The 57,671-nt window shown below is 48.1% G+C and carries 52 protein-coding genes, 3 tRNA genes and 3 rRNA genes (1 of these 58 only partly in view); 38 read left to right on the forward strand and 20 right to left on the reverse strand.

Features of this window, described 5'->3' with window-relative positions:
• From LY387_RS00265 to LY387_RS00315, 11 genes are all read left to right on the forward strand, one after another.
• Window positions 1–985, forward strand: the 3' portion of a protein-coding gene (locus LY387_RS00265; RefSeq protein WP_234494926.1) for a hypothetical protein. It extends 14 nt beyond the left edge of the window; 985 of the gene's 999 nt are visible here — the last part of the coding sequence; the start codon falls outside the window, past its left edge; the stop codon is at window positions 983–985.
• 98 nt (window positions 986–1,083) lie between these two features.
• The gene (ubiD, locus tag LY387_RS00270) at window positions 1,084–2,949 is read left to right on the forward strand and encodes a 4-hydroxy-3-polyprenylbenzoate decarboxylase (protein ID WP_234494927.1); all 1,866 of its coding nucleotides are present in this window, start codon (window positions 1,084–1,086) and stop codon (window positions 2,947–2,949) included.
• Window positions 2,946–3,218, forward strand: a complete 273-nt coding sequence (locus LY387_RS00275) for a 2Fe-2S iron-sulfur cluster-binding protein (RefSeq protein WP_234494928.1) — start codon at window positions 2,946–2,948, stop codon at window positions 3,216–3,218. The genes ubiD and LY387_RS00275 overlap by 4 nt, the downstream gene beginning before the upstream one ends.
• A gap of 12 nt (window positions 3,219–3,230) precedes the next feature.
• Window positions 3,231–3,944, forward strand: a complete 714-nt coding sequence (gene fre / locus LY387_RS00280; protein WP_234494929.1) for an NAD(P)H-flavin reductase — start codon at window positions 3,231–3,233, stop codon at window positions 3,942–3,944.
• A 532-nt stretch (window positions 3,945–4,476) separates the two neighbouring features.
• A 16S ribosomal RNA gene (locus tag LY387_RS00285) occupies window positions 4,477–6,028 on the forward strand.
• Window positions 6,029–6,094: 66 nt separating this feature from the next.
• Window positions 6,095–6,171 (forward strand) — tRNA-Ile (locus tag LY387_RS00290).
• Between the two features lie 40 nt (window positions 6,172–6,211).
• Window positions 6,212–6,287 (forward strand) — tRNA-Ala (locus tag LY387_RS00295).
• 293 nt (window positions 6,288–6,580) lie between these two features.
• A 23S ribosomal RNA gene (locus LY387_RS00300) occupies window positions 6,581–9,468 on the forward strand.
• Between the two features lie 127 nt (window positions 9,469–9,595).
• Window positions 9,596–9,711, forward strand: a 5S ribosomal RNA gene (rrf, locus tag LY387_RS00305).
• Together the 16S, 23S and 5S rRNA genes with 3 tRNA genes alongside form the textbook arrangement of a ribosomal RNA operon.
• A 70-nt stretch (window positions 9,712–9,781) precedes the next feature.
• Window positions 9,782–9,872 (forward strand) — tRNA-Ser (locus tag LY387_RS00310).
• Between the two features lie 180 nt (window positions 9,873–10,052).
• Window positions 10,053–11,018 (forward strand): ecdysteroid 22-kinase family protein, encoded by a 966-nt coding sequence (locus tag LY387_RS00315; protein WP_234494930.1) that lies wholly within the window; start codon window positions 10,053–10,055, stop codon window positions 11,016–11,018.
• A gap of 41 nt (window positions 11,019–11,059) precedes the next feature.
• Here the strand turns inward: LY387_RS00315 and LY387_RS00320 are convergent, their stop codons facing one another.
• The 4 genes from LY387_RS00320 to hemC are packed head-to-tail and all read right to left on the reverse strand — an operon-like array spanning window position 11,060 to window position 15,112.
• Window positions 11,060–12,241 carry a heme biosynthesis protein HemY gene (locus LY387_RS00320; protein WP_234494931.1) on the reverse strand — a complete coding sequence of 394 codons (1,182 nt, stop codon included), beginning with the start codon at window positions 12,239–12,241 and terminating at the stop codon, window positions 11,060–11,062.
• Complete coding sequence (locus LY387_RS00325) at window positions 12,241–13,425, reverse strand: uroporphyrinogen-III C-methyltransferase (RefSeq protein WP_234494932.1); 1,185 nt, start codon at window positions 13,423–13,425, stop codon at window positions 12,241–12,243. The genes LY387_RS00320 and LY387_RS00325 overlap by 1 nt, the downstream gene beginning before the upstream one ends.
• Window positions 13,409–14,167 carry a uroporphyrinogen-III synthase gene (locus tag LY387_RS00330; RefSeq protein WP_234494933.1) on the reverse strand — a complete coding sequence of 253 codons (759 nt, stop codon included), beginning with the start codon at window positions 14,165–14,167 and terminating at the stop codon, window positions 13,409–13,411. The genes LY387_RS00325 and LY387_RS00330 overlap by 17 nt, the downstream gene beginning before the upstream one ends.
• A gap of 6 nt (window positions 14,168–14,173) precedes the next feature.
• Window positions 14,174–15,112 (reverse strand): hydroxymethylbilane synthase, encoded by a 939-nt coding sequence (gene hemC, locus LY387_RS00335; protein WP_234494934.1) that lies wholly within the window; start codon window positions 15,110–15,112, stop codon window positions 14,174–14,176.
• Window positions 15,113–15,455: 343 nt separating this feature from the next.
• On the opposite strand from hemC, the gene LY387_RS00340 reads away from it, so the two are divergent.
• Window positions 15,456–17,990 (forward strand): class I adenylate cyclase, encoded by a 2,535-nt coding sequence (locus LY387_RS00340; protein ID WP_234494935.1) that lies wholly within the window; start codon window positions 15,456–15,458, stop codon window positions 17,988–17,990.
• A gap of 16 nt (window positions 17,991–18,006) precedes the next feature.
• Here LY387_RS00340 and cyaY read toward each other — a convergent pair whose 3' ends face one another.
• A complete protein-coding gene (gene cyaY, locus LY387_RS00345) occupies window positions 18,007–18,321 on the reverse strand; it encodes an iron donor protein CyaY (protein ID WP_128650156.1) in 315 nt (104 codons plus the stop codon).
• Window positions 18,322–18,395: 74 nt separating this feature from the next.
• Between cyaY and lptM the strand changes: the two genes are divergently transcribed.
• The 6 genes from lptM (at window position 18,396) to yigB (ending at window position 23,105) form a co-directional block, all read left to right on the forward strand.
• On the forward strand, window positions 18,396–18,515 hold the full coding sequence (gene lptM, locus LY387_RS27240; RefSeq protein ID WP_419153417.1) for an LPS translocon maturation chaperone LptM: 120 nt from the start codon (window positions 18,396–18,398) through the stop codon (window positions 18,513–18,515).
• 36 nt (window positions 18,516–18,551) lie between these two features.
• The gene (gene lysA, locus LY387_RS00355) at window positions 18,552–19,805 is read left to right on the forward strand and encodes a diaminopimelate decarboxylase (protein WP_234494936.1); all 1,254 of its coding nucleotides are present in this window, start codon (window positions 18,552–18,554) and stop codon (window positions 19,803–19,805) included.
• Between the two features lie 10 nt (window positions 19,806–19,815).
• Complete coding sequence (gene dapF, locus LY387_RS00360) at window positions 19,816–20,646, forward strand: diaminopimelate epimerase (RefSeq protein ID WP_042478753.1); 831 nt, start codon at window positions 19,816–19,818, stop codon at window positions 20,644–20,646.
• Window positions 20,647–20,729: 83 nt separating this feature from the next.
• Window positions 20,730–21,446, forward strand: coding sequence for a DUF484 family protein (locus LY387_RS00365; protein ID WP_234494937.1), 717 nt, complete (start codon window positions 20,730–20,732; stop codon window positions 21,444–21,446).
• Complete coding sequence (gene xerC / locus LY387_RS00370) at window positions 21,424–22,380, forward strand: tyrosine recombinase XerC (RefSeq protein WP_234494938.1); 957 nt, start codon at window positions 21,424–21,426, stop codon at window positions 22,378–22,380. Before LY387_RS00365 ends, xerC begins: the two co-directional genes overlap by 23 nt.
• Entirely contained in the window at window positions 22,380–23,105 is a 726-nt protein-coding gene (yigB, locus tag LY387_RS00375; protein WP_234494939.1) for a 5-amino-6-(5-phospho-D-ribitylamino)uracil phosphatase YigB, read from the forward strand. Before xerC ends, yigB begins: the two co-directional genes overlap by 1 nt.
• A 3-nt stretch (window positions 23,106–23,108) precedes the next feature.
• Here the strand turns inward: yigB and LY387_RS00380 are convergent, their stop codons facing one another.
• Together LY387_RS00380 and LY387_RS00385 are read right to left on the reverse strand one after the other, a co-directional pair.
• Window positions 23,109–23,693, reverse strand: a complete 585-nt coding sequence (locus LY387_RS00380) for a tRNA-uridine aminocarboxypropyltransferase (protein ID WP_234494940.1) — start codon at window positions 23,691–23,693, stop codon at window positions 23,109–23,111.
• Window positions 23,694–23,701: 8 nt separating this feature from the next.
• The gene (locus tag LY387_RS00385; RefSeq protein WP_234494941.1) at window positions 23,702–24,730 is read right to left on the reverse strand and encodes a COG3650 family protein; all 1,029 of its coding nucleotides are present in this window, start codon (window positions 24,728–24,730) and stop codon (window positions 23,702–23,704) included.
• Window positions 24,731–24,773: 43 nt separating this feature from the next.
• Here LY387_RS00385 and LY387_RS00390 point away from each other — a divergent pair, with 43 nt between their 5' ends.
• The gene (locus LY387_RS00390) at window positions 24,774–25,232 is read left to right on the forward strand and encodes an EVE domain-containing protein (RefSeq protein WP_234494942.1); all 459 of its coding nucleotides are present in this window, start codon (window positions 24,774–24,776) and stop codon (window positions 25,230–25,232) included.
• Between the two features lie 105 nt (window positions 25,233–25,337).
• Here LY387_RS00390 and LY387_RS00395 read toward each other — a convergent pair whose 3' ends face one another.
• Window positions 25,338–26,159: a Cof-type HAD-IIB family hydrolase gene (locus LY387_RS00395; protein WP_042478765.1), complete on the reverse strand. Its 822-nt coding sequence runs from the start codon at window positions 26,157–26,159 to the stop codon at window positions 25,338–25,340.
• Between the two features lie 138 nt (window positions 26,160–26,297).
• Window positions 26,298–27,284 (reverse strand): alpha/beta fold hydrolase, encoded by a 987-nt coding sequence (locus LY387_RS00400; RefSeq protein ID WP_234494943.1) that lies wholly within the window; start codon window positions 27,282–27,284, stop codon window positions 26,298–26,300.
• 127 nt (window positions 27,285–27,411) lie between these two features.
• On the opposite strand from LY387_RS00400, the gene rhtB reads away from it, so the two are divergent.
• Window positions 27,412–28,029, forward strand: a complete 618-nt coding sequence (gene rhtB / locus LY387_RS00405) for a homoserine/homoserine lactone efflux protein (RefSeq protein WP_234494944.1) — start codon at window positions 27,412–27,414, stop codon at window positions 28,027–28,029.
• A 15-nt stretch (window positions 28,030–28,044) separates the two neighbouring features.
• Complete coding sequence (locus tag LY387_RS00410; protein ID WP_234496025.1) at window positions 28,045–29,271, forward strand: EAL and HDOD domain-containing protein; 1,227 nt, start codon at window positions 28,045–28,047, stop codon at window positions 29,269–29,271.
• On the opposite strand, the gene LY387_RS00415 is transcribed toward LY387_RS00410, so the two are convergent.
• Together LY387_RS00415 and LY387_RS00420 are read right to left on the reverse strand one after the other, a co-directional pair.
• Window positions 29,268–30,293, reverse strand: a complete 1,026-nt coding sequence (locus LY387_RS00415) for an amidohydrolase family protein (protein WP_234494945.1) — start codon at window positions 30,291–30,293, stop codon at window positions 29,268–29,270. The two genes, LY387_RS00410 and LY387_RS00415, sit on opposite strands and share 4 nt — an antisense overlap.
• Window positions 30,294–30,363: 70 nt before the next feature.
• Window positions 30,364–30,684: a DUF2500 domain-containing protein gene (locus tag LY387_RS00420; RefSeq protein ID WP_234494946.1), complete on the reverse strand. Its 321-nt coding sequence runs from the start codon at window positions 30,682–30,684 to the stop codon at window positions 30,364–30,366.
• A gap of 260 nt (window positions 30,685–30,944) precedes the next feature.
• Here LY387_RS00420 and LY387_RS00425 point away from each other — a divergent pair, with 260 nt between their 5' ends.
• From LY387_RS00425 to LY387_RS00440, 4 genes are all read left to right on the forward strand, one after another.
• Complete coding sequence (locus tag LY387_RS00425) at window positions 30,945–31,316, forward strand: hypothetical protein (RefSeq protein WP_042478771.1); 372 nt, start codon at window positions 30,945–30,947, stop codon at window positions 31,314–31,316.
• Window positions 31,317–32,218: 902 nt separating this feature from the next.
• The gene (locus LY387_RS00430; protein ID WP_234494947.1) at window positions 32,219–32,857 is read left to right on the forward strand and encodes a lysoplasmalogenase family protein; all 639 of its coding nucleotides are present in this window, start codon (window positions 32,219–32,221) and stop codon (window positions 32,855–32,857) included.
• Between the two features lie 84 nt (window positions 32,858–32,941).
• Window positions 32,942–33,178 (forward strand): YecH family metal-binding protein, encoded by a 237-nt coding sequence (locus LY387_RS00435; RefSeq protein WP_042478773.1) that lies wholly within the window; start codon window positions 32,942–32,944, stop codon window positions 33,176–33,178.
• A 56-nt stretch (window positions 33,179–33,234) separates the two neighbouring features.
• Window positions 33,235–33,819, forward strand: a complete 585-nt coding sequence (locus tag LY387_RS00440; protein WP_128649876.1) for a YhgN family NAAT transporter — start codon at window positions 33,235–33,237, stop codon at window positions 33,817–33,819.
• A gap of 60 nt (window positions 33,820–33,879) precedes the next feature.
• On the opposite strand, the gene LY387_RS00445 is transcribed toward LY387_RS00440, so the two are convergent.
• Together LY387_RS00445 and rsmD are read right to left on the reverse strand one after the other, a co-directional pair.
• The gene (locus LY387_RS00445) at window positions 33,880–34,197 is read right to left on the reverse strand and encodes a DUF1145 domain-containing protein (RefSeq protein ID WP_234494948.1); all 318 of its coding nucleotides are present in this window, start codon (window positions 34,195–34,197) and stop codon (window positions 33,880–33,882) included.
• On the reverse strand, window positions 34,194–34,796 hold the full coding sequence (gene rsmD / locus LY387_RS00450; protein ID WP_042478818.1) for a 16S rRNA (guanine(966)-N(2))-methyltransferase RsmD: 603 nt from the start codon (window positions 34,794–34,796) through the stop codon (window positions 34,194–34,196). The genes LY387_RS00445 and rsmD overlap by 4 nt, the downstream gene beginning before the upstream one ends.
• A gap of 204 nt (window positions 34,797–35,000) precedes the next feature.
• Between rsmD and ftsY the strand changes: the two genes are divergently transcribed.
• The 6 genes from ftsY (at window position 35,001) to glpG (ending at window position 40,750) form a co-directional block, all read left to right on the forward strand.
• Window positions 35,001–36,281 carry a signal recognition particle-docking protein FtsY gene (ftsY, locus tag LY387_RS00455; RefSeq protein ID WP_234494949.1) on the forward strand — a complete coding sequence of 427 codons (1,281 nt, stop codon included), beginning with the start codon at window positions 35,001–35,003 and terminating at the stop codon, window positions 36,279–36,281.
• 62 nt (window positions 36,282–36,343) lie between these two features.
• On the forward strand, window positions 36,344–37,015 hold the full coding sequence (gene ftsE, locus LY387_RS00460) for a cell division ATP-binding protein FtsE (protein ID WP_042478777.1): 672 nt from the start codon (window positions 36,344–36,346) through the stop codon (window positions 37,013–37,015).
• Window positions 37,005–37,958, forward strand: a complete 954-nt coding sequence (gene ftsX, locus LY387_RS00465) for a permease-like cell division protein FtsX (RefSeq protein WP_234494950.1) — start codon at window positions 37,005–37,007, stop codon at window positions 37,956–37,958. Before ftsE ends, ftsX begins: the two co-directional genes overlap by 11 nt.
• Window positions 37,959–38,222: 264 nt before the next feature.
• Entirely contained in the window at window positions 38,223–39,080 is an 858-nt protein-coding gene (gene rpoH, locus LY387_RS00470) for an RNA polymerase sigma factor RpoH (RefSeq protein ID WP_234494951.1), read from the forward strand.
• Window positions 39,081–39,572: 492 nt separating this feature from the next.
• Window positions 39,573–39,899, forward strand: coding sequence for a thiosulfate sulfurtransferase GlpE (gene glpE / locus LY387_RS00475; RefSeq protein WP_042478783.1), 327 nt, complete (start codon window positions 39,573–39,575; stop codon window positions 39,897–39,899).
• A gap of 11 nt (window positions 39,900–39,910) precedes the next feature.
• Window positions 39,911–40,750, forward strand: coding sequence for a rhomboid family intramembrane serine protease GlpG (glpG, locus tag LY387_RS00480; RefSeq protein ID WP_234494952.1), 840 nt, complete (start codon window positions 39,911–39,913; stop codon window positions 40,748–40,750).
• Window positions 40,751–40,786: 36 nt separating this feature from the next.
• Here glpG and LY387_RS00485 read toward each other — a convergent pair whose 3' ends face one another.
• A complete protein-coding gene (locus LY387_RS00485) occupies window positions 40,787–41,194 on the reverse strand; it encodes a flagellar basal body-associated protein FliL (RefSeq protein ID WP_128649880.1) in 408 nt (135 codons plus the stop codon).
• A 159-nt stretch (window positions 41,195–41,353) separates the two neighbouring features.
• On the opposite strand from LY387_RS00485, the gene LY387_RS00490 reads away from it, so the two are divergent.
• Window positions 41,354–41,896 carry a chorismate--pyruvate lyase family protein gene (locus LY387_RS00490; protein WP_234494953.1) on the forward strand — a complete coding sequence of 181 codons (543 nt, stop codon included), beginning with the start codon at window positions 41,354–41,356 and terminating at the stop codon, window positions 41,894–41,896.
• On the forward strand, window positions 41,893–42,753 hold the full coding sequence (gene ubiA / locus LY387_RS00495; protein WP_234494954.1) for a 4-hydroxybenzoate octaprenyltransferase: 861 nt from the start codon (window positions 41,893–41,895) through the stop codon (window positions 42,751–42,753). Before LY387_RS00490 ends, ubiA begins: the two co-directional genes overlap by 4 nt.
• 72 nt (window positions 42,754–42,825) lie before the next feature.
• Here the strand turns inward: ubiA and plsB are convergent, their stop codons facing one another.
• Window positions 42,826–45,285, reverse strand: a complete 2,460-nt coding sequence (gene plsB / locus LY387_RS00500) for a glycerol-3-phosphate 1-O-acyltransferase PlsB (RefSeq protein ID WP_234494955.1) — start codon at window positions 45,283–45,285, stop codon at window positions 42,826–42,828.
• A 284-nt stretch (window positions 45,286–45,569) separates the two neighbouring features.
• On the opposite strand from plsB, the gene lexA reads away from it, so the two are divergent.
• The 5 genes from lexA (at window position 45,570) to hemN (ending at window position 49,664) form a co-directional block, all read left to right on the forward strand.
• On the forward strand, window positions 45,570–46,193 hold the full coding sequence (lexA, locus tag LY387_RS00505; protein WP_234494956.1) for a transcriptional repressor LexA: 624 nt from the start codon (window positions 45,570–45,572) through the stop codon (window positions 46,191–46,193).
• A gap of 161 nt (window positions 46,194–46,354) precedes the next feature.
• On the forward strand, window positions 46,355–46,993 hold the full coding sequence (locus LY387_RS00510) for a class I SAM-dependent methyltransferase (protein ID WP_234494957.1): 639 nt from the start codon (window positions 46,355–46,357) through the stop codon (window positions 46,991–46,993).
• A complete protein-coding gene (gene yihI / locus LY387_RS00515; RefSeq protein WP_234494958.1) occupies window positions 46,993–47,559 on the forward strand; it encodes a Der GTPase-activating protein YihI in 567 nt (188 codons plus the stop codon). Before LY387_RS00510 ends, yihI begins: the two co-directional genes overlap by 1 nt.
• A 15-nt stretch (window positions 47,560–47,574) precedes the next feature.
• On the forward strand, window positions 47,575–48,069 hold the full coding sequence (locus tag LY387_RS00520) for a DUF2489 domain-containing protein (protein ID WP_042478799.1): 495 nt from the start codon (window positions 47,575–47,577) through the stop codon (window positions 48,067–48,069).
• A 203-nt stretch (window positions 48,070–48,272) separates the two neighbouring features.
• Window positions 48,273–49,664 (forward strand): oxygen-independent coproporphyrinogen III oxidase, encoded by a 1,392-nt coding sequence (gene hemN, locus LY387_RS00525; protein WP_234494959.1) that lies wholly within the window; start codon window positions 48,273–48,275, stop codon window positions 49,662–49,664.
• Between the two features lie 104 nt (window positions 49,665–49,768).
• Here hemN and LY387_RS00530 read toward each other — a convergent pair whose 3' ends face one another.
• The 5 genes from LY387_RS00530 to glnA all read right to left on the reverse strand — a co-directional run bounded on the left by LY387_RS00530 (window position 49,769) and on the right by glnA (window position 57,277).
• A complete protein-coding gene (locus tag LY387_RS00530) occupies window positions 49,769–52,333 on the reverse strand; it encodes an EAL domain-containing protein (RefSeq protein WP_234494960.1) in 2,565 nt (854 codons plus the stop codon).
• A 176-nt stretch (window positions 52,334–52,509) separates the two neighbouring features.
• On the reverse strand, window positions 52,510–53,913 hold the full coding sequence (gene glnG / locus LY387_RS00535; protein WP_234494961.1) for a nitrogen regulation protein NR(I): 1,404 nt from the start codon (window positions 53,911–53,913) through the stop codon (window positions 52,510–52,512).
• A 47-nt stretch (window positions 53,914–53,960) separates the two neighbouring features.
• Entirely contained in the window at window positions 53,961–54,953 is a 993-nt protein-coding gene (gene glnL, locus LY387_RS00540; protein ID WP_234496026.1) for a nitrogen regulation protein NR(II), read from the reverse strand.
• 191 nt (window positions 54,954–55,144) lie between these two features.
• Window positions 55,145–55,654 carry a DUF4124 domain-containing protein gene (locus LY387_RS00545; protein WP_234494962.1) on the reverse strand — a complete coding sequence of 170 codons (510 nt, stop codon included), beginning with the start codon at window positions 55,652–55,654 and terminating at the stop codon, window positions 55,145–55,147.
• Window positions 55,655–55,867: 213 nt separating this feature from the next.
• Window positions 55,868–57,277 carry a glutamate--ammonia ligase gene (gene glnA / locus LY387_RS00550; RefSeq protein WP_234494963.1) on the reverse strand — a complete coding sequence of 470 codons (1,410 nt, stop codon included), beginning with the start codon at window positions 57,275–57,277 and terminating at the stop codon, window positions 55,868–55,870.
• Window positions 57,278–57,671: the final 394 nt, after the last annotated feature.

Here is a 57,671-nt window from a genome sequence, read left to right on the forward strand (position 1 = left end):
GTTAGCGTCTTTACTCCTCGTATTGGCAGTGTCATTTTCACAGCCAGTTTATGCGTCTAAGGAAATGACGCAGCAGGAGGTTGATCACTGGATGCAAAGCCCTGTGGTTTTGCAGAAAGTAGACGATTTTTTATTGTTGGTAGAACAAGACGATACCGACAGCCTCAGATTCGCGTTAAATCGACTCGCGTTGCCTCAGCAAGAGGTAGCGAGATTTTTGCTGCTCAAGCACCTTGAAGACAGTGAGCGTATTCTTTCCCCTAAAATGGCCATTTTCGTACAAAGCCAAAAATCCTTACCGCCTACTTATACTATGCTCGAGCGCGGTGATGGTTATGAATTTTCGATCCCTGCGTTTAATTATCCCGCCATATCAGCGCGTCTAATAAAGCGTTGGAACAGCGACCAAAAAACCTTGGAATTTATCCTTCAGGCTGAAAGTGAACAGCTAGTTTTGCGTGATTGGTTGTCACAGGGCAGTGATTATGAACGTAAGATTCGCGAAGACCTGCTTGTCAAAGAGTTTGACAGTTTGTCACCCAAAGCAAACGCCTATATTACACAACAGCTTACCGAAGCCAAGATCACGGAATGGTTGCCATCAACACGAGTTTTAGTACGTATGGCTCAAGTTAACGAAGACGAAGCTCTGTATGACTTACTGTGGAAAATGCGCGCCGACTATCATAGCCAAGCAGAGCTAGAGAGGCTGGCGAGTGTCTCTTCACCGTTTGCACAGAAGCAGATTATGGCAGCCGCACGTAACCCTAGTCTCAAGCGCCAGGCGATCACTGAGCTTGCTCAAATTACGCCACTCCCAAGTGAGGTAAAAACCTTCTTGGTGACGCGAATGACAAGAGTCGAAGATGCAAGCTTTGTGGCGACACAGCTAGCGCAGAATGGTCATAGTGGTTGGGTAAGAGATGTGCTTTCAACCAATAGCCAGGTCAAATCGAGTCTTATTTTGCAGGCGTTGTCGAACTAACTGAATTTGTCAGCCTCTTTGGTTAGTTGAGAGGACATTTCGCTAGATGATAGATTTACGTATATAATGGCACCATCTTTCAAGGCGAAGTATCCCCTATGATTTACAAGGACTTACGTGATTTCACACAGCACCTGGAAAGCCAGGGGCTGCTCAAGCGCATCTCGCATCCCGTCGACCCTGATTATGAAATGACGGAGATCAGCGATAGGACTCTGCGAGCTGGTGGACCAGCATTGCTGTTCGAAAATCCAATCGGCTACGACATGCCGGTATTGACTAATCTCTTCGGCACGCCACAGCGAGTGGCGATGGGGATGGGACGAGAGCAAGTATCCGAGCTTAGAGAAGTAGGCAAACTACTGGCCTACCTAAAAGAACCTGAGCCACCTCGTGGATTCAAAGACGCGATCAATAAAATCCCTCTGTTTAAGAAAGTGCTGCACATGCCGGCCAAAAGGCTGCGTAAAGCCGCTTGCCAGCAAGTCGTTTGGCAAGGTGATGAGGTCGATCTTGATAAAATCCCTGTAATGAGTTGCTGGCCTGATGACGTCGCACCCTTACTAACGTGGGGCCTAACGGTCACTAAAGGGCCGAATAAGAAGCGTCAAAATTTAGGTATCTATCGCCAACAGAAAATCGCTAAGAATAAGATCATCATGCGCTGGCTGGCGCATCGCGGTGGTGCGCTCGATCTAAGAGACTGGATGGAAACCAATCCAGGAAAGCCATTCCCGGTCTCAGTCGCATTTGGCGCTGACCCGGCTACCATTCTTGGAGCGGTGACGCCGGTACCAGATACTCTGTCTGAGTATGCGTTTGCTGGATTGCTGCGCGGCGAACGTACCGAAGTGGTCAAATCAGTTAGCAACGATCTTGAAGTGCCAGCGAGTGCCGAAATTGTCCTTGAGGGTTATATCGATCCGCAAGAATTTGCCGATGAAGGTCCGTATGGAGACCACACCGGCTACTACAACGAAAAAGAAAAGCACCACGTCTTTACTATCACGCACATTACTATGCGTGAAAACCCTATCTATCACAGCACTTATACAGGCCGCCCACCAGATGAACCGGCAGTACTCGGGGTGTCGCTGAACGAAGTCTTTGTGCCTATCTTGCAAAAGCAGTTCCCGGAAATCGAAGACTTCTATCTTCCGCCAGAAGGATGTTCGTATCGGATGGCGGTGGTAACAATGAAGAAGCAATACCCAGGGCACGCTAAGCGCGTGATGATGGGGGTATGGTCTTTCTTGCGTCAGTTCATGTACACCAAGTTTGTGATTGTCTGTGATGAAAGCGTTAATGGTCGCGATTGGCAACAAGTCACCCAAGCTATGAATGATCATATGGTACCGAGTCGCGATACCTTGATGATTGAAAGCACGCCAATAGATTCCTTGGACTTTGCATCACCGGTTACTGGTTTAGGTTCCAAAATGGGACTGGATGCCACGATTAAGTGGGATGCAGAGTTGGAGTTGGAGGCGGCTAAGTATCAAACAACACTAGATATCGAACGCTCGAATAGTTGGGATGAAACCTTATTGACGAAACAGGTTACAGCTCAATATCCAGAAGTGATTGACTTGTATATTGCACCGGGAACGGGTACAAATCGTATGGTACTGCTGACTCTAGATAAGCAACGCGCAGGTCAAGCTATTGAGGTAATGAAAGGAGTAGAGACTATACTCTCACCTTATCTGGTGGCTAAGTTTATTGTTGCCTGCGACCAAGACGTGAACGTGCGTGATTGGAATGACGTGATTTGGGCGATTACTACGAGAATGGACCCGTCCAGAGATACATTGCTGGTCAACGATAGCACCTCTAGAGCTTATTTAGATGCAACCAATAAACTTGAAGACGAAGTGACGCGTGAGTGGGGCATACCAATTAAAAAAGACCCAGCATTGGTTGCAAAGATAGACAGCATTTGGGATGAACTCAATATCCTATGACAAAGCGAGTAGTGCTCAAGCCTCAGAACCTTGAGTTTATAGTCGAAGAAGGGCAGACAGTGTTAGAGGCTGCGCTCAACCAGAATCTTGCTTTTCCTCACCGCTGCCAGGTGGGGGCCTGCGCTTCTTGTTTATGCCGTATCGAGTCGGGTACGGTGGACTATGATTTGGAACCATTACTTACCGAGAAAGAAAAGCAGCAAGGTTGGATGTTCTCCTGCCTTGCTTATCCAAAGAGTGATTTGGTGATCACCTTTGGAGACGAATAAAAGAGATAAACCATGACCATCAATTGTAAAGTTAAGTCTATTGAGCCTTTAGCAGCGAATACCTATCAGATTTTGCTGCACCCAGAACAGCCTGTTAGCTTTAAAGCAGGTCAATATTTAATGGTAGTAATGGGTGAGGCCGACAAGCGTCCGTTCTCTATTGCTAGCAGCCCTTGCCGTCATGAAGGCGAGATCGAACTCCACATTGGTGCTGCGGAGCACAATGCTTATGCGCTAGAAGTGGTTGAATCAATGAAGCATGCACTTGAAGTGGGTGGCGACATTCAGATTGATGCCCCTCATGGCGAAGCATGGATTCGTGAAGATAGCCAACGCCCAATTCTATTGATTGCTGGTGGCACAGGCTTTAGCTATGTACGTTCTATTCTTGATCACTGCATCAGCCAAAACATTGCGCAGCCTATCTATCTCTATTGGGGTGGTCGCGATGAGGCTCAGCTATATGCCAAACAAGAGCTAACTGACATCGCTAATGCTCATGAGCGCATTCAGTTCATTCCTGTTATTGAAGAAACTTTGGCTGAGTGGACCGGTAAACAAGGCAACGTACTTCAAGCGGTCAGTGAAGATTTTGATTCACTTGCAGATTTCGATATCTATATAGCAGGCCGTTTCGAAATGGCTGGCGCTGCACGTGAACAGTTCACGCAAAACAAGCAAGCTAAGTCTGATCACATGTATGGTGATGCGTACGCATTTATCTAATTGTTAGTGATTTGTGGCTAAAAGGAGAGTTTTTATACTCTCCTTTTTGTTTTTTGATGGTATTTCAATCAAAAGAACGTTTTTTCTAAAAAATATTGAAAAAGGGGTTGCGCGGCTTCTCATTCTCCCTATAATGCGCACCACACCAAACGGGAGGGCAGCAAAGCAAGAGCCCAACAGGTTTGGCGGGCAAAAAGCCTAAACGAAAATAATTTGAAAAAGTGGTTGACACGACAAGTTATCTAGTTAAAATGGCCGCCCACTTCGAGAGAAAAGCCGAAAGGCTCAAAAACGAAAGTTTAGCTTCTCGAAGAAACGTTCTTTAAAAATTTAAACCTATCAATCTGTGTGGGCACTCGTTGATGATAATCAAATTAGATATTTCTCTTAATAAAGAGCGGTATCAAATTAGGTTTCAATGAAACGAAGTGACCATTGAATCGAAAGATTCAGCACAGTCAATTCAAACATTACTTATGTAATGTTCAGTATTCATTGAGCCTCCCCTATTTATTTAGGGAATCAAAACTTTAAATTGAAGAGTTTGATCATGGCTCAGATTGAACGCTGGCGGCAGGCCTAACACATGCAAGTCGAGCGGAAACGAGTTAACTGAACCTTCGGGGAACGTTAACGGCGTCGAGCGGCGGACGGGTGAGTAATGCCTGGGAAATTGCCCTGATGTGGGGGATAACCATTGGAAACGATGGCTAATACCGCATAATAGCTTCGGCTCAAAGAGGGGGACCTTCGGGCCTCTCGCGTCAGGATATGCCCAGGTGGGATTAGCTAGTTGGTGAGGTAATGGCTCACCAAGGCGACGATCCCTAGCTGGTCTGAGAGGATGATCAGCCACACTGGAACTGAGACACGGTCCAGACTCCTACGGGAGGCAGCAGTGGGGAATATTGCACAATGGGCGCAAGCCTGATGCAGCCATGCCGCGTGTGTGAAGAAGGCCTTCGGGTTGTAAAGCACTTTCAGTCGTGAGGAAGGCGGTGTCGTTAATAGCGGCATCGTTTGACGTTAGCGACAGAAGAAGCACCGGCTAACTCCGTGCCAGCAGCCGCGGTAATACGGAGGGTGCGAGCGTTAATCGGAATTACTGGGCGTAAAGCGCATGCAGGTGGTTAGTTAAGTCAGATGTGAAAGCCCGGGGCTCAACCTCGGAACTGCATTTGAAACTGGCTGACTAGAGTACTGTAGAGGGGGGTAGAATTTCAGGTGTAGCGGTGAAATGCGTAGAGATCTGAAGGAATACCGGTGGCGAAGGCGGCCCCCTGGACAGATACTGACACTCAGATGCGAAAGCGTGGGGAGCAAACAGGATTAGATACCCTGGTAGTCCACGCCGTAAACGATGTCTACTTGGAGGTTGTGGCCTTGAGCCGTGGCTTTCGGAGCTAACGCGTTAAGTAGACCGCCTGGGGAGTACGGTCGCAAGATTAAAACTCAAATGAATTGACGGGGGCCCGCACAAGCGGTGGAGCATGTGGTTTAATTCGATGCAACGCGAAGAACCTTACCTACTCTTGACATCCAGAGAACTTAGCAGAGATGCTTTGGTGCCTTCGGGAACTCTGAGACAGGTGCTGCATGGCTGTCGTCAGCTCGTGTTGTGAAATGTTGGGTTAAGTCCCGCAACGAGCGCAACCCTTATCCTTGTTTGCCAGCACTTCGGGTGGGAACTCCAGGGAGACTGCCGGTGATAAACCGGAGGAAGGTGGGGACGACGTCAAGTCATCATGGCCCTTACGAGTAGGGCTACACACGTGCTACAATGGCGCATACAGAGGGCGGCCAACTTGCGAAAGTGAGCGAATCCCAAAAAGTGCGTCGTAGTCCGGATTGGAGTCTGCAACTCGACTCCATGAAGTCGGAATCGCTAGTAATCGTGGATCAGAATGCCACGGTGAATACGTTCCCGGGCCTTGTACACACCGCCCGTCACACCATGGGAGTGGGCTGCAAAAGAAGTGGGTAGTTTAACCTTCGGGAGGACGCTCACCACTTTGTGGTTCATGACTGGGGTGAAGTCGTAACAAGGTAGCCCTAGGGGAACCTGGGGCTGGATCACCTCCTTATACGAAAGATTATTGCGATGAGTGTTCACACAGATTGATACGGTTTATGAATTAAAGACGATGCTTGGGTCTGTAGCTCAGGTGGTTAGAGCGTTCGCCTGATAAGCGAGAGGTCGGTGGTTCAAGTCCACTCAGACCCACCAATCTTCCTCCCAGATGATTGGCGGTAAGCATCACACTGATGGGGCTATAGCTCAGCTGGGAGAGCGCCTGCCTTGCACGCAGGAGGTCAGCAGTTCGATCCTGCTTAGCTCCACCATCTTTAAGTGTTTTCTCTTTGAGAATATTTAAAAATGGTTTCTTTCTTTAAATAGAAAGCAAATCTCGTTCTTTAAAAATTTGGAAAGCTGACGAATAACATTTGATTAATGTTATTCAATTAAAAGTTCTCAAATCCTATATCGAAAGATGTAGGTACCAACACACATTCAAGTGTTCTTGGAATTTGAGTCCGGCAAAATCGAGTCTGCATCATGTATAAAAATTGCAGACAACTTTGGTTGTTTGATTAAACAATCTCATGGTTTCATCTGAAACTCTTTGGGGTTGTATGGTTAAGTGACTAAGCGTACACGGTGGATGCCTTGGCAGTCAGAGGCGATGAAAGGCGTAATAACTTGCGATAAGCTCAGATTAGGTAGTAATAACCTTTGAGTCTGAGATTCCTGAATGGGGAAACCCACCTACATAAGTAGGTATCGCTGAGTGAATACATAGCTCAGCGAGGCGAACCGGGGGAACTGAAACATCTAAGTACCCCGAGGAAGAGAAATCAACCGAGATTCCGAAAGTAGCGGCGAGCGAAATTGGATTAGCCCTTAAGCTTTTAATGAGACAGGTGAAGGCTCTGGAAAGTGCCGCGATACAGGGTGATAGCCCCGTAACCGACATCTCATCATCAGTGAAATCGAGTAGGGCGGGACACGTGATATCCTGTCTGAATATGGGGGGACCATCCTCCAAGGCTAAATACTACTGACTGACCGATAGTGAACCAGTACCGTGAGGGAAAGGCGAAAAGAACCCCTGTGAGGGGAGTGAAATAGAACCTGAAACCGTGTACGTACAAGCAGTAGGAGCACCTTCGTGGTGTGACTGCGTACCTTTTGTATAATGGGTCAGCGACTTATATTCAGTGGCAAGGTTAACCGTTTAGGGGAGCCGTAGGGAAACCGAGTCTTAACTGGGCGTTCAGTCTCTGGATATAGACCCGAAACCAGGTGATCTAGCCATGGGCAGGTTGAAGGTTGAGTAACATCAACTGGAGGACCGAACCGACTAATGTTGAAAAATTAGCGGATGACTTGTGGCTAGGGGTGAAAGGCCAATCAAACCTGGAGATAGCTGGTTCTCCCCGAAATCTATTTAGGTAGAGCCTCGGACGAATACTACTGGGGGTAGAGCACTGTTAAGGCTAGGGGGTCATCCCGACTTACCAACCCTTTGCAAACTCCGAATACCAGTAAGTACTATCCGGGAGACACACGGCGGGTGCTAACGTCCGTCGTGGAGAGGGAAACAACCCAGACCGCCAGCTAAGGTCCCAAATTATAGCTAAGTGGGAAACGATGTGGGAAGGCTTAGACAGCTAGGATGTTGGCTTAGAAGCAGCCATCATTTAAAGAAAGCGTAATAGCTCACTAGTCGAGTCGGCCTGCGCGGAAGATGTAACGGGGCTAAGCTATAAACCGAAGCTGCGGCAATATACTTTGTATATTGGGTAGGGGAGCGTTCTGTAAGCCGTTGAAGGTGAACTGTAAGGTTTGCTGGAGGTATCAGAAGTGCGAATGCTGACATGAGTAACGATAAAGGGGGTGAAAAACCTCCTCGCCGGAAGACCAAGGGTTCCTGTCCAACGTTAATCGGGGCAGGGTGAGTCGACCCCTAAGGCGAGGCCGAAAGGCGTAGTCGATGGGAAACGGGTTAATATTCCCGTACTTCTTACAATTGCGATGGGGGGACGGAGAAGGCTAGGTGGGCCTGGCGACGGTTGTCCAGGTTCAAGTGCGTAGGCTTGAGAGTTAGGTAAATCCGGCTCTCTTTAAGGCTGAGACACGACGTCGAGCTACTACGGTAGTGAAGTCATTGATGCCATGCTTCCAGGAAAAGCCTCTAAGCTTCAGATTGTAAGGAATCGTACCCCAAACCGACACAGGTGGTCGGGTAGAGAATACCAAGGCGCTTGAGAGAACTCGGGTGAAGGAACTAGGCAAAATGGTACCGTAACTTCGGGAGAAGGTACGCTCCTCGCGGTGAAGTCCCTTGCGGATGGAGCTATGGGGAGTCGCAGATACCAGGTGGCTGCAACTGTTTATTAAAAACACAGCACTGTGCAAAATCGTAAGATGACGTATACGGTGTGACGCCTGCCCGGTGCCGGAAGGTTAATTGATGGGGTTAGACTTCGGTCGAAGCTCTTGATCGAAGCCCCGGTAAACGGCGGCCGTAACTATAACGGTCCTAAGGTAGCGAAATTCCTTGTCGGGTAAGTTCCGACCTGCACGAATGGCGTAATGATGGCCACGCTGTCTCCACCCGAGACTCAGTGAAATTGAAATCGCTGTGAAGATGCAGTGTACCCGCGGCTAGACGGAAAGACCCCGTGAACCTTTACTACAGCTTGGCACTGAACATTGACCCTACATGTGTAGGATAGGTGGGAGGCTTTGAAACTAGTACGCCAGTATTAGTGGAGCCGTCCTTGAAATACCACCCTTGTAGTGTTGATGTTCTAACGTCGACCCCTTATCGGGGTTGCGGACAGTGCCTGGTGGGTAGTTTGACTGGGGCGGTCTCCTCCCAAAGAGTAACGGAGGAGCACGAAGGTGGGCTAATCACGGTTGGACATCGTGAGGTTAGTGCAATGGCATAAGCCCGCTTGACTGCGAGAATGACAATTCGAGCAGGTGCGAAAGCAGGTCATAGTGATCCGGTGGTTCTGAATGGAAGGGCCATCGCTCAACGGATAAAAGGTACTCCGGGGATAACAGGCTGATACCGCCCAAGAGTTCATATCGACGGCGGTGTTTGGCACCTCGATGTCGGCTCATCACATCCTGGGGCTGAAGTCGGTCCCAAGGGTATGGCTGTTCGCCATTTAAAGTGGTACGCGAGCTGGGTTTAGAACGTCGTGAGACAGTTCGGTCCCTATCTGCCGTGGGCGTTGGAAGATTGAAGGGGGCTGCTCCTAGTACGAGAGGACCGGAGTGGACGAACCTCTGGTGTTCGGGTTGTGATGCCAATCGCATTGCCCGGTAGCTAAGTTCGGAATCGATAACCGCTGAAAGCATCTAAGCGGGAAGCGAGCCCTGAGATGAGTCTTCCCTGGCACTTTAAGTGTCCTAAAGGGTTGTTCGAGACTAGAACGTTGATAGGCAGGGTGTGTAAGCGTTGTGAGGCGTTGAGCTAACCTGTACTAATTGCCCGTGAGGCTTAACCATACAACACCCAAAGGGTTTTGATGGACTCAAAGTAAGAACATTGAATGTGTATGAGAACACATTAACAGCTTTCCAGATATTTTGGCTTTTAGCTTTTTTGAAAAGCTGAAAACCAAAGCAGAATTTGCTTGGCGACCATAGCGTTGTGGACCCACCTGACTCCATGCCGAACTCAGAAGTGAAACGCAATAGCGCCGATGGTAGTGTGGGGCTTCCCCATGTGAGAGTAGGACATCGCCAGGCTTTAAATACTGTTACTTGCAATAGTAAGTAACCACATCATCAGTGTACTAATCTGTTGATGACAATTTGTGGAGAGATGGCTGAGTGGTCGAAAGCACCGGTCTTGAAAACCGGCAACCGTTAATAGCGGTTCTAGGGTTCAAATCCCTATCTCTCCGCCACATTAGAAAGCCCGCTGAGAAATCAGCGGGCTTTTTTCTTATCTGCAACTCTTCAAAAAACCCATACTTACTGCTTACCTGACTAACCCTTCCGTTTAATGGTATTGTCTGTCACAGTGAGCATCAGTTTCTATTTCTAGAGGTATCTGAGGTTTGAGTTCCAGCCCGTATGAGCCAACGTTGGCAATAAAAAAACTGATTGGTGAAACGCATCGAGTGATCTCTAAAGAGCCGATACAGAGCCTTTGGAGTGGCTATGGACAGTTGTTTAGAGTAACTACGGACAATCCAGGGCTGCCAAGTATGGTCATTAAGTCAATCGACTTGCCAGAGCTGGCGCCGGAGTATCATCCGAAAGGATGGAACACCCAGTTATCGAACGAGAGAAAATTAAAGTCCTATCAGGTTGAGTTTAATTGGTATCGGCAATACGTCTCTCAAATGCCTTTTGGCTGGGCACCAGGCTGTTTAGCAGCGATCAACCATGGTTCGCACTATGATCTCGTTTTGGAGGATCTCAGGCTTCAAGAACGTGCGAGAGTGGTAAAAAAACCAACGACGGATGAAGTAAAAGCCGTATTGAGCTGGCTAGCCCGCTTTCATGCCTTTTGGCTCGATACGAAGCCTGTAGGCCTTTGGGAGCAGGGAACCTATTGGCATTTGCCTACCCGCCCCGACGAATGGCAAGCAATGACGCCAAGCCGATACAAACAGGCGGCTAAGCGTATTGATGACATACTTAATCGCTGTCGATATCAGACCTTGGTGCATGGTGATGCGAAGCTTGCTAATTTTTGCTTTAATCAATCAGGCTCCGAGGTCAGCGCGGTGGATTTCCAATACGTTGGCGGTGGTGTGGGCGTAAAAGATGTGGCTCTGTTCTTCACTACAGTACTCAACTTCGATGATGCGCAGCTATCGATCGACGACTATGTTGAGTTTTACTTTCAAGCGCTGAAGGTGGCTTTAGAGGAATATCAACCCGACGTTGACTCTAATGATGTGTGTCAGGAGTGGCGCGCGTTATTGGGGCTGGCATGGGCGGATTATCAACGATTTTTGCTTGGTTGGAGCCCCGTTCATACCAGAGTGAATGCCTTTACTAATCGACTCACTCTTCAAGCATTAGACGATTTCCAGCTATAAAAAAAGCTCCCAAGGGAGCTTTTTATGCATAGACTGATAGCTTATTTACTTTCGATTAGGGTCAATGCCTTACGAGAAACTTCACCTGCTGCTTTAGTCAGGTTCTGCTTCTCTAATGTGTCTGCTAAATAGGCGTAGTCAGAGACATCTGGGCGGATAGATAACGCACGCTCGAAATGACGCTGTGCTTCTGGCCATTTTTCATCACGGAAATAGAACTGTGCTAATGCGCTTTGTGCTTTTGCATTATCTGGTTGCTTCTTCACGACATCTTCGAGCATCACAACAACGGGATGCGCGTCTGCTAGGTTAAGTTCTGGTAGCAACGTATACAGCTCGTCATGCCCCTGCTTCTTGAGCGTCTCTTTGATAACCGTAAACGCTTCTGCGTCTGCCTTACGAGCGATAAGCTGCTTGGTGAAGCATCCGACTAAGTGCGTGCTTTGGCGTGTCTTACGAGGTAGTTTATTCCAATGGCTGATTAAGCCTTCACTGCCTTGCTGGCTAGCGATGTCTTCAAGCAGACCACACTGAGCTCGCTCTTCTAATTCCGCTTGCTCTTCAGTATCGATGAGTTTTGCTTTGTTTAGCTTAGGCAGAAGATCAATCAGAGCCTGCCATTCGCCAAGTTCGCGATAGGTTGTCTTCAGTAGGCTTAAAACGATGGTGTTACTTGGGTGTTCAGCTTTTAATGTCTCAAGAGTCGACGCTGCGACTTCCCATTCTTCTTCGCGGACTGCTTGTTTAGCTCGAGTAAGCTGCACGGCCAGCTCAGAGTTTTCTTGTTGAGAAGCAAGATCTAGGTAGTGGTCACGCTTTGCTTTATCGCCTTGTCCCAACGCTGCCTCTGACGCCACCAGATAACACAGTAGTGGCATGTCGTGGTAATTCGCCCAGCGAGTTACTTTCTTCTCTGCGAGCTTCCAGTCACCCTCTAGTAGCTTAACGATACCTTCATTGGTATAGCGGCGAGAGCGACGCATTTTGCGCACACTAAAGTAATTAAAGGTGGTCACACTGGTGTAGAGAATTTTCTTGATGATGTACTCAAGTAGAAACAGTGCTGCAAGCGCAGCGATCACAAACACTACAAGCGTGGTGACACTCATCTCGATGGTCTTATCAGCAATCGAGATCAGCACATAGCCTTGTTGACCGGAAAACTGCGTACCAACAAATAGACCTGCGCCAAGGACGACGAAGAGAAAAATTAATCGAATCATTATTTCTCCTCCGTGATGATGGTAGTGACTTCACGGCGTAAACGCTCGCTGATCACGTCAGACAGCTTCGCTTGCGTTTCTAGCTTAACTGGATAGTCGACCTGAATGTTTTGTTGACTAAGCTTGCCAAGTGCAGCGTTAAACTCTTTGACGCTATTGTTATCCATATCGAAGAAGGATTCTGACCACTCTTCAGCCGTCTCTAGCGACATCTTGTAGATCTCACCTTGCTCCTCGTAGGTCGCACGAATCGCGGTCTCGATTTTAGACTTGATGTTTTCTCTCAAATAGAAGTGCTGCTCAGGAGACAATAGCGGAATCACATTCCCGTCGCGGCTGCGGAAGGTAATGAAGTTTTCTGAGAAATCCTTCAGTGATGTCATTAGGTTGTCTTGCCAGTCATAGATGTCTTGCGATACTTGGCGCTTCTCAACAGCAGGGGCATCAGGAAGGATCGCATTAGCCAGCGGAAGTTGGTCGACTTGGCGCTGCAGTGAGGTTAAGCGTAGTACTAGCCCGTCACGGTCAATCAAAGGCACGGTACGAAGCTTAGTAATGTCGTTTGCCATGGATTGACGTAGGGATACAAGGCTTGGGTCGTTTAGCGCAGCGATACGTTGGTCCGCACTTTCCATCAAGCGTGTCGCACTGACGACATCATGCTCCAAAAACAGTTTGCGGCCCGCCAGTTTAACCAGGTAATCCGCTTCTGCTAACAGCCAGTCATTAGGACGGCGACCTTTTACATCCGCCACGGCAAGTTGCAGGCTTTCAATGCTCTTTTTCTGCTGGCCAAGCACGACTTCGGCTTTGTGGGTCATGGTTTTTGCTTGTTCCAGCGTATCTGCCTGAACCTGCTGCATCTCAGAACTCAATGAGCTTTGTGATGCTTTAATCTGTGCTTCAAGCCTTGCAATGCGAGCTTCATAATCGCCCGCTTGCTTTTGCATCATGAACGTCATGCCACCACCAAGCAGCAGTGCAAGGATAATGGCTGCGGTACCGAGCTTCACGCCGCGCTTACCCTGCTTTTCTTCAAATTCAGGTGATTTAGGTTGCGAGCTTTCTGCTTCCGATGCTGGCGCTTCAGGCTCGATCGATTCTTGGGTGTTCTCTGGGGCTAGAGTAGTAACGTCTTGTTTGTCTTCCGACTGGATTTGCTCGTCTTTATTTTTGTTCGTCATTGTTAAGTCCTGTTTTTAGACGCTGGAGAGCAGCAAATAGAGTAGAGTTCGATGCACCTTGGGTGTTCGTTACGTTATTAAATCCCTGTGTCATCGCGAGATTAGCGATTCGTTCACTTGGAACCAAAAGCTGATGTTGTCTTAACCAGTCATGGTTTGACTCTGGTACTTGAGACAGCAAATATTCAAGTTGTTCACCGCTTGTGACCACTAACGTGTCAGTTTTACTATCTTGCCAGTGCTCGAGGGCTTGTTTATCGAACGAGCGATACTGACGCTGATACATTTCCAGATATTGCACATATGCACCGCGTTTCGTCAACTGCTCGTAAATGAGTTCACGCCCGCCATTACCTCGGAGGATGGTCACGACTTGTCCTGAAATCTGTGCAAGCTCTGGCAAAGCGAGCAGGTGCTCACTGTCGCTTATCGAGGGATAGTTTACGTTTTGTTGTACCAGTTTGCTTAATTCATGTGCGGTTTTTTGACCAACGCCAAGATAAATAGCCTGTTTAGGCGCGCAAACGGAGGTGCGGTTGAGGTAGTGCTCTAGACCTTGCACTGCGTATTGGCTGACGGCGATGACGATGTCTGATTGACAAAAGTGCGCACTGTCGGCTGCTTGAATAGTGGGAAAAGAAATGTCAATAAGAGGATAGTGGAGGGCAAAGCCCCCCATACGTTCGATTTGTTTACAGAGTTCGGCACCTTGGGTTTCAGGCCTTGTTACCAGTACTCTCATCTCGCATTACTCGTGATCTTGATAGAGTTTCTCTAGAATTTCTTTTGCGCCGTCGTTTAGGAGCTGGTTAGCAAGTTGCACACCTAACGCTTCGGCATCTTTGCGACTACCTTGGATTTCACCGCGAATGATTTTGCTACCATCGGGTTCACCCACTAAAGCGCGTAGCCAGATGTAGTCGCCATCAATTAAAGAATAGCTGCCGATTGGAACCTGGCAGCCACCTTCAAGAGTTAGGTTCATTGCGCGCTCGCAGCGTACGCGGTCTGCCGTTTCTGCATGGTTCAAAGGCTCAAGTAGCTTGATAAGGCGCTCATCATCGAGGCGGCACTCAATGCCAACTGCACCTTGACCAACGGCAGGTAGCGATTCTTCTGGCTCGATAAAGCTGCGAATGCGAGACTCAAGCTCTAAGCGCTTAAGACCTGCTGCGGCGAGAATTATGGCGTCGTACTCACCGTTGTCGAGTTTGCCTAGACGGGTGCCGACATTGCCTCGTAGCTCCTTGATGATGAGGTCTGGGCGCTGCTCTTTTAGCTGGCATTGTCTGCGCAAGCTACACGTGCCCACGACAGCGCCTTGTGGTAGTTCGCTAATGCTCGCATAGGTATTAGAGACAAATGCGTCGCGCGGGTCTTCGCGCTCACAGATAGTGACTAGACCAAGCCCCTCAGGAAAGTCGACAGGCACATCTTTCATCGAGTGAACCGCGAGGTCAGCACGACCTTCAAGCATCGCCACTTCGAGCTCTTTTACGAAAAGTCCTTTACCGCCAACCTTGGCAAGTGGGGTATCTAAAATGACATCACCTTTGGTCACCATTGTCACCAACTCAACCTCGAGTCCTGGGTGCGCAGCAATCAGGGCATCTTTTACATAGTGAGCCTGCCACAAAGCAAGTGGGCTTTTTCGGGTGGCAATTCGAATTGGCTGAGTCTGTGTCATATCGTTCTCGTAAACTTCTAGGTGGTTTCAATAGCGTAATCGTACCATCGACTCTATGAAATGCTTAGTGATTTCCCAATACCCAAAGTGAGGGATAACTTCACCGATCACAAATATTATCAATACTGTGAGTTTAATCGCATTTGTTGTGGTAACTACTGTTAGAATTGTCCGCTATGATTTGGAAGGCTAAACCAAGTCCCGCATTAGTGGGTATGAGTTGTCGTAGTGCCGAGTATTGCTTTACCGCCTATAATAAAAATGTTACATTGATCACGTTTTGAACGCTCTTTTGTTTAAAACCTATGCAAAATAGCAGTTAGATTGAATCTAGGAATCACCCTTGCAGGCATACACTCAAACTCTCATCCAAAGGTTAGATACCCTTAACCAGCAGCGTATTGAGCGCGCGCTGGCGCTTATGGATCTCCAAGGACAGCGTGTATTCCAACTGATTCCAGCCCTTTTCCATTTCAATCACCCCATTATCCCTGGCTTCTATGAAGCAGAAAGCCCATGCGGTCTGTTTGGTTTTGAAGCGAATGCTCTACAGCAGCAGTTCCTTGATGACATCGCCTTAGCGCTTGGTCAACCACTCCCTGAGCCGACAGAGAATGACATCCTTGGTCTTTACACCATGGGTAGTACCTCATCGATTGGTCAAAGTACCTCGAGTGACTTGGATATCTGGGTGTGTATTTCACCTGAGATGTCGACCAAGTCTCGTGAGAAACTCAGCAATAAATGCTTGTTGATCACCGACTGGGCCAAAGGGCTAGGGGTGGAAGCGAACTTCTTCTTGATGGATGAGGAGCGTTTTCGCAGCAACATCTCTGAGGAGATGACGGGCGACAACTGTGGCTCCTCACAACACCTGCTATTGCTTGACGAATTCTATCGCTCAGCCGTTAGGCTGGGTGGTCAGCGACTATTGTGGCAAATTGTTCCCCCTGAGATGGAGGAATGCTACGAGGATTATGTCGCTGAAATGTGCCAAAAAGGTCACATCAATTGCGATGAGTGGATCGACTTCGGTCGCTTAAATCGCATCCCAGCGGAAGAGTACTTTGGCTCTAGCCTATGGCAGCTCTATAAGAGTATCGACTCACCGTATAAATCGGTGTTAAAGGCGATCCTACTTGAGGCCTATTCTTGGGAATATCCACATACGCAACTGCTAAGCATCGACACCAAGCGTCGCTTCTTTGCCCATGAGCCTGATCTCTACGGGATGGATGCCTACTACCTGATGCTTGAGAAGGTGACTCGATACCTTGAACGTATCGGAGACTCCACGCGTCTCGACCTTGTTCGCCGCTGTTTCTATCTCAAAACACACGAGAAGCTTTCTCGTGAACCAGGCATTGGCTCTATGCCATGGCGCCGTGAAGCGCTGTCGCACATGACGACAAAATGGAACTGGTCACTTGAGGTATTGCAAGAGCTAGACGATCGCCGTAATTGGAAGGTTGAGCAGGTGATGCGCGTTCACAACGACTTGCTCGATGCGCTCATGCTTAGCTATCGTAACCTTATCCAGTTTGCACGACGCAATGACATTACTTCTGCAATCAGCCCACAAGATATCAGTATCTTGGCGCGTAAGCTGTATGCGGCATTTGAGGTGTTGCCGGGTAAGGTAACTCTGCTCAATCCGCAGATCTCGCCTGACTTACACGAGCCTGACCTTACCTTTATCGAGGTGCAGGAAGGTAAGAGCTATCAATCAGGCTGGTACCTGTACAAGCAACCGTTGATCCCACACCGAATCTTGGGTCAAGCACCACTCGAGCATAACGAGTATCTCAGTAAGCTCGTGGCGTGGGCGTTTTTTAATGGCTTGATCACTGAGTCAACACGACTCAATTCTGTGGTGCGTGATGCTCATATTGATATCGACAAGTTCTATCAAATGGTGAGCGATCTAAGAAACACCTTCTCACTGCGCAAGCGCCGCCCGAGTATGCAGGCGCTTGGTAGCCCGTGTGAAATAAGCCAGTTGGCGATGTTCATCAACTTTGAGAACGACCCAACCAAGGACTTGTCGGCAAAAGCCTCTAAAGTGGACCTCAAAAACGTTGATATCCTGAGTTTTGGTAGCGAAGGGCAGAGCCTCATCGGCTCTGTTGATCTGGTCTATCGCAACTCTTGGCATGAAGTGCGTACCCTTCATTTTGAAGGTGATACCGCTATGCTTGATGCGCTGAAGACGGTGTTGGGTAAGATGCACCAAGATGCGCTGCCGCCAGAGTCTGTCGACGTTTTCTGTTACAGCAAGAACCTTCGTGGTGTGCTGAGAAATACCGTCTACCAACTTCTCGCCGAGTGTATTGAATTGAGATTGAAGCCGATCGACCAAGAGAAGCGTCGTCGTTTCAAAGCACTCAAAGTCGCGAATCAGATGTATGGCTTATTCTTTGAGCGTCGCGGTGTGTCAGTCCAAAAGCTTGAGAACTCGGTGGACTTCTATCGCAGCATCTCGACCAATAAGCTGCAAGGCTCGCCACTGCTCATGCTTGATCGTGAAGAAGAGTATCAGCTTCCAGAAGTGGTCGATGGGTTTGCGAGTGAGGGCTTGATTCAGTTCTTCTTTGAAGACACGGATAACGGCTTCAACATCTATGTGTTGGATGAGTCGAATCAGGTGGAGGTTTACCACCAGATGCGTGGCAGTAAAGATGAGATGATCGCGAGTGTGAACAGCTTCTACACCTCCAATGTGGATAATGGTGGAGAGGTGTCATCGAAACTGATTAACTTTAACCTTCCTCAGTACTACCAGTTAGTGCATGCCGAGGAGGGAGAACCTTACATCATTCCTTATCGTAATGATGGTGGCTCTCCAAACTCGAGAAACTCAAAAGCCGTTAATGCGTAATGACTATCGATTGGGGTTAGACCCAGTCGATAGATTCGCCGGCATGCTTTTCACACTCTTCTTTTACCATCGCCATCAGCTCAAGCTGAGTCTTTGAGCATGTCCATTTGCCTTCAATCAATTTGAAGTGGAAACCACCTGATTTAGACGCTAGCCAAATCTCATGCATAGGCTCTTGGCGGTTAATGATGATTTGACTGCGGTCTTCAAATTCTAGCGTCATGACGTTGCCTGTCACTTCGTAATCGATATCTGCACCTGAATCGTCAATCGCCTCTTCGATGTTTTGCATCTGCTCATCGACTAATTGGTGAAATTCCGTGTCGTTCATTTTGTAATCCTATTGCTTTTCTAATTCGTGGTGCGATTATAGGGGGCATTGATTCAATAATCACGACATGCAAAATGAAAAAGACGATTACGGCAATTTTTATGCTCGTTGTGGTTGGACTTGCGGGATGCGGCCAAATGGGTCCACTTTATCTTCCTGCAGAAGAAGCGCCAGCAAACGAGCAAGCACAATAACCACCGCCATCGACACAGTGTAAAGGGATACAGGATTTGGATTATTTCAACTATCAGGACGATGGCCAGCTTTGGGCCGAGAATACGTCACTTACCGAACTAGCCGAGCAATACGGCACACCACTTTATGTTTATTCGCGCGCGACGCTAGAGCGTCACTGGAATGCGTTTGATAAATCTGTCGGCGATCATCCACACCTTGTGTGCTATGCGGTGAAAGCAAACTCGAACATCGGTGTACTTAATGCACTCGCACGTTTAGGCTCAGGCTTTGATATTGTCTCGGGCGGCGAGCTAGAGCGTGTGGTAGCCGCGGGCGGCGATCCAAGTAAAGTGGTTTTCTCTGGTGTTGGTAAAACGGCACAAGAGATGCGCCGCGCACTAGAGCTGGGTATTAAATGCTTTAACGTCGAGTCTGAACCAGAGCTTGAGCGTCTCAACCAAGTTGCGGGTGAAATGGGCGTGATTGCGCCAATTTCTCTGCGTATTAACCCAGATGTTGACGCCAACACGCACCCTTATATTTCAACCGGTCTTCGTGATAATAAATTCGGTATCGCATTCGACCGTGCCCCTGCAGTGTACAAGTTTGCACAAAGCCTAGACAACCTTGCGGTTCACGGTATTGATTGTCACATCGGCTCGCAGCTAACGGACATTGAACCTTTTATCGATGCGACCGATCGCTTGCTCGCGCTTATCGACCAATTGCGCGCCGACGGTGTGGATATTCGTCACCTTGATGTCGGCGGTGGTCTTGGTGTGGTTTATCGTGACGAACTGCCACCACAACCTTCGGATTATGCTAAAGCGCTACTGGCTCGCTTAGAGAACCATCCTGAGCTTGAGCTTATCTTTGAACCGGGTCGTGCAATTGCCGCGAATGCTGGCGTGCTTCTGACCAAGGTTGAATTCCTAAAACACACTGAGCACAAAAATTTCGCGATTATCGACGCGGCAATGAACGATCTTATGCGTCCTGCGCTGTACCAAGCTTGGCAAGACATCATCCCTGTAGCCCCTCGTGATGGTGACGCGACGACATACGACTTGGTCGGTCCAATTTGTGAAACGGGTGACTTTATCGGTAAAGACCGTGCCTTGGTGCTAGAGCCAAATGATTTGCTGGCTGTGCGCTCAGCGGGTGCCTATGGCTTTGTTATGTCTTCAAACTACAACACTCGCCCGCGCGTGGCGGAAGTGATGGTGGATGGAGATAAGGCACACCTTGTTCGTAAGCGTGAAACACTTGAGAGTCTTTGGGAATTAGAAAGCATTTTGCCGGAGTAACTGAACCACTATGCACTTCCACTTTTCTAAAATGCACGGTCTGGGCAACGACTTTATGGTTGTTGATTGTATTACCCAGAACGTTTTCTTTTCGCCTGAGCTTATCCGCCGTTTAGCAGATAGGCATACTGGTGTTGGTTTTGACCAATTACTGATTGTTGAAGCTCCATACGATCCAGAGACGGATTTTCATTACCGCATCTTCAATGCTGACGGTAGTGAGGTTGAGCAATGTGGTAACGGCGCGCGCTGCTTTGCTCGCTTTGTGCAGATGAAAGGGCTGACCAACAAGTACAGCATCAGTGTCAGTACCAAGAAAGGCAAAATGGTTCTTAAGTTGGAAGAGAACGATCTCGTGACGGTCAATATGGGCCAGCCGGAGTTCGAGCCAAACAAGATCCCATTTAAGGCGAAGCAGAAAGAGAAGACCTATATTCTGCGTGCTGGTGACCATACCTTGTTCTGTGGGGCAGTGAGTATGGGCAATCCGCATGTAGTGACGGTTGTTGATGATACAGAAACCGCAGACGTGGACACATTAGGCCCTCTGTTAGAGTCGCACGAGCGCTTTCCAGAGCGCGTAAACGCGGGCTTTATGCAAGTGCTGAGTCGCGGTGAAGTTAACCTTCGTGTTTATGAGCGCGGCGCGGGCGAAACACAAGCGTGTGGAAGTGGTGCTTGTGGCGCGGTTGCAGTTGGCATTGTGCAAGGTCTATTAGATGAAACCGTAAAAGTGCATCTGCCAGGTGGTGACCTTAAAATCAGTTGGAAGGGGCCGGGTCATCCGCTCTATATGACTGGCGCGGCGGCTCACGTTTTCGATGGGCAGATTTCTTGTTAGCCAATAACCCATTATACTAATGGCGGGCCGTTCACTGGCCCGCCATTTTTTTATCTATTTGACAGGGATTAAAGGGAAGCATTTTGTCTGAGTTTGAAGCAAGCCACCTAACAGCAGAAGTGGTAGCCGAGTATCTTTCTGATCATCCAGATTTTTTTAAGGGTAGAGAATCACTAGTAGAATCCCTTTCCCTCCCGCACCAACAGCAAGGCGCCGTGTCCTTGGTTGGTATTCAGTTGCAACGACAGCGTGAGCGTATTGAGGCGCTTGAGGAAGAGATCACCGCATTGATGTCTCTGGCTGCTCGCAACGATAAAACCTTCTATGAGTTCATGTCGCTGCAAGAGAACCTCTTGAAGTGCCATGATCTACAAAGCGTCATATCCGCCATTAAGCAAACGGCAGCGGGTCTTAACCTGCGTGGCTACCTAAAGCTTATCGACAGCGATGACAGTGCCGATCCACTCTCACTTGAGAGTTGGCAGCGTTTCACCACTAACCATTTGAATGGCAAAGACGCTTATCTTGGTCGCCTGCGTCAGGCCGATCGTACTATGCTGTTTACTGAGCAGCAGATTGCCGATGGTCACGTGCCAGAGCTCGGCTCATATGTGGTGCTGCCTCTTAAGCGTAAGTTCGCGCAAGGATTGCTGATCTTCTCAAGTGAAGATGGTGGTCACTTCCAACCGGATATGGATACCCTGTTTTTACGCCATCTCGCGCTGGTGGTTTCCTATCTTTGTGAGCACCTCGATTGGCAGGTGCAAGAGGAAGACAATGTCAGACCAAGCCACGCCTAAGGTTAACTTGCCGAGTGGGCTGCAAAAGCCACTCGATAAGTTCTACGAATACCTTCGCAGTGAGAAAGGGCTTAGCCTACACACTCAACGCAACTATCGTCAGCAACTAGAAACCATGGGTCAGCACTTAAATGAGATGGGTGTAAAAGCCTGGACTCAAGTTGATGCTGGCTGGGTGAGGCAGCTGGCTGGTAAAGGTATGCGTGAAGGAATGAAAGCCAGCAGTATTGCCACGCGCTTATCCTCACTACGCAGCTTCTTTGACTTTCTTATCTTGAGAGGAGAGCTAACGGCGAACCCTGCGAAAGGCGTCAGTGCCCCGCGCAAGCAAAGGCCGCTCCCTAAGAATTTGGATGTTGATGAGGTTTCTCAGTTGCTGGAAGTGGATGAGACCGATCCTTTGGCTATTCGCGATCGTGCCATGATGGAGATGATGTATGGTGCAGGTCTTCGCTTAGCGGAAATGGTCGGCATCGATGTTAAACACCTCAACCTATCGAGCGGAGAGATCCGTGTGATTGGTAAAGGTAACAAAGAGCGTAAGGTGCCGTTTTCGGGCTATGCGGCTGAGTGGGCGCAGAAATGGCTAAAGGTTCGTGGTGAGCTGGCTAAACCCGGTGAGCCAGCATTATTTGTCTCAAAGCTTGGTACCCGTATTTCACACCGCAGCGTGCAAAAGCGTATGGCAGAGTGGGGACAGAAGCAATCATTGGCGAGCCACGTCAGTCCGCACAAACTGCGTCACTCTTTTGCGACGCACATGCTAGAGTCGAGCAACAACCTGCGTGCGGTTCAAGAGTTGCTGGGCCATGAGAATATCTCGACCACACAAATCTATACTCACCTTGATTTCCAACATCTTGCCCAAGCGTATGATCAAGCTCACCCAAGAGCACATAAGAAAGGTAAGCCTAAGCAACAAGAGGATTCCTGATGCGCTTCTATCGCAGTTTACAACCGATCAAGGCGATGACCTTTGATCTCGATGATACGCTTTATGATAACTGGCCGATTATTCGCGAGGTCGAACAAAAAGCCACACAATGGCTACTACAAACCCATCCTATCAGTCAGCAGTGGGATAAAGCGCAGTGGCAGGCCTTTAAGTCTAAGTTGATAGAGCAAAATCCTATGTTGAAACACGACGTCACAGAGTGGCGTTATCAGCAAGTGAAGCAGGGTTTGGAGCATTTGGGTTACGATGATCCTAAAGCTACTGAAGCTGCACAGACCTTAATTCGTCATGTTTTGGAATGGCGCAGTGACTTCGATGTTCCACATGAAACACATCAGGTTTTGAGTAAGTTGAGTGCCGCGATACCCTTGGTTGCTATTACTAATGGCAATGTGAACGTCGACAAAATCGGGCTGAGTCGATACTTTGCCTTAGTGCTTAAGGCAGGCCCTGATGGCAGAGCTAAGCCCTTTGCGGACATGTTTGATAAAGCCGCAGACTTTTTGGCCTTGCCGCGTCAGCATATTTTGCATGTTGGCGATCATGTGGTGACCGATGTTGAGGGAGCGAAGCGTAATGGCTTCAGTGCTTGTTGGTTTAACGATAAAGGATTCACGCCTCGTGACACACGCCGAATGAAAGTGCTGCCAGATGTCGAGATTAGCGACATCGAGCAGTTACTTGAGTTACGCGCTGAGCGATAGAGGCTAGCGCGTTAACGCATGTCCGCTGCGCTCTGCCTGAAAGCGCAGCAAGTAGTCTTCAAAGAACGTGAGCATGGCATTGGCGTCATGTTCATTTCCTACCTCTCGAGTAATCTCGGCGCACACCTCAAAGGTGCAGAGATTGCCCGGCTCTTGGTTTCGTCTTAATTGGTATTGTGATAGCTCGGCGCTATCTAGGTGCACCTTGGGCAGCGATTGCAGCCAAGCGCTGCGATTCAGCATTTTTTTGGCTTCTTGCCACGTCCCATCAAGCACAATGAAATTACTTTTCGCACCTTGTTGTTTCTGTTGCCATTTAGCAAGCGGCACACTGTCTTCACACGGAAATATCAGTACTGGACTAAAGGGGCTAGTGTCAGGCAAGCAGCGCTCGCACGGCGATTTACGTTGCCACTCACTAATTTCGCAGTCATCAAATAATTTATCGATAAGCTTGCCAGTATTGGTGGCGCGTGAAGGCTCGTTAGGGTGAGTGAGTAGGGTAAAGCAAAGATCAGAGGCGATCGTTGGGATCGCCTCACAATAGCAGTTGTGGATAAAACCACAGCGTGGGCACATTTGGCTCATAGTTGGTTCTATTCGCCTTTATAAAGCACTAAACCACCGTTCGCGATTGGGTAGACGATATCGCCCACCTTCTCTTGCTTAGCGACCAGCTTATTGCCGTCTAGGGTGAAAATGCGTTGTGACACTAAATACTGCTGCTGGTGGCGCGTCATGATGACCTGGACTTGCTGATTGTTCAGTTGTTGCCAAAAGCCACGCTCTTCGGTTGCTGGCGAGTCATCTGGATACTCGTAGCGAGTGATAGCGGTGTGATCAGGAAGCAGCGTCATCGAGATGGTAAAGCCCGTGGTCTCTGTGGATTGTGCCACATAACTGCCAGCCCAGTTTAGCGTCGTATCCGAGTTCGACAGCGTGGCACAGCCTTGTCGAGTCTGACCGTTCATGGTCAGTACACCTGTCCAGCCATAAATAGAGTCGCTCATGGTGTCATTGCAAAGCTTGCTACTCATCTGAAGATTCGCATCATCAAACTCATAACGGCGGGTGGTCTGAGTTACCTTACGATCTTTGAGCGTGAGCGACTGTTTATCTTCGCCCATCATCGCAAAGCTCGCTTGCTTGGCGCTGTCAAACTTGAGAGACCAGAAAGGTTCATTGCCAAGTACCTGTGTTGGTCGTAGCGGTTGATCGCAGCGCTTGGGATTTTCAGCGGTCAGCAGGTTAACGTGCTTCACTACAAAGCGGCCAGTATAATCGGAATCAAACCCACGATGGCTCGGCGGCTCTAGATAGCCAACCACTTCCGCATATATTGGCTGATAAGGCTCACGAGTAAGCTTTTCTGCCTCCGGACGAACCTCTTTAGGCAAATCTAGCCAATACTGATGCTGGCTGCCACACGGCTGAATGGTGCGGGTCTCGTGTCCAATGACAGCTTGGCCGCGCATGACATAAGTTTGTGGTGTGATAGTTTCTGGACGTGATAGCTCCGCAGAAGGTACTGGAGGCGCGCTTGGCGGCGTCTCTGTATTGAAAGACGAACATGCTTGAAGCAATATGAGCGGAGCAACCGCAAGCGGTAGGCGCGACATTGTCATTAAATTTTCCTTATTTAGAACGATCACAGGTATCTAGACCATTATGGCATATTGGCTATTTAAAACAGAACCCGATGAGTTTTCCATCGACACTCTGCGTGTCAAAGGGAGCTCATGCTGGGAAGGGATCCGCAATTATCAAGCACGAAACATGATTCGAGATGAGATGAAGCTTGGCGACTTAGTGTTGATCTATCACTCATCGTGCAAAACCATAGGGGTTGCCGGTATCGCTCGTATTACTAGAGAGGCGTATCCCGATCATTTCCAGTTTGATATCAATAGTGACTATTACGATGCCAAAGCTGAACCCGATAACCCACGTTGGTTAATGGTAGACATTGAATATGTTGAAAAGTTTAAGCGTGTGCTGCCGTTAAGTGTGCTCAAAACCATGCCGGAACTGGAAAACATGCCGCTAGTGAAGCGTGGTAATCGCTTGTCGGTCATGCCAGTGTCAGAGATCGAATGGTCTGCGATTTTGGGTCGAGTGGCGCGCTAAACAAGCGACTGGCCACCAACGAGATAAAACAAAACTCCCACGCCCAATAGCTAGGATATGCGCTATATAGGGGTGAGCATGGGAGTTTGATTGTTGATATTCGGCTTATAGCAGATGCTTTTTCAAAAATTCAGCGACAGCATCGTCGGCGTTGCTGCCAATAACGGTGTTGTTTGGTAGGGCTTTTTTCACTTTGTCGTGAGCGTTTTCCATCACATAACCGTGTCCTGCCATCGTCAGCATTTCAACATCGTTCATGCCATCACCAAAGGCGATGCAGTTCTCAAGACCTAAGCCAAGCTTCTCGGCGACCGCTTTTAGCGCATCACCTTTAGAGACTTCTTTCGCCATCACTTCTAGGCACCAAGGCGTAGAGAAGGCGATATTCAGAGCGTCACCAAACTTAGCTCTCAATGCATCCTCAAATTCTACCAAGTGTTCGTGGTCTTGCTTTGGATGGGTAATGAAGATCTTGGCGATACCATCTGTTGGCGCATTGTTGGCGTCAAATAGGTGATAGCTAAATCCTGTTTCGGTGTGGAACTTACGCAGATACTCATCTTCTTGGTTAAGCAGCCATGTATCGTCTTGGTACATGTGAACAAACAGCTCACTGTCGGTGTTGAGCACATCAACGATCGGTTGTACTAGGTCTTCAGGGACGTTCTGGCTGTATAGCAGTTCATCCTGCTGGTCATGAACTCTCGCGCCGTTCGACGTAATCATGTAGGCAGGAATACCCACAGATTGACGAATGCCTGCGACGTCCACATGGTGACGACCGGTTGCGAAAATGAAAGTGTAACCCTTAGCGTGCAGTTCCTTTAACGTTTGCTTGGTGTTAGCACTCAATAGGTGGTCTGGAGCCAGTAAGGTGCCGTCTAGATCAGAAGCGACAATGTTGATGGAATCTCGATTAAGGGTCATAACTTTCTCTTCGTGTCGAACGTGGAGGGGAGTCGCCAAAGGGGCAACCTAATAGGGATATTGTAGGGGATATTAAACCAGAAAAAGAGGGTAAATGGGTGACAGAAATATTTCCTCATTTACCTTCTTTGTTACGTGTTATTGCTTTGAAAAGAAATGGCTTACGGCATCGAGTGCTTGATTTCGGTAGGCATCTTTTTCAAACAAAACTTCATGTTTTGCGCCCTCGACCGTCACCATCTTGGCGTGTTGATTGGTACGTGAGAGCTTGCTAACAAAGCGCTGCTGATCTTGGTTACTCACAATCTGGTCTGCGCCAGCTTGCACCAGAAGCAGCGGTATTTTTACCTGCCTAGTTTGCTGGATACACTGCTTGGCAGCCATTAAGCCTTGCCATACCCACCGAGTGCTTGGACCGCCAATCTTTAACTCCGGCATCCTTTCGTACAAGTCTCTAAACCAGTGGTAGCGGACCTCGCTTGAGGAGAGCGGGTTGATCTCAAAGGGCTTGGCGACATAGCCTTGATATCCTGGCGCATAGGTCGGCACCGGGTAAATAGCCGTCATAATCTGCGCCACAAATGGAGCGATTGGCTTTAGATACCATGGCACATTGACGCCGTACATAGGCGCACTGAGCGCAATCTTATCGAAGTTGTGGTCGGGACGAGTTTGAATATAGCGAGTCGCAATATTTCCGCCCATAGAGTGAGCAAGGACATGGCGCTGCTGATAGCGGCTTAAGTCAAAACTCTTTAATACAAGGTCCATGTCATCGAGGTAGTCATCGAACTCATGGACGTGGCCCATCTCAGGATTAGGGGCCAGGTGGCTTGATAGGCCTTGGCCTCTGTGGTCAAACGAATAGATGTCGTAACCTTGTTGGAAGAAGTCGTAGAACAGCTCTTGGTATTTCCATGCAGATTCAATACGGCCATTGACTACGATGAGGGCTTTCTGATGATTTTCGTGCGTTAATTTGCACCAGTATAATTGGGTACCATCCTTTGCTTTTAGCTTCCCTTCCTGTCGATTCTCCCATAATTGAGCAATGTGAGTGTTTATTACTTGCTCAAACTCTGGCTCTTGAGTATAAGAGATGTCAGTAGCATTTATCGTGTGCATACATGGGCCTGCTTCAATTTTTATGTATAATGCGCTGTTTTTTAGACACTTTTGTGTCATTTTACAGGGTTATCATTCCACGGAACGTCTTATTCAGTTAAGAGTAAACCAGTGGTGAGGAATTACAATGGATTATCATGTTTGGTTCGCTTATGTGGTTACAGCGATCGTATTTAGCTTGGCGCCAGGTTCGGGTACCGTTAACTCGATCAGTAACGGCCTAAGTTACGGGACACGTAAATCCCTAGCTGCCATTGCTGGACTGCAAATTGGTTTGGCGATCCACATTATGTTGGTGGGGGCCGGAATTGGTGCTTTAGTAGCAAAATCAGCGCTGGCGTTTAGCATTATCAAGTGGGTAGGTGTGGTTTACCTGATTTGGCTTGGTATTCAAAAGTGGCGTGATACCTCATCCGTAAAGGCTAGCTCTGAACATGAAAGTCGTACCGCAGGTCAACTGCTGCGCAGTGCTGTGCTGATTAATCTGACTAACCCTAAGTCGATCGTCTTTCTCGTCGCACTGTTTCCGCAATTTATCGACCCTGCTGGCGACCAAGTTCAGCAGCTCATGATTCTTGGTATCACGACAGTAACGATAGACTCAATCGTTATGCTCGGTTATACGTCGCTCGCTTCACAGATGGGGCGTTATATTCGCTCTGATCGTGTCATGGGACGCATTAATAAGTTATTTGGTTCAATGTTTGTAGGATGTGGCGCTTTGCTTGCCGCCGCGAAATCGTAAGGCCGCGTTTTGGATATGTACGCCACCTACGTAGCTCGCCAGCCCATTTTTAATGCCCGCCGGCACACCTTGGGTTACGAGTTGCTGTTCCGTGATGGAGAACGGAACGCCTTTCCAGCTCACGTGGAAGCGAATCGCGCCACCTACCGGTTGATCGCAGAAAACTTCTTATCGTTGGGTATCAATCCAGCGCTCTCTAGTTCACGCTGCTTTATCAATTTCCCTCAGCAGAGTCTGATTCGCAGGCTGCCACTCATATTACCGAAAGAGAGTGTGGTGATTGAGATCCTTGAAACCTGTGAACCAAACGATGAGTTATATGATGCAGTCAAAGAGTTAGCCCGTAGTGGCTACATCATTGCTCTTGACGATTTCGTCTATACCGACGCGTGGGAACGATTCCTCCCATTTGTGCAGATCGTTAAACTAGACATCATGTCAATGGGCGTCGAGCAGGCATGTGAGTTTGTTCAGCGCCAAAAAGCCAAAGGCAGCCCAAGGCATTACCTTGCTGAGCGTGTCGAGACAGAGCAAGAGTTCCTCTTGACCAAACAAGCTGGGTTTAAGTTCTTTCAGGGCTTTTTCTTTAGCAAACCTGTCATGGAAAAACAGGTTTATATCAGCGCTGAGCAACTGGTGGCGATGGAGCTGTTCCAACAGGTGTGTATGCCTGAAGTGGACTTTGACAAGATTGAGCAGATCGTTGCTAAAGACGTTACGCTTTCTTATAAGTTGCTGCAGTTTGTTAATACCATGAATCCACGCCTCGAGTCTGAAATCTCCTCATTTAGACAAGCTTTGGTGTATCTAGGGCAAGAGAAACTCAAACTGTTTGTGTCGCTGACCGTTGCGTCGTTCATTTCGAGCAGTAAGCCCAAAGCACTCTATGAGCTCTCATTGCAACGTGCTCAATTCTGCCGATTGATGACCAAATACCCGCCGTTTAGAGATTACAAAGATCAGGCATTTATGATCGGCTTATTCTCGATTCTGGATGCTTTGATGGATCTCTCCCTAGACCAATTGATTACTCAACTGCCACTATGCGAAGAGATCAAACGTGCGCTGCTAGAGAGGCAAGGTCCGTATGGACGATTGCTGTCGATGGGAGAGTGTTTCGAATCAGCCGACTGGCAGGGGCTTGAGAAGCATCGAGCTCAGCTTGGGGTATCACAAAACCAAGTGTTTGCAGCGCTGGCGGATGCACAACGCTGGAGTCAGAAGGTTCAGGCGTTAAGCTAGTTATCGCCTGAGGGGGTGCTTTTCGGTAAGACGGTCAGCATGTTTTGATACGCCATTTTATTGGCGACATGTTTAGGCAGTGCAGACAGTACCGGGTCCCATATCGCGAGCGCTCCTTGCTGATACTGAAATTGACCCACGACATCACTACCAATCATAAACCGCTCAGGATACGCCTCAATCAATGATAGCCAGCGGCTGTCGACTCGACCTTGGGGCGCGATGACCTCAATGAGACTCCAAGACGCCAAGATGTACAGGTTGTCATGCTCACTTAAAAGGTCTGCCACGGTTTGGTAGAGGAATCGCATCTTGATGGTTCGAGTGAGTGTGGTCGTGGTACCCGCATGAGCCCAGAGAAAGCGGGTGTTAGGGTGGTTACTGAGTGCCTCTTCAAGCTCTTTTAGATAAAGCGGATTATCCTCGCGCTGTGAGGTGATATTGGTGTGCAGCAGTACGGGAAGATCGTGCTTAGCCGCTAAATCATAGACTTTGGCAAGTGCTGGGTGGTTTGCTCTTGGTTTCTCATCGGCGGTGAGTGCGGTTAGATGGTCATGACGAGTGATCACCTCCCCAATACCTTTCCAAAACCCAGGGCGAAATGTCAGCTCGCGCTCGATGTGCTCCGCGGCATTCATGTCTGTAGTGTTAAACCCACTAAGAAAAGGGTGCAGCCTAGCTTGGCTTGGCTTCGGTAGTGATTCTACCTCGCGCGCAATGAGCTCATCGGTAAATGAATAATAGTAGACCGGGGTGTCGTCACCATACACAAAGCGCGGTGCCTTAGGTGCGCTCGCATCCCACTTTTTAATCACAGGCAACCCCATGACGTATGAGTGGTCGATACTCAATGCATCCATATTATCAATCAGCGCCTGCGCGCCGTCACCACGTTGGAAATAGTCGACCAGGTGTACTTCGGCATCATTGACTCGACCCTGATAAGCAGAGCTACAGCCCGAGGTAAGCAGCGCGATACACGCGAAAACAGCTTTTAGTTTCACGTTAGAATAGAAACTCATGATTAACATCCATGTGATTGAGCTAAGCGTTACGCTACCACGACTGATAAGCGACGTAAATCTATGGGATTTAACGATTTAGCGCAAAATGTAGGAATTTATCACCCTGATAAGTCAGTACGCCTTTATCGCCAGGATTGAGGTGATGATAGTAGTGGACGCCAATCTGGAACTCTCTTTTGGGGCCAAATGCGCCTTTTTGAATGTAGATCCAGTATTCGTCTTCTTGGGTCGGGTCTTCGGTGGCAACAACCTGCTTATCAAGAATGGTAACAGAGGCTTTTCGCTCAGGCGCATCAATACCAAGTGTGTGTTTTCTTTGAATGAAAACAAAATGATAGCCAGCAATAACGATCAGTACAATGACAGCAATAATCAGAGAGATAGGCATACAAACCCCATTCATTTCAGTACGCTGGAACTAAGATCGCACAAAACCAGCAGAAAATAAGCTGTCATCGTTGGTTTAGCCAAGATTTTTAGGCTCATATCACACAAAAGCGGGCTGAATTAGGTTTAAATCTTTACTTGAATTTACCTTACAATTGTCGAATTCTTAATACAGATGGTTAACAATGGAGTGAACCAAAGTTTTGGACATTAGCCAGCACACCTTTTTTTCACAGTTCGCTGGTGGTTGGAGGGATGCATATGTCTGATATTGAACGTGTTGTTTTACGAACGAGGCGCTTAGAGAAGTTGCTTAGGCAGCAATATCGCGCCGATGGTAAGGGCTTACATCAACTTGTGACTAGCTGTGAAGAACGGCTACCGCATGATGTGATTAGCAAATTGAGATACATCGCGACCATTCGCAACAAGATCGTTCATGAAGAAGATTTTGAGTTGGATGACAAATCAGGATTTCTTCGTGCCTGTGATGAGTGTGAACAAGAGTTAACGCCTAGAAGCAGTCGCTTTATTTGGCGCACCGCCATGTGGTTGATGGCACTGATCACCTTGCTTGCAATGGGCTTCTACTACGTGCACTGGGAGAAGGTGCTACACATCATCTCTAAATGAGAGTGTTTACCCCAAATAGCAAAAGGGACGCATTAAGCGTCCCTTTTTTGATCTTGTAGATTAACGTCTACTCATCGCTATTAGTAAAGCATCGGCAGTGTCATTAGCCCTACCACTACGGCTATCATCACTAGACCTTGCTTCTGAGAAGATGAAATCATAACACTGCTCCTTTTATTAATTCTGTCGTTGGATATAAGAATAGCACCTGTTTTGGCTTTTAGGCAAGGATATTGTCAAAAAAACTCCATTTTTATAAGTTTTCCACCCTAAATATGATCTTAATGCCACAAAGAAACAGTGTATTTATTCTGGGTTAATTTTGACCGCACGTGGTTTTGTGATGTAGATTTAAATTAACTGATTGTTATTTAAGAATAAATTTGTGATTGCGTAGTGTTCGTTATAACTGGTGTTTGTTTTGGGGGTTTGGTGTCAACCTGAGGTGAATACCTAGTTAAGCATTGTTTTTGGTGTCTAATTAAGAAGGTGATTTACTGATAGATGAGAAAGTAGGGCTGATTTTCTTAAGAGGTGATAGGAAAACCGTAACTTTTATTAAGTTATTAGAAAGTTAATGAGCGAGCTTTGTTAGAGTGATTCTTATTTTAGTTGCTGTAAAACAATGGCTTAGGTTGAGTTTTCTGAGTGGGTGATGTTGGTTTACGTTAGCGTTAATGATCCACTATCGGAAAAACCACGTTACGTCATAGCAAAGAAAGGAAAACGTTTGCTTTGTAATTTTTATGTTTGAGTGACAAAAGGGACGTACTCACACTGAATCTTGGCCTGTCAAAGGCAAACTTTTTTAGTTTAAGACAAGTCCAACTTTTGAACCTTGCCACTGGACAGTCATCATCAGCTTCATACACTGGGTTCGAAAATAAGAATTAGGTGTGTGTATGTGGAGTTGGCTAGCTGTAGCCCTATCGTGTTTGCTGTTTATTTTTGCTGGTGAGAAAGGGGACAAAGCCCGAATGGTGGTGTTTAGTGGACTAACACACGCTCTTTTGGCTGTCATACTTATCAAGACGGGAATGTTCGAGCCTTACCAAATGTGGATACTGGTAGGGTTAGTGCTATTTACTGTTAGCGACGGAGTCGTGCAGTGGCGACGTTTTACCAAACTCAGTTTTTTTGGATACATAGCGGCGCAACTCGCTTATAGCTGGGCTATGTGGGGACAAGTGAACAGTGAGTTTGTGCTTTGGCTGCCTGCATTGTTGTTCTGCATTGCTATCGTCACCTTCTTATTACTATTACCTAGACTCGATTCATTTCTTATGCCCGTTGCCTTGATGGGTTTATCACTGGTTCATCTTATGTGTGCCGCAGGCGAGGCGTGGCTAATTACCCGTTCGTTTGAGGCGATGATTGGGTTTGCGGGGGCGGCGTGTCTTGCCCTGTCAGCGTTGCTGCTAGCACTGGATAAGTACCATTTCCAATCAAAACGCGCCAGTTATGCTGTATCGGGAAGCTACTACCTGGCGCATGGTCTTATTGTGGCTTCGGCGCTGTCGAGCTCAACTCAAATGATATAGCGTCGCTTTGGCTTGCGTCAGATCATGATGCGCCACGCTAAGATTGGCTAGCATAGTAGCACGCTATTTAGTGAGGTAATCTTCATGACAACATCTATCCATGCCCACAAAGTTCTTAACCTGCTGCGTGAGCAACCAATGAGCCGTGAGCAGTTAGAGCAAACCGTTCTTGATCAGTTTGGCGCGGATGCTACTTTCCGTACATGTAGCCGAGAAGGCTTTGATCTTGAGGCTTTGCTAGCGTTCTTTATCGAAAAGCAGAAAGTGATTGAGAATGAGGGTTTGTGGACGCTAAACATCGAGCGAGTCTGTTCTCACTAATTAAGAATTAGCCTGCTATACTCCACTGCAAATTCTTAGATAGCAGGCTGTAATCCATGGATATTCTTTCAGCGGCGACCATGTTATTCCTTATCATGGACCCGCTCGGCAACCTTCCCATCATACTCTCGATACTTAAACACCTCGACCCAGAGCGACGTAGAAAGGTATTGGTCCGTGAATTGTGCTTTGCTTTGCTCATTCTGCTTCTGTTCCTTTTTGCAGGCAAAGGCATACTTAGCTTCTTACACGTTGAGCCGGAGACGCTAAGTATTTCCGGCGGTATTATCCTATTTATCATAGCGATACGCATGATTTTTCCACAGGCTGGCAGTGTGACGGGCTTAGCCGCGGGGGAAGAGCCCTTTATTGTACCTATGGCGATCCCAATGATTGCGGGTCCCTCTGTCATCGCATCGGTTTTATTGCTCTCGACTCAAAACCCAGACAGCTTGGTAGAGCTGTCTGCTGCGGTTTTGATTGCTTGGGGGGCGACCTTCTTTATTCTCATGTTCTATAACTTTTTCCATAAAATGCTGGGTGAGAGAGGTCTTAAGGCCGTCGAGCGATTGATGGGCTTATTACTAGTTATGATTTCAACCCAGATGTTCCTGAACGGGGTGAAGAGTTACCTAGGTTAAACACCTCGGGTGATGGGTCAAAAAAGAAAAGAGCCGCTATTGCGGCTCTTTTTCTAAACATTACTTTTTATCGCTGTTTTCAGCAGTTTGGTCTTCTGGCTCTGGAGCAGGCCCCATCATGTGTTTTTGACGGATATCCAGTAGGGCAAAAATACCAAACGCAAGTATCGAGTATTTCTCCCATGTGCCCAGTTTCAACTTGTCGCCAAAGGCACCAAGGAAAATCGCCATTTGAACGCCATGCATCAAGAACAAGAACGCGGTCATGATATAGAGAGCGATGGCACCTTTGCCCGGAAATGGATGGAAGATATTCAGTATCAAGACAAACCAAACAAACCCGAAGGCGATTTTTGCTAGCATGAGTAGCGCTTTCATTGTGATTCCCTCTCAAATAATCGGTAGCTAACCTGACCCGCCGTCTTTTCTTTTAGTAAGTCCCAGTGCTCTGGAATAGCGTCAAGCTGCAGTTCTTTTTCCGTTTCTATATAGATTAACGCATTGTCTGCAAGCCAACCATTATTCTCTAAACGGTCGATGACATCCGGCAGTAATCCCTTTCGAAACGGTGGATCGATGAAGACCAAGTCTTGTGGCTCGCCAGCTTGTGATAAAAAGCTGAGCGCGTCGCCATGATGAGCTTTGATATTGTCCGCTTTGACCAGCGCAATGTTACTAACGATCTGCTTATAGGCTTTGTCATTAAGCTCAATCATAGTGACATGGTCGGCTTGCCTTGATGCGGCTTCAAACCCTAAACCGCCAGAGCCCGCAAACAGGTCCAGTACTTTGGCGTGGGGAACATCTTGTGCCAGCCAGTTAAATACCGTCTCTTTAACGCGGTCGGTCGTTGGTCTTAAACCCTCCGCATCATGTACAGGGAGCTTGCGACCACGCCAAAGTCCGCTAATGATGCGAACGCTACCCATCTGAGACGATGGTTTTTGTGATGGAGTTTGCTTGCGACGTCTAACCATAGATTTTTTGACCGCCAATAAAGTGATACTATAACGGGCTCATTAACGAGCTTAAATTAATAAGTGACGAAGTGTACCAATCTCTGAGAAAAGTTTTCACTGCTTTGTCACAAATATTTTTTGCACCGCCAGACGTTAACCTATAACGTCTAGGCTACGACGAATTTAAGACATTTGAAAAGACAGTATTCAGGATAGTTTCAGATGACAGAAAAGAAAAAACGCGGACTTCTCTCTTGGCTCGGCTTTGGCGACGAAGATCAAACAGAGCAAAAACAGCAAGACACTGCCGCGGAGACTCAATCCGAACAGCTAGATGCAGACGCATCGACTGATGCTGAGCAGCAACAAGCTGAACAGGTTGAAGCGAGTGTTGAACAACAAGACGACGCAGAACCAACCGCTACTGAGCCAGCCGAGCAAGTAGTCGTTGCGGCTAACGAAACCGAAGATACTGAAAAAGCAGAAGCAGAAGCAGAAGCAGAAGCAGAAGCAGAAGCAGAAGCAGAAGCAGAAGCAGAAGCCCCAGTTGTTGCTCGAGTTCAGGAGCAAGAAAAACCAACAGAGAGCTTTTTTGCACGCTTGAAACGCAGTCTGAGCCGCACCAAAGCCAACATCGGTGCCGGTTTCTTTGGTCTGTTTAAAGGCAAAGAGATCGATGATGAGCTGTTTGAAGAGCTAGAAGAGCAGCTACTCATTGCTGACGTGGGCATGAACACCACAGTAAAAATTATTGATAATCTTACAGAAAAAGCGTCTCGTGCCGATTTAAAAGATGGCGAAGCGTTGTATGGTCTTCTTAAAGATGAGATGGCCGACATCCTTAGTCATGTCGAAAAGCCATTAGAAGTTGATACCACTAAGACTCCGTTCGTTATCCTAATGGTGGGTGTGAACGGTGTGGGTAAAACCACGACGATTGGTAAGCTTGCCAAGCAGTTCCAAGCGGAAGGCAAGAAAGTCATGCTAGCGGCGGGCGATACCTTCCGTGCAGCGGCGGTAGAGCAGTTGCAGGTTTGGGGTGAGCGTAACGATGTCCCAGTGATTGCTCAGCATACTGGAGCGGACAGCGCATCGGTGATTTACGACGCTATTGAAGCGGCGAAAGCGCGCGGGGTGGACGTGGTTATCGCGGATACCGCGGGTCGTCTGCAGAATAAAGCGAACCTGATGGAAGAGCTGCGCAAGATTGTGCGTGTGATGAAGAAGATTGATGATTCTGCACCACACGAGATCATGCTGACGCTTGATGCCGGTACCGGTCAAAATGCGATTAGCCAAGCTAAGCTGTTTAGTGATGTGGCACCGCTGACAGGCATTACGTTAACTAAGCTTGATGGCACCGCAAAAGGCGGGGTAATTTTTGCGCTGGCGGATCAGTTCCAAATCCCAATCCGCTATATTGGTGTTGGTGAAGGCATTGACGATTTAAGGCCGTTTGAGACCAAAGAATTTATCGACGCACTGTTTAGTCGAGAAGAATAAATTAAGGGGATGCATGGCATCCCCTTTCTGACCTAAGACATCCAAATCAGAGGAATGATTCGGTGATCAAATTTGAGCAAGTGAGTAAAGCCTATCGAGGTGGGCGACAAGCGCTGCAAAAAGTCGATTTTCACTTAAAGCGCGGTGAGATGGCATTTTTGGGAGGCCACTCCGGCGCAGGGAAAAGTACCTTACTAAAGCTTATCTGTGCGATTGAACGACCAACCGATGGTCGTATCCTATTTAATGACCACGATATCAGTAGACTACCTTCGAAAGATATTCCGTTCTTGCGCCGCAATATTGGCATCGTTTTCCAAGATCACCGCTTGCTGATGGATCGCACTGTATTTGATAACGTTGCGCTGCCAATGCGTATCGAGTCCATCTCGGAGAATGAAATCAAACGCCGCGTTTCAGCTGCGCTAGATAAAACTGGGCTGCTCGATAAGATGAAGTGTTTACCAAGTCAGCTTTCTGGTGGTGAACAGCAGCGTGTTGGTATTGCTCGCGCTGTCGTCAATCGCCCGACCATGCTGCTTGCGGATGAGCCGACGGGTAACCTAGACCCTGAGCTTTCGAACAAAGTGTTGAAGCTATTCGAAGAGTTTAACCGTGCTGGCGTGTCCATCCTGTTAGCGACGCATGACATACATCTCGTACGCTCTCGCCCTCAATACCGTTACCTAGAGCTTAATCAAGGCTTTTTAAGTGAGGTGAGCGATGGTGTTTAAGCGTAAAAAAAAGCCGGCTAAGCATCGACTCAAGTCCGATGGCTTCTTTACTGTGCACTGGCGACAGGCTAAATCGTCACTGGTAGAAATGTGGCAGCGTCCACTAGGCAATATTCTTACCTTAGCGGTTATTTCTATGGCGCTCACCATGCCCGCATGTTTGTACCTACTGGGTAAGAACGTGGCGGCAGTGACGTCGAATGTGGCCAGCCAGTCTCAAGTGACCGCATTTATCGATGTTGGGGTGCCGGATGCACGCGTTTTAGTGCTGAAAGATGATATCGAGAGCTGGGAGATGGTGAGCGAGGTCGAATACATCACGCCGCAGCAAGGTTTGGCAGACTTGAGTCAGCACTCAGGCCTCGATCAAGCGCTAAGCTTACTGGATGGCTACGCATTGCCGGGAGTATTGGTGATCATTCCTAGTGATACCAGCGTTGAGACTGATCGAGAATTGGTATCTAAGCTTCGCACCCGTAGCGACATTACTGATGTTCGTCGTGATGAAGATTGGCTAGGGCGCTTTGATGCAATCAAGAACCTTGCATCGACCTTGGTGATTAGCTTGTCTGCTTTGATGTTAGTGTCGGTGTTTCTCATTGTCGGTAATACGCTGCGCTTTAATGTGCTTGCGAATAAAGAAGCTATTCAGACCATGAAACTGATAGGCGCGACCGATGCCTACATCCTTAGACCGTATCTTTACTCAGGAATGTGGTTTGGATTGATTGGAGCGCTCGTCGCGTGGCTGCTTACCGCGTTGCTGACGATTATTATCAACAGCACAGTCACCGATTTGGCCATGCTTTACGACAGTGATTTTCGATTGCTTGGACTTGGCTGGGATGAAACCTTGTTGATTTTAATGTTGGGTTTGTTCCTAGGCACTGGCGCGGCGAGAATCTCGGCAAAGCGTCATTTAAAAGAAATTGAACCGGTTTAAGCGAAAAGGGTCTTAAATAGTGGCATAAACATCGTTGGTCGACCTGAGCGAATAATCGTTCAACGTTTCAATAACATAGTGAGATTTAGCTCTCATTAATGGTGCGTTTACCTATTAATGAGTTAAATTTAATCGGTAATAACACTTGTTTAGACCTATTGATTATGCATAATTACTAACCCCTTCTTGAAACTGTCATGGTTTAGGTCCAGTATTGTCAGGTTAAGAAGGTGTTGACCCTACTCGAGATAGATGAGGAAGTGAATGGCAAACCAAGCGTATCCAATGGCTTTAGTAACACAAGATAGCTTAGACAGCTATATCCGTTCAGTGAACAGCTACCCTATGCTGACCGCTGATGAGGAGCGTGAACTAGCAGAAAGATTACACTACGATGGTGAAATAGAGGCAGCGAAAGGTCTGATCTTATCGCACCTTCGCTTTGTTGTTCATGTTGCTCGTGGCTACTCCGGTTATGGTCTACCTATGGCTGACTTGGTTCAAGAAGGCAACATTGGTCTGATGAAAGCAGTGAAACGTTTTAACCCTGAAGTGGGTGTAAGACTGGTTTCATTTGCAGTGCATTGGATTAAAGCAGAGATCCACGAGTACGTGCTGCGTAACTGGCGTATCGTTAAGATCGCGACCACCAAAGCTCAGCGTAAGCTGTTTTTCAACTTACGTAAGTCGAAGAAGCGCTTAGGTTGGTTTAACAATGGCGAAGTTGAAACGGTAGCGAAAGAGCTCGGTGTTGAACCATCAGAGGTTCGTGAAATGGAATCTCGTCTTGCAGCGCAAGATTCAACGTTCGAGATGCCGAGCGATGATGATGACTCAGGTACAACCTACACCGCGCCTGCGCTGTATCTAGAAGATAAGAGCTCAGATTTGGCCGAGGACTACGAAGCTCAAAACTGGGAAGCTCACACCAACAATCGTCTAAGCCACGCATTAGCGACGCTTGATGATCGCAGCCAACACATCGTTCGCTCTCGTTGGTTGGATGACAACAAGTCAACGTTGCAAGATCTCGCCGATAATTACGGTGTGTCTGCAGAGCGTATCCGTCAGCTAGAAAAGAATGCGATGAAGAAGCTGAAAGCGGCAGTGGGTGAGTTTTAACCTCCGCACATCGCGAAGCAAATTTTTAAAAGCCGAGGTCAATTGACCTCGGCTTTTTTGATCTCGGCAATGCGTTGTTAAGTACCAGATCAAGTGGTCATCTCGATCCGATAATTGATCGCAAAATTTCGTCTCTTGCCTGTGGATAAGTCTGTGATGAAATTATTTGCCAACTGTCAGAAAGCAGCGACAAATGGTGCTTTGAGAGGCTTTTGGCCTTGGGGATACCTTTTGCTTTACCCACAGTTAGATCAAGATCATACCTAGATGTAGTGGATCAAATGATCCAAAACCACTTTATCAACGCAATCCACAGAGTTACACACAGCTGGTGAAAATGTAGACTGAAGTGGATAACCCTAAAAGGTGTCGGTACTTTGTTAGCACTGAATAGTGCTATTATCGAGCGAGAGAAAATAACCAAAAAAACGCATGCAATACGCTTAATTTTGACGTAGCGCTAAGTGCGATGAAAGTAAAGGATTAGACTCTATGGAGCAGTTTCAACATATTGACGTGCACGGGGCACATCAGTTACTACAAGACAACGACGAAGCAAGGCTGGTGGATATCCGTGATATCCAGAGTTTTAATGTCGCTCATGCCACTGAGGCATACCACTTAACCAATGACAGCATTGTTGATTTCATGCAGCAGGTTGAATTTGAAGCACCAGTATTGGTGATGTGTTATCACGGTATCAGCAGTCAAGGCGCAGCTCAGTATCTCCTTAATCAAGGGTTTGAGCAGGTATACAGTGTCGATGGCGGTTTTGAAGCGTGGCACAGAGCGGCCTTGCCGGTAGAGAGTCACACATAGAGAGAGCAGCAATGGTTAGACTTATCACCCTGCAGAACCCGAGAATGGGGCAGGCATTTATCGATTACATGGCATCGAGAAAGATTGATGTCCAAATGATGCCCGAGGGTGGTGGTCAGTTCGTACTCTGGCTGATGAACAGTGAAGACCAGCTTGAAGCGGAGGTTGAGCTCAAGCATTTTCTCGATGACCCTATGAATCCCAAGTACCAAGCATCGTCATGGGATATGGCAGAAACGCGCCGCAATGCATTCCACTATCAAACGCCAAGCTTTGCCTCAATGCTCAAAGCAAAAGCTGGGATAACGACACTCTCTGTCATGGTATTGTGCTCGGTAATCTATATCACTCAGTTTGTTGGATTAGGGCAGTGGGTGTTCTCTTGGCTGCACTTTCCAGCTTTTGATGGACAGGAGTGGCAAGTATGGCGCTGGTTTAGTCACGCCTTGCTGCATTTCTCTGCCATGCACATCATCTTTAACCTGCTGTGGTGGTGGCAGTTAGGTGGGGATATTGATAAGCGCCTTGGTGGTAAGAAGCTGTTAGAGATCTTTTTCGTCTCTGCCGCTATTTCGGGAATCGGTCAGTATTGGATTGAGGGAGCAAACTTCGGTGGTTTGTCTGGGGTTGTGTATGCGCTAGTCGGCTACCTGTGGATGCTCACGGTGAAGCGTCCTGATATCGGTCTTATTATCCCTAAGCCTATCGTTGCCTTTATGCTGGTTTGGCTTGTGCTTGGCTTTGTTCAGCCGTTCCTTGCTATCGCCAATATGGCGCACCTGACCGGTTTGTTGGCGGGTGTGGCGTTGGGCCTACTCGACAGCTATCGCTTAAAGACAGCCAAGGCTTAAAGACGCTTGAAAATAGCTTAGCCCAACACGCTCATTCTATTGGTAGAGATATTTGGTAAACAGAAGGTCGGCAATGACCGCTTTACCTGTCTCTGCCAATAGCAAGTTGTTGAGATTTTCGACCAGCATCTGACGGATCTCTTCTCGTCCCGCCAAAGACTTAATCACATCGGCATTTTGTTTGCCTAGTAGTTCAATCACAGCATCGCGAATTAGCGGCTGGTGATGCTCAATAATCGCTAAATCATTCACGTCGCCGACCATGACATCAATACGCACTTGAACATAGCCAAGTCGCTTGCCTTTGGTGTGGAAGTTAGTGGTCAATTCCGGCTCGAGAGTGAAATACGCAAGGTTAGGTGCCGACTCCTCTGCGGAGAATGCAGGCATAGCAGCAGTCAAGCCCATGATCAGGAAAAACTGGGTCAGGTAACGTTTACACATATTTCTCTCTTTTAAACTCGAATTAGCCGATATTCCATGAGCCTAATTTTGTTACAATGACGTAATAACGCTGGAGTGTACCGACATGGTTGGTGGTACAATACGCCGTCCAGATGAACAATGATTGTACGCGCTTCAAGCGTGTTATTGAATAGCAAAATGAATGATTCAGCTTTCGACTATCTGAAAATATTACGCCAAGCTCAATGGCAGTCTCCTGACGAGTTTCCTCATCTTAATCGCCATGCTTCGCAATGGTTGACGGAGCAAGGGTCGCTTTCACATAAATTGGCAGAGCATTGTCAACACTTCTCTGTCGAAGTCGTGCGCAATGAAGCCAGCCCACTTCATACCATGTCTCAGGAGGAAATGGAGCTTCTTGACCATGAACCTTGTTGGTTGAGAGAAGTCGTGTTGTCTGGTGACAACCAGCCTTGGGTTATAGGTCGCACGCTGATGTCGCTTGAGTCGATGGACCGCAGCCAATATGATATTTCTCAACAAGGAACCGTGCCGATTGGTGTGACGGTCTTTTCAAGTGCTGATACCACGCGCGATGCATTGCAAGTGGCACAGATTGCCACGCCAGAGGGCGATCTTTTTGCTCGCCGCTCACGGCTCTGGGTAAAAGGACACCCGATATTGGTTGCCGAACTTTTCTTACCCGAGTCACCGATTTACCAACAGGAGTGTGGTCAATGACCTCGACAAAAGCCAGAGCTTACTGGCAGCTGATGCGCATGGATAAGCCTATTGGCTCGTTACTATTGCTTTGGCCAACGCTGTGGGCACTGATTGTTGCTGCAGAAGGCATCCCTGATCTTTTGGTGCTTGTGGTCTTTACCTTAGGTGTGGTCATGATGCGTAGCGCGGGCTGCGTGATCAATGATTTCGCCGACCGCAAAGTCGATGGGCATGTAGAGCGAACCAAGGGTCGCCCGCTGCCATCAGGGCAGGTGTCATCAAAAGAGGCCATTGGTCTGTTTCTATTTTTGGCAGTGGCGTCATTTATTCTGGTTTTGACCATGAATACGCTGACGATTCAGCTTTCATTTGTCGGTGTGTTTTTAGCGTTTATCTATCCCTTCATGAAACGTTACACACATCTTCCGCAGCTGTTTCTTGGCTTGGCGTTCAGTTGGTCAATTCCAATGGCGTTTGCCGCTCAAGCTAACGCTTTGCCGCCAATGGTCTGGTTTATCTTCGTGATTAACGCTCTTTGGACCATCGCTTACGACACCCAATACGCCATGGTGGACCGAGAAGATGATCTTAAGATTGGAATCAAGTCGACCGCCATTTTGTTTGGCAAGCGCGACAAGCTCATTATTGGTATGTTGCAACTGATCACCCTGTTGATGTTGATGGGACTTGGCTACAGTTACCAGTTGGGCGCAAGCTTCTACTGGAGTTTGCTTGTGGTGAGTGCGCTGTTTGTTTATCAGCAGTGGCTAATTCGCCATCGTGAGCGCCCACTTTGCTTTCAGGCCTTTCTCAACAACAACTATGTAGGAATGGCAGTGACTATTGGCTTGCTAAGTGCATTTCTGTTGAAGTAACTGAGAGTTATCGAGTTAAAAAAAGCGCGGTCATTGCAAAATGACCGCGCTTTTTCGTTTTCTCAAAGAGGATTACTCACTCTCGATGCTTTCATCGTCATCTAAGCTAGGGTCGCTTTGATGAACACTCTCTTGAATAGTAAGGCGTACCTCTGGGTACAACAGACCGTAGAGCATACCGGCAAGGTTTTCAGTGGCTGCGATATCGCAGTTACCATCGATATCTAGGTAACCTTGCTCTTTTAGTGTGCTAAATAGCGCCGCGAATACGCCCTTATCGAAAAACTCTGGCGCATTGATACTGTGCAGACGACCCAGGCGCTGAGCAATGTCTTGGCTCTTTTGTTCTAGATCGCGCTTGCCAAGCTCTGGGTAGCACGCCAGCAGATTAAGAGAAATCGCGTAGCGCTGCAGCGTCTCAGAAATCGTGCGGCCCAACAGCATCAGAGTTTGGGTGTTGGACTGATTCATTGACACGACGCCTTGATCAACCAGCACCAGTTCTTGGCGCGACAGCTCATTGATAATGCTATCGACCATCGACTCCAGCTCGCTCTCTTCAATGCTCAAGAACAGCTCTTTTTTCAAGAAAGGATAGAGCTTCTGAACATTGTATTGAATCTGCTCCAGTGACAGTTTGTGCTGACGAATCAACATCTGTGCGATAAGTGATGGCAGTGCGAACAGGTGAATAATGTTATTGCGGTAGTAGGTCATCAGAATCGACTGGTGACGGTCTAGTGAGATAATGTCACCTAGGGTGTCCGACTCAATAACAAATTTATCCAGTGACTCGGCATGCGCGACAAGCTCTTCTGCCGTTGCATTAGGCAGCGTACATGTCTTCGAATAAGGTACGTGTTTAAGCAGTGAAAGATAGCAATCAATCTGGTTAACTAAGCTATCACGAGACAGTGCACGTTGGCGTGATGCCAACAGAGCAGTCGCACAAAGCGTCAGAGCATTAGCGGCGGCAGCGTCGTTGATGTTGGTCATCATCTTAGTCGCAAGGTCATTCACCGCAGGAACCAACCACTGTGGCTTGCTGGTACCCATTGGGTCGATGTCTTGCGTCCAGTTAGGTGCCGCTTCGTTAAGGTACTGGTTAAGTGGGATTGGCTCACCAAAGTTCACGTAGCCTTGACCGAAGTTACGCAGCTTACGCAGCGTTTTAAGCACCTGACCCGCGTTCTCTTTCTCTTTGCGCTTGCCGCGTAGCTCTTTCGCGTAAGTGCTCACTTCCATCACGTGTTCGTAACCAATGTAAACAGGCACTAACGTGACAGGACGGTTAAGACCGCGCAGCATAGCTTGAATCGTCATCGCCAACATGCCGGTTTTCGCTTGCAGTAAGCGACCGGTACGTGAGCGACCACCCTCACTGAAGTACTCCACTGAGTAGCCTTTCGCGAACAGTTCAGCGAGGTACTCACGGAAAATCGTCGAATACAGCTTGTTGCCCTTAAAGCTGCGGCGAATAAAGAAGGCGCCACCGCGGCGAAAAATAGGGCCGGCTGGGAAGAAGTTGAGGTTGATGCCCGCGGCAATATGCGGCGGAACCATACCTTCTTTGTACAGCACGTAAGAGAGCAACAGGTAGTCCATGTGACTGCGGTGACACGGAACGTAAACAATCTCGTGACCGTCTTGAGCCAGGCGGCGAACGGTAGAGGCGTTGCTGACATTGATGCCTTGATACAGCTTGTTCCACAGCCATGTCAGAACGTGATCACCACTTTTTACTAGCTTGTAGGAGAAATCTGCGGCGATCTCATCCATGATTTGCTGAGCTTCTTTGCGTGCCTTCTCTTCACTCACGTCGTTGCTTTGTGCGTGGTCTTTGATCGCTTGTTCGATAACTTGCGAGTTGAGCAGGCGATGGAACAGCACTTGGCGGTTTGGCAGGTTGGGGCCTGATGCTGCGAGTTTCTGACGCGAGAAGTGAATGCGGGCCACGCGAGCGAGTTTGTGTGCAATAGACTCATCGGTGCCGTGAGAATCAGCCATATAGCGCAGTGATACCACTGGGCTAAAGCGAACCATGCAGTCTCGGCCAGATGCCAATACCGCCATGGTTTTTTGTACGCCATTCATCGGCTGCAAGTAAGGTTTTGGCGTTTCTTCTTTGCCAGGCTTACGACCCCATAAGACCGTCGCAGGAATCACTTGAACATCAAGTGATGGGTCTTTTTCGTGCTCTTTGAGTAGATCAGAGAAGAGGGCAATAGACTCATTCGGGACGTCTTGGTCGCTGGTAATCAGCGTCGGTCTTGAAGCTATGAACACAAAGCGATCACGTTCTTCGCCATTGAGCACGATCGGCTCAAGCGGATCTGGCAGTCCTACCGCGAGCGCTTGCTTTTGTAGGGTCAGGAGATCAACGTTTGAGCTGAAGGGCAGTGCATACACCACAGGTTTCGAGATATCGATATTGTGGTCTTCGATGGGGTTAGATGGAATCGCCGTCCCTTTTACTAGCACCGACATGGGCAGTTTTATAAAGGAACGGAACAGTGATTGTCCTGAAGACATAAAGGTTCACAGCCTCAATTTGTTCAAAGAAACAATGCCAGAGGATGAAGCATGGCAACACAATGTTGTGTATTAATCCTAGGCATTAGATTTAGTGCGCCGCAAGCATACCAGAAACTGGTCTTACCTTTTACTGAAAAAACAGTACAACGACATATTTACAATTCTATGCGCCATTGTGTTTAGTTATGGTGTCAATCTGCTAAAAAAACAACCAATTATCGTTGCAATTACAGTATTACTGGATATACTCACAGTTAACTGTATAAACAGACAGGTGATGTATGAAGCCGCTAACGCCCCGACAACAGCAGGTCTTTGATCTAATCAAAGCCAAGATAGACGACGTAGGTATGCCACCTACGCGTGCCGAAATCGCTAAGGAACTTGGGTTCCGCTCAGCGAATGCGGCCGAAGAACACCTAAAAGCACTCGCTCGTAAAAAAGCGATTGAAATCATTCCAGGCGCCTCCCGTGGTATCCGAATTCTGCTTGAGCAACAAGCAGCGAACGAAGACCAAGGCCTACCGCTTATCGGTCAAGTGGCGGCAGGTGAGCCTATCTTGGCTCAAGAGCACGTAGAAGCACACTACCAAGTGGATCCGACTATGTTTAAGCCTCAGGCGGATTTCCTACTTCGCGTAAACGGCGAGAGTATGAAGGATATCGGTATCATGGATGGCGACCTACTAGCGGTTCATAAAACCCAAGACGTTCGTGACGGTCAGGTTGTGGTCGCGCGCGTTGACGAAGATGTGACGGTGAAGCGTTTGGAGCGCAAAGGCGCAACGGTTCTATTACATGCAGAAAACGAAGAGTTTTCGCCGATTGAAGTCGACTTGACGGCGCAGCATTTAGCCATTGAAGGCATCGCCGTGGGCATCATCCGTAACACGGATTGGATGTAACCTAATTCGGCGGAAGGGCATTTTGTTGTCTTCCGCCAACCTTCCTCGGCCAAAATTACACAAATTGTAGAAAAAATACCCGTCTCTACTCCACTCCGTGCTCACTTTCTGGTATGTTTCGCACCCTTGTATTGATCAGGGTATCGTTCAGGAGAGGAATTGTGGAATCTTGCCCACTGTGTTCGGGACAATCCGTCCACCATTACCATAGTGACAAAAAGCGTGATTACTTGCAGTGCTCGCGTTGTGAATTGGTGTTTGTGCCAAGAGAGCAGCGTCTCGATGCAGTGAGTGAAAAGGCGCACTATGACCTTCACAATAACGATCCCCAAGACCAAGGATACCGCCGCTTTTTGTCTCGATTGGCAGAGCCAATTTTGCAGCGAATTGCACCCGGTTCAAAAGGACTAGACTTTGGATGTGGTCCAGGTCCGACTCTGTCACTGATGCTCACAGAGCAAGGTCATGACATGGCACTGTACGATCTGTACTATTATCCGGATAAATCCGTACTCGATAATAGCTACGATGTGGTGACTGCGACAGAGGTTATCGAACACTTGTATGAGCCAAACCAGGTTTGGCAACAATGGTTATCGCTCATTAAGCCTGGAGGATGGTTAGGCTTAATGACAAAACTGGTGATAGATGTAGACGCATTTGCAAAATGGCACTACAAAAATGACCAGACACATGTTGTTTTCTTTAGTCGAGCCACGTTCTTGTATTTAGCAGAGCGAGACGGGCTGGATATTGAATTCATTGGTAATGATGTCATTTTACTGAGGAAGCTTACGTAATGAGTCGTAAGAAAAAATCAAGAAAGCCGGGTTCTAATCCAGAGCCGGTAGTTGCGGTTACCCGTAACCGTTCACAAGCGGACGTTGACGGTCGCTTGCGCAAGCGTTTGAAAAAACGCAAAGGTCAGAAGTCAGGCAGCCGCCACTCTGAAGGCAAAGCTGTTAACCAGTCGACGGGTGGCGCTAAGCTAGACCCTCGCCTAGGCAGTAAGAAGAAGATCCCGCTTATCGTTGAGCCTACAAAGAAGCCAACCAAAGTTGAGCGTCGTCTATCTGCTGAGCAAGAGCTCGAGATGCTAGAGAACGATGCGCAACTGAACGTGTTGCTCGATCGTATCGAAAGCGGTGAGAACCTAGGTGCTGGTCTACAGAAATACGTGGACGAAAAACTGGATCGTATTGAGAAGCTGATGAATCAACTTGGTCTTATGGAGCCTGAGTATGATGAAGACGAAGAGCTTGATATGCCAGTGGCTGAGGTGTCTGCACCAAGCAAGAAAACAAGCAGTGATGATGATCTATTGTCGCAGTTTGAAGATATCGACATGGATCAGTTCAAAGGGTAACAAGGGGTAGAGTAGATGAATACCGTGACGCTGTTAACCATTGCTGGTGTGCTCATTATTGTGGGCTTGGCAAGCTACGCGGGCTATTTGCTACTGCAACTCAAAAAGCAAAAGGAGTTGCAACAACAGCATCGTGAGCTGGCAATCAAAAAGCGTAATGCCAACATCTTCGAGAGTGTGGATACCATTTGCTTAGCGACGATTCAGGGGCAGTGCGACCTGTCGGAAGCGGCAATTCGCCTCTATAACATCATGGACTATGTTCAAGGTGATGAGCGCGTCGACTTTGACAAAGAGTTTCCTGCCACTGCTGAGCTTTTCCATATCGTCAAAGACATGCCTCGCGGTGATGCGAGACAGGAGATGGAAAAGCAACAGCGAATGCGTGACAATCTGACGCGCCAAAAAGCGGAAGCACGCCTCAATGATGCTATTGTAGAAGAGCTAAAAACGCTGCAACGCACCGTCCAGCCTCTCAATGACCAAATCGATATCAAACTGGTGGGTTAGCTTTAGCTTGCCTACCGTTAGCAAGTGATCGTGATAGCAAAATTGGCGATCACTTGCACAATTCCACTTCTTGACGGGATACCCGTCATATTTGTGTGGCAAAATAGCGCCTAGTTGACTCCCTATACCGTCAGGCATTTCTCGTCGGTCTTAGCTCGTAGGTTTAGTGGGGCGAAAGCAACGTGTTTATTGGAAGTATGACCATGTCTCAAAATCAATCCGAAACTCAACAACAGATCGTCTGGGATCAAGCTATCCTCGACAAATACAACTATTCCGGTCCGCGATACACCTCGTATCCAACGGCGGTTGAGTTTCATGAAGCGTATACCATTTCTGATTACGATATGGCGTGTACTCAATACCCAGAGCGTCCGCTTTCGCTGTATGTTCATATCCCCTTCTGTCACAAGCTTTGCTACTACTGTGGCTGTAATAAGGTGATTACTCGTCATGCGCACAAAGCCGATGAGTATCTTGATGTTATTGAGCATGAGATTCGCCAGCGTGCGTCCTTGCTGCAGGGCCGAAAAGTCACCCAGCTGCATTTTGGTGGTGGTACGCCAACCTTCCTGACGAAGAGCCAAATCAGCCGCCTAATGGCCATCTTGCGTGGTGAGTTTTTCTTTGAAGCGGATGCTGAGATCAGCATTGAAGTCGATCCACGCGAAATTGAGCTGGATATGCTTGACCACCTACGTGAGGAAGGCTTCAACCGACTAAGTATTGGTGTTCAAGACTTCAATAAAGAGGTTCAAAAACTGGTAAACCGCGAGCAAGATGAAGAGTTCATTTTTGCTATGGCGAAGCGAGCGAAAGAGCTTGGTTTCCGCTCGACCAACCTAGACTTGATTTACGGCTTGCCAAAGCAGACAAAAGACCGATTTGCACAGACACTTGAGCAGGTGCTCACCATGCGCCCTGGTCGTTTGTCGGTGTTTAACTACGCACACATGCCAAACCTGTTTGCAGCGCAGCGTAAAATCAAAGATGAGGACCTGCCGCAAGCTGAAGAGAAGATGGCTATCCTGCAAGATACCATTGCTACCTTGACCGGTGCGGGTTATCAGTTTATCGGTATGGATCACTTTGCGCTTCCTGAAGATGAGTTGGCTGTTGCTCAGCGCGCTGGGGAGCTGCACCGAAACTTCCAAGGCTACACCACACAGGGCGATTGTGACTTGGTTGGGTTTGGTGTTTCTGCTATCTCTATGATTGGTGACAGCTACGCTCAGAACCAAAAAGAGCTGAAGAAATACTACGCTCAGGTGAACGAGTCTCGTCATGCGTTGTGGAAAGGTGTGGTGCTAGACAAAGATGACTTGATCCGTCGTGAGGTCATCAAGCAGCTTATCTGTAACTTCAGCCTAGACAAGCGGTTCGTTGAAAAGATGTTTGCTATCGACTTCAATCAGTACTTTGCAGAAGATTTGAAACTGCTGCAAACCTTCATTGACGATGAGTTGGTCGCGGTGTCAGATGACATGATTGAGGTGACTCTGCGAGGTCGCCTGTTGATTCGCAATATCTGCATGAGCTTTGACAAATACCTCCGCCAGCGTGCACGTCAGCAACAGTTCTCACGCGTTATCTAACGTTAGCTGACGTAGAGTCGACCAAATAGCGAAAGCCCACTAGCCAGTTAGCGTAGTGGGCTTTTTTACATCTGGGATATGGGGACTGACAAACGTTTACGGGCTTAGGCCATCTTATCGAGTGAGTTGACTTGATCATCCCAAAGCATACTTGGCCACTTCTCTATTGGAAGAGGCGGGCTGAACAAATAGCCCTGCGCATGATGGCATCCAAGGGATTGAATGAGCTCAGCTTGTTGCTGGGTCTCAACACCTTCGGCAACCAGGCTAAAGCCAAAACTCTTAGAAAGCTTGGTAATGGCGGCAACGACGCTGTCGTCGACGTTATCACGTGTCAGTCGGTCGACAAACGCCTTGTCGATCTTCAAGCTATCAAACGGCAGCTTGTGCAGATAGGCTAGCGAGGAATACCCGGTACCAAAATCATCAATCGCGATGCTTGCGCCCAGAGATTTAATGAGGCTCATATTATCCAATAGTACCGGATCGTTATCAGCCAGCTTTGATTCCGTTACTTCGATGGTCAGTTGGCTGACAGGGAATCGAGTTCTCTCAAGCAACTGACTCAACTGCTCTACATAGTCTCCGTCTGACAGTTCAAGAACGGACACATTGATATGCAGCTGGAAATTGGCGGGCAACGCACCCTTGTCTATCTCTGTCTTGACCGTCTGCATTGCTTCCGCTGCCATGTGTTGACCAATTGCCTTGATAAGACCGGAGCTCTCCGCCAGAGGGATAAAATCGAGTGGAGAGATAAACTGCCCTTGATGATCGCGCAGCCTCAGAAGTGCTTCTGCGCCAAATGGCTGGCCGGAGCGAATATCGACAAGGGGTTGGAAGTAGACTTCGAAAAGGTCATGGTCGATGGCGTGGCGTAAGTAGGTCAGCAATCGAGTTTTGTTCTTAGACTGCTCTGCCATCACAGGCGTATAGATGCTGACGTGATTACTCTCGGTCTTAGCATGACTGAGCGCAATACCTGCATTTCGAAGGCAGGTGTCTGCCTTTGCGCAGTCAGAGGTGATTCCGATAGAGATGTTGACGCTCAGTGGCTCTCCCGCCACCACAAAGGGTGCAGAGAAAACCTGACGCAGACGATGTTGATAGCAAAGCTGTTGCTCTGCGGTGATGCTGGGTAGATAGATTGCAAACTCATCGCCAGCAACGCGCCCCAAGACGCCATTCTCTGCTAAAACCCAAGCTTTGAGGCGCTCAGCAACGATGGTGAGTAGTACATCTCCATAGTGATGCCCAAGGCTATCATTAATGTCACGAAACTGATTAATGCCAAGTAGCATCATGGTACCACTGCTACTTTGCTGCGCCTTTAGCGAGTCGCACGTCTCGATAAAGCCCTGACGACTGTACAGCTTGGTTAAGTTATCGCGAGTCAGCTGCTCTCGCAAAGCATGAAACGAGGCTTGCAGGTGTGAGCGCATCGACGAAAAGCTTTGCAGCAGTTGTGAGATTTCGCTAATTCGATTGCGTTTTGGTAACGGGTAATCCCATGAACCATTGGCAATTTGCTTAGCCGCTTCTGCCGTTTCCGAGAGTGGCACGGTAAGCCTGTTGAGAACGACAATCCCCATGCCCAATCCTAGTAGACCAAGGATAAGCCCTGCCCAGAGCATACGATTGCTAACTACTGGAATATTGCCCATTAAATCGTCGGCAGAAATCACCACCGCGACATACCAACTCAAGCGCTTATCGGATTGATAAGGGCTAATCATGATGTACTGTGTCGTGCTCTCATCATCGAACGCGAGAAGCTTGGGGGCGCTTGGCTCCATATTGTGGATGCTTTGACTCAGATACTGCAGCAGCGGGCTTTCGCTGTTAGACAACGAGCGACGATGGCCCGATTTATCCAAAATGGTCCCAGTGCCACTTTGAGCAATGAGCTCATGGTGTTCATCCACCACGTAAACTCTGGCACTGTGTGTGGTATCCAAATCATTAAGAAAACGACTAAAGGTATCAATCTGAACATCAATGGCCGCAACACCAATCAGTTCACGCGTGCCACGAAGAGATTGAAACACAGGAGAGAGCGCGGAAATCGTGATCTCCTGCGCTTCATCTGCATTGGTATAGACTTTTGACCAGGTCGCGTCAGGCTGCTGACGTACAGGTTGATACCAAGGGCGCTCGCGCGGGTCATAGGGTGAAATCGTGGCCACGACCTTCGACTCGCGAGTATCAGAGGCGTAGACATTGAGGGTATCTTCGGTACCAATGTCTTTGACCATCAGCGAAAACTCAGACTCTTCACCGTCACGCTTAGTTACTCTCAGCGCAAGAAACTCACCTTGCTCCCCGCCAAAACCCATCAAGTCAATTTGTGGAGATTGTACGTTAAGAGAGGCGAAGCTGGAGCGCAGGTAGGCCTCCAATTTAGCGGTATCATTGGGCGTGTAGAGCTGGTGGTATTCGATAGCGTGCGCCAGAGTTTCGACGGCGGTCATTGGCTTGTCGAGATAGATATCAAGACTGTGCACTACGTTCGTGGTTAAGCTAGAGAGTTGTCTGTCGCCGACCTCCATCGCCAGGTCGTCATAACGTTGTTTCTGCAGCCATAGGATAGTGCCAACCGAGCACAAGAACACCGCAATAAAGGGTGCAATCAGTGCTTTTTTGAGGGACAGAGTGAATAATCCAGGCATACAAACAACGTACTTAACTGATGAAACAAACAGAATGAAGTTAACGGGCGAGGGTTTCGCCGGTCTCTATAATAAATCGGCAGAGCGGGGGTAAAGTTTAGGCCATTAACACAATTAATGGCCCAAATAAGTGATAGTTTTGTCGGTAAAGTGTGTGCGAATGTGTGACGTCAGTATTAGTAGAGTTCTTTTAGCTTACGAGTCAGGGTGTTACGACCCCAGCCTAACACTTTAGCGGCATCCTGCTTGTGACCATTGGTGTGAGAAAGTGCCGCCTCAAGCAAGATACGTTCGAATTCTGGCTGGGCTCGGTTAAGGATTTCAGTCTCTCCAGACTCTAAAGCTTGCGATGCCCATGACGATAGAAGCTGCTGCCAGTCGCCACCACTCATCTCTGTCATGCGCTTTGGTTCATCGAGCAGTTCTGGCGGCAGGTCGTTCGGCAGTATTTCGCTGCCACTCGCCATGACTGTCAACCAGCGACAGGTGTTCTCGAGCTGACGTACGTTTCCTGGCCAATCCAGCTTATTAAGGATCTCTACCGTGTCTGGGTTGAGCGATTTGGTCTCAACTCCAAGTTCCTCCGCTGCCAGAGACAGGAAGTGCAGAGTGAGTTTTTCAATATCCTGCTTGCGCTCTCTCAGTGCTGGGATATGGATGCGGATAACATTGAGGCGGTGGAACAAATCCTCACGAAACTCACCATCGTTAACCAGCTTTTCCAGATTCTGGTGTGTCGCCGCGACGATACGAACATCCACTTTGACCGCAGAGTGACCACCCACGCGGTAGAACTGACCGTCTGCCAAAACACGCAGTAAGCGAGTTTGAATATCAAGAGGCATGTCACCAATCTCATCCAAGAACAGTGTGCCGCCGTTTGCCTGTTCGAAGCGACCCTGCCTAACACTATTAGCGCCGGTAAAGGCGCCTTTCTCGTGACCAAACAGTTCTGATTCGATGAGATCTTTAGGAATGGCTGCCATGTTTAGTGCGATAAAAGGTTTTGCCGAACGTGGGCTGTGTCTATGCAGGGCATGAGCGACGAGTTCTTTACCCGTACCAGATTCTCCGTTAATCAAAACCGAGATAGAAGAGCGAGATAGGCGGCCGATAGCGCGAAACACTTCCTGCATCGCAGGGGCTTCACCGATGATCTCTGGCGCCTCTGCCGTAATCGTATCGTCACTGCTTAGAGCGCTTTTTTGCTCTTGGCTATGAGTGATGGCTCGTTCGACGAGCGTTAAGGTTTCGTCGATATCAAAGGGTTTAGGCAGATACTCGAAGGCGCCTTTTTGATAGGCGTTCACTGCGGCGTCTAGATCGGAGTGCGCTGTCATGATGATAACAGGAAGCTCTGGTGCGCTTTGTTGGACGCGATTTAGAAGCTCGATACCATCGATACCAGGCATGCGAATGTCTGACACCAATACATCAGGTGTCTCCCGCTCAAGCGCCATCAATACGCTTTCGGCATCCGCGAAGGTTTCACATTTGATATTTGCTGACGACAGGGTTTTATCCATAACCCATCGTATTGAGCTGTCGTCATCGACGACCCATACATATCCTTTACTCATAGCCAAACTTCCTTACAGCAAGCTCATCCAACAACCTCTTAGGGCGTTTAAATGGGCAGATAAATAGTAAAAATGGTACGACCGGGCCAACTTTCTACGTCTATTTTTCCATTGTGTTGGTCGATCAAGTTTTGCGAAATGGACAAACCAAGTCCGGTACCGCCTTCGCGACCACTGACCATAGGGTAAAACAGTGTGTCTTGAAGCTCGGCAGGAATGCCTGGTCCATTGTCGATAATTTCTATGCGAGCGGCGAGTTTATGACGCTGTCCGTGAATGTTGGCTTGATGAACGGTGCGGGTACGCAGCGTGATCATGCCATTTTCTTGCTTGGACAAGATCTGTGCAGCATTGCTGGTGATATTAAGCAATGCCTGCTCGATTTGGTCTGTATCCATCAGTATTGGAGGGAGACTCGGATCATAGTCGCGCTCGATTGCTATGCCGGTGCCAGCGTCTAGCTCCACCAGTTGGCGAACCTTTTCCAGTATTAGGTGCAGGTTTTCTTGTTTTTTAGTACCCGGCTTTTGGGGTCCAAGTAGACGATCAACCAGTGCCCTAAGCCTATCAGCTTGTTCAATAATGATATTGGTGTATTCATTGAGTGACGGGTCAGGGAGCATCTTGGATAGCAGTTGTGCTGCGCCGCGAAGTCCGCCTAGTGGATTTTTTATCTCATGCGCTAACCCGCGAACCAGAAGCTTAGCCGCCTGCTGTTGAGCGTGTTGGTTAAGCTCTTGAGTCAGCCTTTTTTGCTGGCCGATCTTGCGCATTTCAATCAGCAACATCAGCTCTTTATTCCAAGAAAGCGGACTTACGGTCACCTCGAGCAACAAGGGTTTTCCGTCAACGACAAAGGTGACGTCGCTATCGGTAATGCTCTGGCCGCTTTGCAGTGGCTGTGTCAGCAGTGCTAAATCAAGTGAGGCATGTTGGATAATCTGAGACAAATGGCAGCCAACCAGGCGCTTTGAGCTTTGAGAAAACAATTGCTCCGCTGAGGGGTTGGCATACTGAACCGTTAGCCCTTCATTTAGCATCAACGTGGCTGTTACCACATTATTGAGTATTGCATCCGTCAATTCACAATTCGCCACACGCTATCCTTACTCTGTTCAAAAATGGTGCATTGCACGAGCATCGAAAACTCAATGCACTAATTTGGTGCATCCAATGAGCTAAGTATGGCGCAATTTGGGTTAGAGTAAAAGCGTCAGGGTAGATAGGCTCTCTATTGCACCGATGCACGATGAAGATGCACAGTAATTGTATCTGATGATGCAATTACCTTGCCGCTTTGTAGAACCTGAAGTGTTAACGTGTGTGTACCGCGATCGATGTTATTGAGTCGCCACTTAGGATTCGATTGCGGAGGCATAACTGGCGAGCCATCGAGCAGTAATTGAAGCTGCTGATCCGTTCTGAGATTGGGTGTGAGTTCTGCAATAACATCGATAACGCCGGCGTTGCTGCGAATGGTCGCGTCATGCTTTGGAGAGCGGACGCTCACGCTCAAAGGAAGAGCACTGCTGCTTTTGTCCTCTTTGTCCGTAAGGGAGCTAAAGGTCCAATCGACATCGCTCTCGTTCAATACTTGAGGTGGAGGAGGGGCGTCAGGGAGTTCAATGCGTTTGGCGTCTTTGTGCTCAGGAAAGTCACTAAAGTGAAGATTACCCTGTGTATCTTTCCAGACATAGACTTCGCTTGTATACGAGTTGGCACTAAAAAGACTGAGTCCCAATATACTGAAACTTAAAAGCCGAGAGCGAAAAAGAATGGGGGAACAGAGCCAGGCGGAATTCATGCTTGAACCTTCAATCAAATAGAACGATAAAGTCCATGCTAGCCCCAGTCTACAAAGGGCTGAATACGAAAAAGGCTCGCCTGCGAGGCGAGCCTAATAATTATGAAAACATGTAATGTATACAGGTCTATCTACTAAACACAGTGTTTATTAAACAGAGTAGTATAGTTCGAACTCAAGTGGGTGAGTTGTCATGTTTACTTTCTCTACGTCTTGAGACTTAAGGTCGATGTAAGAATCGATAAAGTCATCAGAGAATACACCGCCAGCAGTTAGGAACTCACGGTCAGCGTCTAGGCACTCTAGCGCTTCTTTTAGTGAGTAAGCCACTGTTGGGATCTCTGCCGCTTCTTCAGCTGGTAGATCGTAAAGGTCTTTATCCATTGCTTCGCCTGGGTGGATCTTGTTCTTGATACCGTCAAGACCAGCCATAAGCATTGCAGCAAAGCATAGGTATGGGTTCGCTGATGGATCACCGAAACGTAGCTCGATACGACGTGCTTTCGGGCTTGGTACCACTGGGATACGGATAGAAGCAGAACGGTTACGAGCTGAGTAAGCTAGCATAACTGGCGCTTCGAAGCCTGGGACTAGACGCTTGTACGAGTTAGTTGATGCGTTCGCGAATGCGTTGATTGCGCGAGCGTGCTTGATAACACCACCGATGTAGTAAAGTGCTGTTTCAGAAAGGCCGCCGTACTTGTCGCCAGCGAATAGGTTAACACCGTCTTTCGCCAGAGATTGGTGAACGTGCATACCAGAACCGTTGTCACCAACAAGTGGTTTAGGCATGAATGTCGCTGTCTTACCAAATGCGTGAGCAACGTTGTGAACCACGTACTTGTAAACTTGGATTTCATCCGCTTTAGCTGTTAGCGTGTTGAAACGAGTCGCGATTTCGTTCTGACCCGCAGTTGCTACTTCGTGGTGGTGAGCTTCAACGACTTGACCCATTTCTTCTAGAACTAGACACATTGCAGAGCGGATGTCTTGAGAAGAGTCAACTGGAGCTACTGGGAAGTAACCACCTTTAACGCCTGGACGGTGACCTTTGTTACCGCCTTCGAAGTCAGAACCTGTGTTCCAAGCTGCTTCTACGTCGTCGATCTTGAAGAAAGAACCAGACATGTCTGTTGCAAACTTAACGTCGTCGAATAGGAAGAACTCTGGCTCAGGACCGATTAGAACTGTGTCTGCGATACCTGTTGAGCGCATGTAGTCTTCAGCGCGCTTAGCGATTGAACGTGGGTCACGGTCGTAGCCTTGCATAGTTGCAGGCTCAAGGATGTCACAACGAATGTTCAGAGTTGCATCTTCAGTGAATGGGTCAAGAACAGCGCTAGATGCGTCTGGCATCATCACCATGTCTGACTCGTTGATGCCTTTCCAGCCAGCAACAGAAGAACCGTCAAACATTTTACCTTCTTCAAAGAAGTCTGCGTCTACTTGGTGTGCAGGGATAGAAACGTGTTGTTCTTTACCCTTAGTGTCTGTAAAGCGTAGATCTACGAATTTAACTTCGTTCTCTTGGATCAGCGATAGAACATTTTCTACTGACATCTTGGAAAACCTCCAGTGTTATTAAAGCGGTTAAGTGCTCGATTAGTGTTAATCGGCATTGATTAACGTCTGCTTATTGAAGTGCGTTAATCGATGCTGATTCTAGTAAAGCTAAAACCGTGCCAAAAAATAAATCCTTTATTTTTCAATGCCATGAAAAACTTAGTTCCAAATTGGAGCAAACGTTTGCACCAAAATGATCATTGATTGCACCATAAGTGTGCAATGTTAAATTCTTGCACCAAGTTGAATCAAATAGCCCATACATTCAGCATGGTTTTGGCGCGCCTGTCAACCGATACCTTTTCATGACGTTTCATGTTGCGCAGTTTTGGTGAAACCCAGGTTTTCCCTCTCTATATGCAGCAAAAGCAGTGTAAACCGACTATGTTTA

It is taken from the genome of Vibrio maritimus (assembly GCF_021441885.1).
GTDB classification, from domain to species: domain Bacteria; phylum Pseudomonadota; class Gammaproteobacteria; order Enterobacterales; family Vibrionaceae; genus Vibrio; species Vibrio maritimus_B.

Coding starts and splice junctions, on each gene's coding strand:
- LY387_RS00530 (WP_234494960.1), bottom strand. CDS start 52,333: ATGCCTGGATTATTCACTCTGTCCCTCAAAAAAGCACTGATTGCACCC.
- ftsY (WP_234494949.1), top strand. CDS start 35,001: ATGACAGAAAAGAAAAAACGCGGACTTCTCTCTTGGCTCGGCTTTGGC.
- LY387_RS00440 (WP_128649876.1), top strand. CDS start 33,235: ATGGATATTCTTTCAGCGGCGACCATGTTATTCCTTATCATGGACCCG.
- LY387_RS00320 (WP_234494931.1), bottom strand. CDS start 12,241: ATGATTCGATTAATTTTTCTCTTCGTCGTCCTTGGCGCAGGTCTATTT.
- LY387_RS00485 (WP_128649880.1), bottom strand. CDS start 41,194: ATGTGTAAACGTTACCTGACCCAGTTTTTCCTGATCATGGGCTTGACT.
- LY387_RS00385 (WP_234494941.1), bottom strand. CDS start 24,730: ATGACAATGTCGCGCCTACCGCTTGCGGTTGCTCCGCTCATATTGCTT.
- LY387_RS00395 (WP_042478765.1), bottom strand. CDS start 26,159: ATGACCCTTAATCGAGATTCCATCAACATTGTCGCTTCTGATCTAGAC.
- plsB (WP_234494955.1), bottom strand. CDS start 45,285: ATGTCTTCAGGACAATCACTGTTCCGTTCCTTTATAAAACTGCCCATG.
- LY387_RS00380 (WP_234494940.1), bottom strand. CDS start 23,693: ATGAGCCAAATGTGCCCACGCTGTGGTTTTATCCACAACTGCTATTGT.
- glpG (WP_234494952.1), top strand. CDS start 39,911: ATGGTTAGACTTATCACCCTGCAGAACCCGAGAATGGGGCAGGCATTT.
- LY387_RS00445 (WP_234494948.1), bottom strand. CDS start 34,197: ATGAAAGCGCTACTCATGCTAGCAAAAATCGCCTTCGGGTTTGTTTGG.
- hemN (WP_234494959.1), top strand. CDS start 48,273: ATGTCTCAAAATCAATCCGAAACTCAACAACAGATCGTCTGGGATCAA.
- glpE (WP_042478783.1), top strand. CDS start 39,573: ATGGAGCAGTTTCAACATATTGACGTGCACGGGGCACATCAGTTACTA.
- LY387_RS00435 (WP_042478773.1), top strand. CDS start 32,942: ATGACAACATCTATCCATGCCCACAAAGTTCTTAACCTGCTGCGTGAG.
- fre (WP_234494929.1), top strand. CDS start 3,231: ATGACCATCAATTGTAAAGTTAAGTCTATTGAGCCTTTAGCAGCGAAT.
- ftsX (WP_234494950.1), top strand. CDS start 37,005: ATGGTGTTTAAGCGTAAAAAAAAGCCGGCTAAGCATCGACTCAAGTCC.
- rpoH (WP_234494951.1), top strand. CDS start 38,223: ATGGCAAACCAAGCGTATCCAATGGCTTTAGTAACACAAGATAGCTTA.
- yihI (WP_234494958.1), top strand. CDS start 46,993: ATGAGTCGTAAGAAAAAATCAAGAAAGCCGGGTTCTAATCCAGAGCCG.
- dapF (WP_042478753.1), top strand. CDS start 19,816: ATGCACTTCCACTTTTCTAAAATGCACGGTCTGGGCAACGACTTTATG.
- cyaY (WP_128650156.1), bottom strand. CDS start 18,321: ATGAACGACACGGAATTTCACCAATTAGTCGATGAGCAGATGCAAAAC.
- rsmD (WP_042478818.1), bottom strand. CDS start 34,796: ATGGTTAGACGTCGCAAGCAAACTCCATCACAAAAACCATCGTCTCAG.
- xerC (WP_234494938.1), top strand. CDS start 21,424: ATGTCAGACCAAGCCACGCCTAAGGTTAACTTGCCGAGTGGGCTGCAA.
- ubiA (WP_234494954.1), top strand. CDS start 41,893: ATGACCTCGACAAAAGCCAGAGCTTACTGGCAGCTGATGCGCATGGAT.
- glnL (WP_234496026.1), bottom strand. CDS start 54,953: ATGCTAAATGAAGGGCTAACGGTTCAGTATGCCAACCCCTCAGCGGAG.
- lptM (WP_419153417.1), top strand. CDS start 18,396: ATGAAAAAGACGATTACGGCAATTTTTATGCTCGTTGTGGTTGGACTT.
- LY387_RS00490 (WP_234494953.1), top strand. CDS start 41,354: ATGAATGATTCAGCTTTCGACTATCTGAAAATATTACGCCAAGCTCAA.
- LY387_RS00275 (WP_234494928.1), top strand. CDS start 2,946: ATGACAAAGCGAGTAGTGCTCAAGCCTCAGAACCTTGAGTTTATAGTC.
- lexA (WP_234494956.1), top strand. CDS start 45,570: ATGAAGCCGCTAACGCCCCGACAACAGCAGGTCTTTGATCTAATCAAA.
- LY387_RS00390 (WP_234494942.1), top strand. CDS start 24,774: ATGGCATATTGGCTATTTAAAACAGAACCCGATGAGTTTTCCATCGAC.
- LY387_RS00325 (WP_234494932.1), bottom strand. CDS start 13,425: ATGACGAACAAAAATAAAGACGAGCAAATCCAGTCGGAAGACAAACAA.
- glnG (WP_234494961.1), bottom strand. CDS start 53,913: ATGAGTAAAGGATATGTATGGGTCGTCGATGACGACAGCTCAATACGA.
- LY387_RS00415 (WP_234494945.1), bottom strand. CDS start 30,293: ATGAGTTTCTATTCTAACGTGAAACTAAAAGCTGTTTTCGCGTGTATC.
- LY387_RS00410 (WP_234496025.1), top strand. CDS start 28,045: ATGTACGCCACCTACGTAGCTCGCCAGCCCATTTTTAATGCCCGCCGG.
- hemC (WP_234494934.1), bottom strand. CDS start 15,112: ATGACACAGACTCAGCCAATTCGAATTGCCACCCGAAAAAGCCCACTT.
- rhtB (WP_234494944.1), top strand. CDS start 27,412: ATGGATTATCATGTTTGGTTCGCTTATGTGGTTACAGCGATCGTATTT.
- ubiD (WP_234494927.1), top strand. CDS start 1,084: ATGATTTACAAGGACTTACGTGATTTCACACAGCACCTGGAAAGCCAG.
- glnA (WP_234494963.1), bottom strand. CDS start 57,277: ATGTCAGTAGAAAATGTTCTATCGCTGATCCAAGAGAACGAAGTTAAA.
- LY387_RS00425 (WP_042478771.1), top strand. CDS start 30,945: ATGTCTGATATTGAACGTGTTGTTTTACGAACGAGGCGCTTAGAGAAG.
- LY387_RS00420 (WP_234494946.1), bottom strand. CDS start 30,684: ATGCCTATCTCTCTGATTATTGCTGTCATTGTACTGATCGTTATTGCT.
- LY387_RS00330 (WP_234494933.1), bottom strand. CDS start 14,167: ATGAGAGTACTGGTAACAAGGCCTGAAACCCAAGGTGCCGAACTCTGT.
- LY387_RS00430 (WP_234494947.1), top strand. CDS start 32,219: ATGTGGAGTTGGCTAGCTGTAGCCCTATCGTGTTTGCTGTTTATTTTT.
- yigB (WP_234494939.1), top strand. CDS start 22,380: ATGCGCTTCTATCGCAGTTTACAACCGATCAAGGCGATGACCTTTGAT.
- LY387_RS00520 (WP_042478799.1), top strand. CDS start 47,575: ATGAATACCGTGACGCTGTTAACCATTGCTGGTGTGCTCATTATTGTG.
- LY387_RS00400 (WP_234494943.1), bottom strand. CDS start 27,284: ATGCACACGATAAATGCTACTGACATCTCTTATACTCAAGAGCCAGAG.